General features: G+C 50.0%; 45 protein-coding genes and 2 pseudogenes. 28 read left to right on the forward strand and 19 right to left on the reverse strand.

From position 1 onward, the window contains the following. Positions 1–172, forward strand: a pseudogene (locus BZJ18_RS17095) (ISAs1 family transposase); the annotation flags it as partial. A 233-nt stretch (positions 173–405) separates the two neighbouring features. After that, positions 406–966 carry a GNAT family N-acetyltransferase gene (locus tag BZJ18_RS12120; RefSeq protein WP_077457075.1) on the forward strand — a complete coding sequence of 187 codons (561 nt, stop codon included), beginning with the start codon at positions 406–408 and terminating at the stop codon, positions 964–966. 85 nt (positions 967–1,051) lie between these two features. Here the strand turns inward: BZJ18_RS12120 and BZJ18_RS12125 are convergent, their stop codons facing one another. The 3 genes from BZJ18_RS12125 to BZJ18_RS12135 all read right to left on the reverse strand — a co-directional run bounded on the left by BZJ18_RS12125 (position 1,052) and on the right by BZJ18_RS12135 (position 2,554). Continuing rightward, positions 1,052–1,876, reverse strand: coding sequence for a TauD/TfdA dioxygenase family protein (locus BZJ18_RS12125; protein ID WP_077457077.1), 825 nt, complete (start codon positions 1,874–1,876; stop codon positions 1,052–1,054). Beyond that, on the reverse strand, positions 1,873–2,124 hold the full coding sequence (locus BZJ18_RS12130) for a hypothetical protein (protein ID WP_025739952.1): 252 nt from the start codon (positions 2,122–2,124) through the stop codon (positions 1,873–1,875). Before BZJ18_RS12130 ends, BZJ18_RS12125 begins: the two co-directional genes overlap by 4 nt. Before the next feature lie 193 nt (positions 2,125–2,317). After that, positions 2,318–2,554 carry an RNA recognition motif domain-containing protein gene (locus BZJ18_RS12135; protein ID WP_077457079.1) on the reverse strand — a complete coding sequence of 79 codons (237 nt, stop codon included), beginning with the start codon at positions 2,552–2,554 and terminating at the stop codon, positions 2,318–2,320. A 104-nt stretch (positions 2,555–2,658) separates the two neighbouring features. Here BZJ18_RS12135 and BZJ18_RS17100 point away from each other — a divergent pair. Next, a pseudogene (locus BZJ18_RS17100) lies at positions 2,659–2,745 on the forward strand (Ohr subfamily peroxiredoxin); the annotation flags it as partial. Between the two features lie 76 nt (positions 2,746–2,821). Here BZJ18_RS17100 and BZJ18_RS12140 read toward each other — a convergent pair. Further along, positions 2,822–3,469 (reverse strand): NAD(P)-dependent oxidoreductase, encoded by a 648-nt coding sequence (locus tag BZJ18_RS12140; protein WP_077457081.1) that lies wholly within the window; start codon positions 3,467–3,469, stop codon positions 2,822–2,824. Positions 3,470–3,679: 210 nt separating this feature from the next. Between BZJ18_RS12140 and BZJ18_RS12145 the strand changes: the two genes are divergently transcribed. From BZJ18_RS12145 to BZJ18_RS12180, 8 genes are all read left to right on the forward strand, one after another. Continuing rightward, the gene (locus BZJ18_RS12145; RefSeq protein WP_077457083.1) at positions 3,680–4,267 is read left to right on the forward strand and encodes a GNAT family N-acetyltransferase; all 588 of its coding nucleotides are present in this window, start codon (positions 3,680–3,682) and stop codon (positions 4,265–4,267) included. 19 nt (positions 4,268–4,286) lie between these two features. Beyond that, positions 4,287–4,823, forward strand: coding sequence for a GNAT family N-acetyltransferase (locus tag BZJ18_RS12150; RefSeq protein WP_077457085.1), 537 nt, complete (start codon positions 4,287–4,289; stop codon positions 4,821–4,823). After that, positions 4,823–5,371, forward strand: a complete 549-nt coding sequence (locus BZJ18_RS17585; protein ID WP_077457150.1) for a hypothetical protein — start codon at positions 4,823–4,825, stop codon at positions 5,369–5,371. Before BZJ18_RS12150 ends, BZJ18_RS17585 begins: the two co-directional genes overlap by 1 nt. A gap of 158 nt (positions 5,372–5,529) precedes the next feature. Next, on the forward strand, positions 5,530–6,051 hold the full coding sequence (locus BZJ18_RS12160) for a GNAT family N-acetyltransferase (RefSeq protein WP_077457087.1): 522 nt from the start codon (positions 5,530–5,532) through the stop codon (positions 6,049–6,051). Next, on the forward strand, positions 6,044–6,619 hold the full coding sequence (locus tag BZJ18_RS12165; RefSeq protein WP_241824961.1) for a GNAT family N-acetyltransferase: 576 nt from the start codon (positions 6,044–6,046) through the stop codon (positions 6,617–6,619). Before BZJ18_RS12160 ends, BZJ18_RS12165 begins: the two co-directional genes overlap by 8 nt. After that, the gene (locus tag BZJ18_RS12170; RefSeq protein ID WP_077457088.1) at positions 6,619–7,083 is read left to right on the forward strand and encodes an NUDIX hydrolase; all 465 of its coding nucleotides are present in this window, start codon (positions 6,619–6,621) and stop codon (positions 7,081–7,083) included. The genes BZJ18_RS12165 and BZJ18_RS12170 overlap by 1 nt, the downstream gene beginning before the upstream one ends. Positions 7,084–7,293: 210 nt before the next feature. Continuing rightward, the gene (locus tag BZJ18_RS12175; protein ID WP_021023695.1) at positions 7,294–7,509 is read left to right on the forward strand and encodes a VF530 family DNA-binding protein; all 216 of its coding nucleotides are present in this window, start codon (positions 7,294–7,296) and stop codon (positions 7,507–7,509) included. Positions 7,510–7,655: 146 nt separating this feature from the next. After that, complete coding sequence (locus BZJ18_RS12180; protein WP_077457090.1) at positions 7,656–8,129, forward strand: 2TM domain-containing protein; 474 nt, start codon at positions 7,656–7,658, stop codon at positions 8,127–8,129. Between the two features lie 67 nt (positions 8,130–8,196). Here the strand turns inward: BZJ18_RS12180 and BZJ18_RS12185 are convergent, their stop codons facing one another. From BZJ18_RS12185 to BZJ18_RS17300, 3 genes are all read right to left on the reverse strand, one after another. Continuing rightward, complete coding sequence (locus BZJ18_RS12185; protein WP_077457092.1) at positions 8,197–8,895, reverse strand: gamma-glutamyl-gamma-aminobutyrate hydrolase family protein; 699 nt, start codon at positions 8,893–8,895, stop codon at positions 8,197–8,199. After that, positions 8,871–9,878: an amidoligase family protein gene (locus BZJ18_RS12190; protein ID WP_077457094.1), complete on the reverse strand. Its 1,008-nt coding sequence runs from the start codon at positions 9,876–9,878 to the stop codon at positions 8,871–8,873. The genes BZJ18_RS12185 and BZJ18_RS12190 overlap by 25 nt, the downstream gene beginning before the upstream one ends. 133 nt (positions 9,879–10,011) lie before the next feature. After that, positions 10,012–10,164, reverse strand: coding sequence for a hypothetical protein (locus BZJ18_RS17300; protein ID WP_158011284.1), 153 nt, complete (start codon positions 10,162–10,164; stop codon positions 10,012–10,014). A 103-nt stretch (positions 10,165–10,267) separates the two neighbouring features. Between BZJ18_RS17300 and BZJ18_RS12195 the strand changes: the two genes are divergently transcribed. Together BZJ18_RS12195 and BZJ18_RS12200 are read left to right on the forward strand one after the other, a co-directional pair. After that, positions 10,268–11,509 (forward strand): NAD(P)/FAD-dependent oxidoreductase, encoded by a 1,242-nt coding sequence (locus BZJ18_RS12195; RefSeq protein ID WP_077457096.1) that lies wholly within the window; start codon positions 10,268–10,270, stop codon positions 11,507–11,509. 193 nt (positions 11,510–11,702) lie between these two features. Beyond that, positions 11,703–12,395, forward strand: a complete 693-nt coding sequence (locus BZJ18_RS12200; protein WP_077457098.1) for a response regulator transcription factor — start codon at positions 11,703–11,705, stop codon at positions 12,393–12,395. Between the two features lie 6 nt (positions 12,396–12,401). Here the strand turns inward: BZJ18_RS12200 and BZJ18_RS12205 are convergent, their stop codons facing one another. Further along, the gene (locus BZJ18_RS12205) at positions 12,402–13,337 is read right to left on the reverse strand and encodes a DMT family transporter (RefSeq protein WP_077457100.1); all 936 of its coding nucleotides are present in this window, start codon (positions 13,335–13,337) and stop codon (positions 12,402–12,404) included. A 90-nt stretch (positions 13,338–13,427) separates the two neighbouring features. On the opposite strand from BZJ18_RS12205, the gene BZJ18_RS12210 reads away from it, so the two are divergent. Further along, complete coding sequence (locus tag BZJ18_RS12210) at positions 13,428–14,321, forward strand: LysR family transcriptional regulator (protein ID WP_077457102.1); 894 nt, start codon at positions 13,428–13,430, stop codon at positions 14,319–14,321. A 43-nt stretch (positions 14,322–14,364) separates the two neighbouring features. Here the strand turns inward: BZJ18_RS12210 and BZJ18_RS12215 are convergent, their stop codons facing one another. Together BZJ18_RS12215 and BZJ18_RS12220 are read right to left on the reverse strand one after the other, a co-directional pair. Continuing rightward, complete coding sequence (locus BZJ18_RS12215) at positions 14,365–17,460, reverse strand: efflux RND transporter permease subunit (protein WP_077457104.1); 3,096 nt, start codon at positions 17,458–17,460, stop codon at positions 14,365–14,367. Positions 17,461–17,470: 10 nt separating this feature from the next. Continuing rightward, complete coding sequence (locus tag BZJ18_RS12220; protein ID WP_241824962.1) at positions 17,471–18,505, reverse strand: efflux RND transporter periplasmic adaptor subunit; 1,035 nt, start codon at positions 18,503–18,505, stop codon at positions 17,471–17,473. A gap of 292 nt (positions 18,506–18,797) precedes the next feature. Here BZJ18_RS12220 and BZJ18_RS12225 point away from each other — a divergent pair, with 292 nt between their 5' ends. The 5 genes from BZJ18_RS12225 to BZJ18_RS12245 all read left to right on the forward strand — a co-directional run bounded on the left by BZJ18_RS12225 (position 18,798) and on the right by BZJ18_RS12245 (position 24,924). Next, positions 18,798–19,382 carry a nucleoside deaminase gene (locus BZJ18_RS12225; RefSeq protein WP_198532238.1) on the forward strand — a complete coding sequence of 195 codons (585 nt, stop codon included), beginning with the start codon at positions 18,798–18,800 and terminating at the stop codon, positions 19,380–19,382. Between the two features lie 12 nt (positions 19,383–19,394). Beyond that, complete coding sequence (locus BZJ18_RS12230; RefSeq protein WP_077457110.1) at positions 19,395–19,835, forward strand: GNAT family N-acetyltransferase; 441 nt, start codon at positions 19,395–19,397, stop codon at positions 19,833–19,835. A 554-nt stretch (positions 19,836–20,389) separates the two neighbouring features. After that, positions 20,390–20,902, forward strand: a complete 513-nt coding sequence (locus BZJ18_RS12235; RefSeq protein ID WP_077457112.1) for a YbaK/EbsC family protein — start codon at positions 20,390–20,392, stop codon at positions 20,900–20,902. A gap of 153 nt (positions 20,903–21,055) precedes the next feature. Then, positions 21,056–23,143, forward strand: a complete 2,088-nt coding sequence (locus BZJ18_RS12240) for a TonB-dependent siderophore receptor (RefSeq protein ID WP_077457114.1) — start codon at positions 21,056–21,058, stop codon at positions 23,141–23,143. 146 nt (positions 23,144–23,289) lie between these two features. After that, positions 23,290–24,924, forward strand: a complete 1,635-nt coding sequence (locus BZJ18_RS12245) for an acyl-CoA synthetase (RefSeq protein ID WP_077457116.1) — start codon at positions 23,290–23,292, stop codon at positions 24,922–24,924. A gap of 42 nt (positions 24,925–24,966) precedes the next feature. Here BZJ18_RS12245 and BZJ18_RS12250 read toward each other — a convergent pair whose 3' ends face one another. Further along, positions 24,967–25,440 carry a peroxiredoxin gene (locus BZJ18_RS12250; protein WP_077457118.1) on the reverse strand — a complete coding sequence of 158 codons (474 nt, stop codon included), beginning with the start codon at positions 25,438–25,440 and terminating at the stop codon, positions 24,967–24,969. Between the two features lie 293 nt (positions 25,441–25,733). Here BZJ18_RS12250 and BZJ18_RS12255 point away from each other — a divergent pair, with 293 nt between their 5' ends. The 4 genes from BZJ18_RS12255 (at position 25,734) to BZJ18_RS12270 (ending at position 30,296) form a co-directional block, all read left to right on the forward strand. Continuing rightward, on the forward strand, positions 25,734–26,990 hold the full coding sequence (locus BZJ18_RS12255) for an outer membrane protein transport protein (protein ID WP_077457120.1): 1,257 nt from the start codon (positions 25,734–25,736) through the stop codon (positions 26,988–26,990). Positions 26,991–27,003: 13 nt separating this feature from the next. Then, on the forward strand, positions 27,004–29,433 hold the full coding sequence (locus BZJ18_RS12260) for a VolA/Pla-1 family phospholipase (protein WP_077457122.1): 2,430 nt from the start codon (positions 27,004–27,006) through the stop codon (positions 29,431–29,433). A gap of 177 nt (positions 29,434–29,610) precedes the next feature. Next, entirely contained in the window at positions 29,611–29,973 is a 363-nt protein-coding gene (locus BZJ18_RS12265; RefSeq protein ID WP_077457124.1) for a DOPA 4,5-dioxygenase family protein, read from the forward strand. Then, positions 29,970–30,296 (forward strand): DUF4144 family protein, encoded by a 327-nt coding sequence (locus BZJ18_RS12270; protein WP_077457126.1) that lies wholly within the window; start codon positions 29,970–29,972, stop codon positions 30,294–30,296. Before BZJ18_RS12265 ends, BZJ18_RS12270 begins: the two co-directional genes overlap by 4 nt. Here BZJ18_RS12270 and BZJ18_RS12275 read toward each other — a convergent pair. After that, a complete protein-coding gene (locus BZJ18_RS12275; protein ID WP_077457128.1) occupies positions 30,293–31,072 on the reverse strand; it encodes a TerC family protein in 780 nt (259 codons plus the stop codon). The two genes, BZJ18_RS12270 and BZJ18_RS12275, sit on opposite strands and share 4 nt — an antisense overlap. Positions 31,073–31,298: 226 nt before the next feature. On the opposite strand from BZJ18_RS12275, the gene BZJ18_RS12280 reads away from it, so the two are divergent. The 4 genes from BZJ18_RS12280 to BZJ18_RS12295 all read left to right on the forward strand — a co-directional run bounded on the left by BZJ18_RS12280 (position 31,299) and on the right by BZJ18_RS12295 (position 33,255). Further along, complete coding sequence (locus BZJ18_RS12280; protein WP_077457130.1) at positions 31,299–31,847, forward strand: lipocalin family protein; 549 nt, start codon at positions 31,299–31,301, stop codon at positions 31,845–31,847. 12 nt (positions 31,848–31,859) lie between these two features. Continuing rightward, positions 31,860–32,153 carry a hypothetical protein gene (locus BZJ18_RS12285; RefSeq protein ID WP_077457132.1) on the forward strand — a complete coding sequence of 98 codons (294 nt, stop codon included), beginning with the start codon at positions 31,860–31,862 and terminating at the stop codon, positions 32,151–32,153. 98 nt (positions 32,154–32,251) lie between these two features. After that, positions 32,252–32,680 carry a VOC family protein gene (locus BZJ18_RS12290; RefSeq protein ID WP_077457134.1) on the forward strand — a complete coding sequence of 143 codons (429 nt, stop codon included), beginning with the start codon at positions 32,252–32,254 and terminating at the stop codon, positions 32,678–32,680. Between the two features lie 5 nt (positions 32,681–32,685). After that, positions 32,686–33,255, forward strand: coding sequence for an O-methyltransferase (locus BZJ18_RS12295; protein WP_077457136.1), 570 nt, complete (start codon positions 32,686–32,688; stop codon positions 33,253–33,255). 62 nt (positions 33,256–33,317) lie between these two features. On the opposite strand, the gene punC is transcribed toward BZJ18_RS12295, so the two are convergent. Beyond that, on the reverse strand, positions 33,318–34,523 hold the full coding sequence (punC, locus tag BZJ18_RS12300; protein WP_241824964.1) for a purine nucleoside transporter PunC: 1,206 nt from the start codon (positions 34,521–34,523) through the stop codon (positions 33,318–33,320). A 105-nt stretch (positions 34,524–34,628) separates the two neighbouring features. Here punC and punR point away from each other — a divergent pair, with 105 nt between their 5' ends. Continuing rightward, positions 34,629–35,528, forward strand: coding sequence for a DNA-binding transcriptional activator PunR (gene punR, locus BZJ18_RS12305; RefSeq protein ID WP_077457140.1), 900 nt, complete (start codon positions 34,629–34,631; stop codon positions 35,526–35,528). A gap of 1 nt (position 35,529) precedes the next feature. On the opposite strand, the gene BZJ18_RS12310 is transcribed toward punR, so the two are convergent. The 6 genes from BZJ18_RS12310 to BZJ18_RS12335 form a co-directional block, all read right to left on the reverse strand. After that, a complete protein-coding gene (locus BZJ18_RS12310) occupies positions 35,530–36,156 on the reverse strand; it encodes a CDP-alcohol phosphatidyltransferase family protein (RefSeq protein WP_077457142.1) in 627 nt (208 codons plus the stop codon). Next, complete coding sequence (locus tag BZJ18_RS12315) at positions 36,149–36,820, reverse strand: ATP-binding cassette domain-containing protein (RefSeq protein ID WP_077457144.1); 672 nt, start codon at positions 36,818–36,820, stop codon at positions 36,149–36,151. Before BZJ18_RS12315 ends, BZJ18_RS12310 begins: the two co-directional genes overlap by 8 nt. After that, positions 36,780–38,489 carry an ABC transporter permease gene (locus tag BZJ18_RS12320; RefSeq protein WP_077457146.1) on the reverse strand — a complete coding sequence of 570 codons (1,710 nt, stop codon included), beginning with the start codon at positions 38,487–38,489 and terminating at the stop codon, positions 36,780–36,782. Before BZJ18_RS12320 ends, BZJ18_RS12315 begins: the two co-directional genes overlap by 41 nt. 13 nt (positions 38,490–38,502) lie before the next feature. Next, positions 38,503–39,651, reverse strand: coding sequence for an ABC transporter substrate-binding protein (locus tag BZJ18_RS12325; RefSeq protein WP_108743149.1), 1,149 nt, complete (start codon positions 39,649–39,651; stop codon positions 38,503–38,505). A gap of 18 nt (positions 39,652–39,669) precedes the next feature. Continuing rightward, complete coding sequence (lpdA, locus tag BZJ18_RS12330; RefSeq protein WP_077457148.1) at positions 39,670–41,805, reverse strand: dihydrolipoyl dehydrogenase; 2,136 nt, start codon at positions 41,803–41,805, stop codon at positions 39,670–39,672. A 284-nt stretch (positions 41,806–42,089) separates the two neighbouring features. Further along, positions 42,090–42,398 (reverse strand): TfoX/Sxy family protein (locus BZJ18_RS12335; protein ID WP_198532239.1); only part of this gene is annotated, 309 nt, incomplete at its 5' end.

Raw genomic sequence — 42,398 nt, forward strand, 5'->3', positions numbered from 1 at the left:
TGCTTGCCGAATAAGAGTCGATGACCGAGCGGAAGTTTTTGCACGAATAAGGCAAATGGTTCTGAATTTATTAAAGCAAGAGAAGAGTTTCAAAGCCGGTATTCAACGCAAGCGAATGATGTGCGCGATGGACCAAGAGTACCTGGCGACCGTGCTGGGAAGCCTTTCGTGACGCGGATGTTCATGCGTTTTCCGTGGGTTTCGGCTACAACACCCAATTTCCGTGGGTTTCGGCTACAACACCCAATCATGCTTTATGGGCATAGCAACAATCTGTATGAATATATCCGTTAATAGATAAACAAAAGTGGTTCTTTGTTTGTTCACAAGAGCCAGCTTATTTTCAACTATCGCGATTATGCTTGGTCATAGTGCAATGGTGCATAATAGGGAATACAGTAAACCATGCAGCTGGAAGCAGAACATTATTACTTACGATCTCTGGATATCAGTGATACAGAGTATTTTTATCAATGGTCCCAAGATAGGGAAGTAACAATTTATAGCCTATCAGCCTATGCGTATCCGCAGTCTAGATCGGATATTTCCTCATGGTTGTCGACCATTAATGCAGAYCCTAAAAATGTTTCTTTTGGGATCTGTACTAGAGCGACGAATGAGCTGATTGGTTACGCAGGGATTAGTGATATCAGTACACTAAATCGTAGTGGTGAATTTTTTATTTTAATCGGCAACAAGCAGTTTTGGGGAAAAGGCATAGGTACTCTTGTGACCAAATTAGTCACAGACTATGCCATTAGAACGCTAGGTTTGCATCGCGTGCAGCTCACCGCTAGCACTCTCAACTCTCGCGCTATTAGTGCGTATAAGCGGGCGGGATACAAACACGAAGGAGTGATGCGTCAGTCTGGCTTTCGCAATGGTGAATTTGTTGATAAAGCCGTAATGTCAGTATTATCCCACGAGTGGTTATTCAGCGCCGGTGACATTGATACAGTTGCTTAGATAAAACGATGTGGCTTTTTGCATGTAAGCCTTGGGATGAGATCCGCCGTTACCCAAAAAGCTCTTCAATACCGTTATTGGATTACTAGGACCGCTCACCCTGAACTGTGACGCGGTGCAACCGTCTGGGTGTGTCGCCATAATCGGTTACTGCGTAGTGTTGGGTGGCGCGATTGTCCCAGATTGCCACCGAGTGYTTTTGCCAGCGAAAACGAACGTGATATTTCGATTGGCGTGCTTGACTGAACAGTGTCGCAAGCCGTTGTTGGCTGTCAGCCTCTGGCCAGTCGGCAATCATGCGAGTAAATTGCTCGTTAATAAATAGTACTTCTTGGCCGGTTTCTGGGTGGGTTTGCACCATGGCACGGCGAATGGGTGGGTAGTCTTGAGCGCGTTTCGAGACCACACTCTGGCCGTCGGCGTCTTGATGATCGTAACGGCTACCTTCAAAGGCGTGTAGTGCGTGAATGGTGTCGAGCTCGCGTAGCTCGATTTTTTCTTTGTCGGTTAGATCGGCCCATACTGCTGCCATGTCACACCAAATCGTATCCCCGCCATGTTCTGGTACATACTGCGCGTGTAAAACCGAGCACTTGGGCGGCACCGCTTGCCATGTCATGTCGGTGTGCCAATAGCTTTGGCTAGGTGGATTACCGCGGCTGGTTTCAATCACGACCACTTGGTCGTTGTCGGGTAGGTGCGGAAAAAACGGGTGAGGTGGCTCAAGCTCGCCGAAGCGTTTTGCCAGTGCGACATGGTCGTCGGTAGATAGAGGCTGCTCGCGAAAGAAAAGCACTTTGTAGCGTAAAAATGCTTGGTACAGCGCCGCAAACTCAGCCTCGGAAAGCTGGGATAAATCGATATTATCGACTTGTGCCCCTAATGTATCGCCTAAAGGGGTTATCTTCATTTGAACCATACCTTACCGCCAATAAATTTATAGGCTGGTGTGCCTCGCACCAAGGTGTCACGCGCAAAGGGCTGTTCGCACTGAGGGCAGTGACACGGCGTGGTGGTGGCATCCTCAACAATCCTTTCTTTGAAGCACTTCACCAATGCACCTTTGCCGCCTTTGCGATATTTAAATAGTGGCGCATTACAACGTTTACAGAAAATATCGATGGTTTTGGTGGGGCCTTTTTTATTCGGTTTTGCCATTTTTTTTGCCCGAGCGTCACTACATGCCGAAAGCTTGATAGTGACGAGCCGGGCGCAGGCTGTCAATCAGCTATCGTTTAATGACGCTTTACGTTATTAACGCTTGGCAACCATAAACAAAAGCCAACACGGGTGATCGTGTTGGCTATCGTTCCCGCCTCACAGCCAATGTAAGTGCAAAGGGCTTTTTTGCTTAGTTCGCGATTTTCACGCGGATTTTGCTCTTTGCAACGCTGGTAAGGTTCAGTGCGGCAATTGCAGCGTTGGCCTGGGCATCGTCAGGCATAGTCACAAAAGCAAAGCCTTTGGATTCGCCAGTCTCTTGGTCCAGCACCAGATTACATTCGGTGACATCACCATACTCAGAAAATAGCTGACGAAGTTGGTGTTCGGTAGTGGTGCGAGCAAGATTGCGAGCTAGTAATTTCATTGTTGTCCGTAATTGTCGAAGTAACAGCGGCGATTGTGTCAGTAAAGGGGGCAACGACCAAGTAATAGTTTGGCTTTCTTATCGATAGGTCACTCACCGGTATGGTTTCATTGGTCGAGCAAGCGCACCAGGTCTGCCCATATTCCAATGCTACACGTGGCAATATTAAGGTGGAGCTGTCAGTGGTTTAAGCAAGGCAAGAAAAGATTGAAAAGTAAGGAACGCTCAACGCAGCGCTCCTTTTTTACGTCTACGACCTAGCATCTGTTAGGTGCCATAGCCCACCGTGAATGCTTGCTGCAGATGCTTAGGTGTTTCGGCCTCATCAAGCATGGCGACTGCGAAGTCTTCCATTGAAATGCGAGACTGTCCGTCACTATCTGTCACTAAGGTGTCTGTCCCCAATGTGTACTGACCGGTGCGAGTACCAGGTGCGATCATGGCGGTAGGCGAGAGGTAACTCCAAATCACATCTTGGCTGGTGAGGCACTGCTCATATTGCACTTGGCACGCGCGTGCAATCTCAACCGCTGAAGCAGGGAGAAATCCTTCGGCGTTTAACACGGTTTCACCGTCAGTGCCCGGAATCATCAGTCGAGCGGCACCGCCGACAATCAGAACGCGCATTTGATGGTGGGCTGCGCCTTGGACGACGGCTTGGGTTAACACCGGTAATTGCGCTTCTTCGCCTGTCGGTGGACGTAACGCCGTAATGGCAAGATCATGACCAGTCATCACCGATGCCACCTTGTCCGCATCGCTCAAATTGGCGGCGACAGGTTTTACGCCGTCGGGTAGCCTGCTGAATGCTGCCTCGTTACGTGTCACTGCCGTGACCTTATGGCCGCGTTGCAACGCTTCCGACACAATTCGACTGCCAATATCGCCCGTGGCACCAAATACGATTATATTCATTACGTTAGTCTCCATGTTATGACTCCTGTGTGTCCTTATGCCGCGCAATAGCCAGTAAAAAGGTGGCTGTCATACGCTTGTGGTTAAACCATGCTGAACTGATTAAGTTGTGATTTATTATCTATCTTGATGTAAAGGTAAATGCTAAAAATCTTCACGTCAAGATAAATGCGTGGATGTTTTTTTATTGAAGAAGACAGAGGGGAGCCAATGGAGATAGCGATCCGGCAAGGATGGCCGCTTGAGCAAGCACAACACGTCGCTGAGTTGTATGAGCAGGCGTTTGGAATGAAGCTCGCACGGGCAATCCCTAATCAGACAGCGCGCGTGGCGGTGTTGTCTCAGTGTTTTGTCCCAGACTTTTCGTTTGCCGCTATGCAAAACGGCAAGGTGGTGGGCTTGGCTGGGTTTCAAACTCAAGCCGGCGCACTGACACAGGGTATGAGCGCGAAACAACTGATCGATAGCTTGGGGCTCATCAAGGGTACTTGGGCCTGTGCAGTATTGGCGCTGTTTGAGCGTGAAGCGGCGCACAATGAATTGGTGATGGATGGTATTGCTGTTGATAGCGCGATACGTGGTCAGGGGGTTGGCTCCCAATTATTGGATGCCATTATCGATTATGCTCAAGCACATGGCTTTGAAAGCGTTCGATTAGATGTCATTGATAGCAACCCCAGAGCCCGCAAGCTTTATCAAGCCAAAGGCTTTGTCGCTACCAAAGAAGAGCGCTTTCCGCACCTAAAATGGTTAGTCGGTTTTTCAGGCGCCACCACCATGGTCAAGGCGCTGAACTAAAACAACAAGAGAGACAAGGATGTTTATGATTGAAACACGTCGACTTGTGCTGCGTGACATGCAGCCGAGCGATGAAGAGGCGTTTGTTCACTTAACGCAACACCAGAAGTACCAGCGTTTTTATAGCGAAACGGACTGCCAGCCAGAGACATACCGAGACTTACACGCGTGCTTTATCGAACAAGCCAACACAAATCCACGCGTGGCTTATCAGTTAGCGGTTATCTGCAAGCAATCAGAAAAATGTATAGGCACCGTCGGTTTAAGGCTTGAGGACAACCATCAAGCTTCCATCGGATGCGGCCTAGCTGTAGAGGCGCAAGGCGCGGGGCTAATGAGAGAGGCGGCTGTCGCGCTGGCCGACTTTGGTTTTGAGTCTCTGGGTGTGCATCGGTTATACGCTGAGACTATTTACGATAATCTTGCTGCAACCAAGCTTTGTCGTTCACTTGGCATGCGACAAGAGGCCCATTTTCATCAGCATCGTTTCTTTAAAGAACGGTGGTGGGATACGGTGGTTTACGCCATATTACGACACGAATGGGAGCAAGGATGATAAGAAAAGCACTACTTGGCGCACTGATGGTGACACTGCAAGCGTGTACCAGTGCGCCCGTTGATAATGAAACGACCGACGCTGCAGAATGTGTCGGTAGTACGACGTTGCCAAGCGCATGGGCAGACAAGTTTGTCGCTGTGGACGATCCAGCGTTACTGGCGTCGTCGTTGGGTCAGCCATTGGAAGGGAAGCTTTGCCAAGGCAAGGTATATCAGGCGACTGAAGGGGTGACAGTATATCGCGCGTGGAATAGCACTAACCCGCATAGTCAGTTTGGTCACTGGTGGGCGTTATCACAACCGTCTGGCTTGGTGGCAGATTATCGCCAAGATTATGATATTTGTTATCAATGGTCGCCGCTCGATAAATTGGTACAGTGCACCTTGCAACCGGGCACCAAGATTGTGGTGGGTAACGGTCAAAGTGCGAAATGTTCCGAGTATTTAACCTATCCAACTTCAAGTGCCCAACAAGTTTATCTGCAAGAGGCGGAGCAAGCGGTTCAACATTGTCAAACGTTTGATGCGGTGATGCGTTGGCAGTGATGCGCGGCAATCAACCATTCAATCACTTCTGTGTGGCGAGCAGGGCGCGCTAAGGCGGCGGATGATAGGCGGCCAATAAGTGTTTATTTCTCAATATCAATGAGATAGCCTAGTTCTATGATAGGAATAGGAATAGGAATAGGAATAGGAACAAGCACATGGAATTAGTCGTCCCCACACTCAATCACCAAGCAGCCTTTACGCGCTTTTATGATGATTTTGCTCAGTTTGATCCCGAGAATGCCGATTATTATTGGCCGGGGAAAGAGGATTTCCCCACTTACGTGACTCGGTTAACGGATGAGTCATTGGGTAAAAACCTTCGTAAAGGTTATGTGCCGTGTAGTCATTTTTGGCTGCTTGATGCTGAGCAACAAATCATTGGCGCGATTCGGATCCGCCATCACATTAATACGCCATTTCTATCTCAAGAAGCCGGACACATTGGTTACGACATTGCGCCGTCACATCGTGGGCGCGGATGTGGCAAGCAAATGTTAGCCTTAGCGCTGCCCAAGGCGAGCGAGCTAGGGATCACTCGCGCTCTAATTACCGCGAATGAAGACAATATGGCATCGCGCAAAGTAATTGAAGCTAATGGCGGCACGTTGGAAAACATCATCAATGGTGAAGTGTTCAATGAATCATTGGCGCGGTACTGGGTGGACATTAATGGATGATTCCCCGCGCGTGGACCAACTGGACAGTGACCGTCTGTTGCTAGTGGCGCCTAATATGTCCCATCAGCCTTTCATTTTAGAAGCCGTGTTGGAAAGCCAGCACACCCTTGCTCCTTTTATGGATTGGCTTCCGCACGCGCTGACCGAATCGAGCTCAATTGAAAACACCCAACAAGTGATTGATAACTTTGATATGTTCATTAACGAGTTACGCTACTCGATTTTTGAAAAATCGACGGGGCAACTGGTGGGTGTGATCAGCTTAATCATCCGTAATATCGCGATTCCTTATTTTGAAATAGGCTATTGGCTGCGGAGCTCTAAAGAAGGCCTTGGCTACATGAGTGAAGCGGTGCGGACGCTAGAGCAGTATGCGTTTGATGGCCTTAATGCCAAACGTGTCGAAATCAAAACCGCCTACGAAAACACCCGCAGCCGCGCGGTAGCTGAGCGCTGTGGGTATCATCAAGAAGCGATTCTTACCAATGACCGTATCCTGCCTAGCGGTGCGATTTCTAGCACTGTCGTATACGCCAAAGTGGCGGCATGTGAAGCCGAGGAGAAATGATGATCCCAGTGAATACCTCTGTGGTTTCTGGCGTGGCGCTCTCTCGTATTGAGGGAGAAATAAAAATGCTGCTGATGAAGCGAGTGAAAGGTGGCTTCTGGTGCCATGTTGCGGGCTCGATTGAAGCGGGTGAGACCGGAGTGGACGCCATCGTCCGTGAGTTTAGCGAAGAGACCCAGATTACGGTGGCTGACTTGTATAACGCGCAGTTTTTGGAGCAGTTTTACGAAGCGTCAGTGAATGTGATCGAGCTTATCCCTGTGTTTGTGGTGATGTGTGATGATAACCAAGCCATCACGCTTAATGATGAACACACCGAGTTTCGCTGGTGCTCACTCGATGAAGCAAAAGCCTTGGCGCCGTATCCAAATCAGCATGCCGTCTATGACCATGTATGGGCTTACTTTGTTGATCAGCCCGTTAACCCGTTATATCACGTCAACTTACCTAACCATCAGGAATGAAACATGAGCATGGAACGCTTTTTTACTCAAGATGACATCATATTGCATAATGACACGGTTTCCTAGGTGCCAGCTAAACCTTGATTATAAGCTGGCGCGCTACCGGTGTTGATCTCGCCTTTTTTTTCATCGTCACGTAAAGTAGCGCTTTTATTGGCTAGCGAGGCTAGTCGTGTACGTTGTGCGCCCAACCAAAACGTGAGAACGAGTATGCAAGAACAACCGAATAACCCACTTCACGGACTTAGCTTACAAACCATTTTAACGCGACTGGTAGAACACTATAGCTGGTCCGGTCTTTATCAGCGTATTCGTGTGAATTGCTTTCATAATGACCCATCTATTAAATCATCGCTGAAATTTTTGCGTAAAACGCAGTGGGCGCGAGATAAGGTCGAAGCCTTGTATATTGATACCTTTTGCTAAGGATAAAATACACGGATTGGTTATCAGGCGGGTTCATGGTAAATGATTGATTTTAAATAACTGTCGCTAAGGTGTCGGGGCGCTGTCGTGGTAATGTAGCCCCCATTTTGCATAGTGTCGATAGGGAAGAGCACAAAGGAGCAAGGATGAACGTGAAAGCACTCAGAGTTCAAAAAGGGTGGTCGCAAGACCAATTAGCACAATTCAGTGGGCTCAGTGTTCGAACGATTCAACGTATCGAGCGCGGCCACAAACCCGGATTGGAGTCGCTGAAATCGTTGGCTGCTGTGTTTGATATCGACATTACTGATTTGCAAAAGGAGACAGACATGCAGGCAGATACTTCAATGAGTCCAGAAGAAAAAGCAATCACCAATCGCGTGCGCGCCCTGGGTGGGTTCTATTCTCACCTGACTCGCTATGTGGTCGTGATGGCGATTTTGTTTATTATCAACTGGCAAGTCAGCCCTGGCTATTACTGGGCTTGGTGGGCCGCAATGGGATGGGGGATTGCAGTGGTCAGCCACGGTGTCAGTGCTCTGGGCATTGTCGATCTCTTTGGTGATAAGTGGGAAAAACGCCAAATAGAGAAGCGACTGAACGCGCGGTCTAAGCGTTAATCGCTACCTGATAACGCCGAGCGAATGTGCCTCGGCGTTTTTGTTTTTCACCAACTAACAGACATGTTTACTGAGATGCCGCTTGTTGCTGYTGGAAGCGCGTTGCGTGCTCGACTAAGCCTTTGAACAGCGCACGCTGACAGCCAAGATAAAGCAAAAATTCCGGATGCCACTGTACGCCCAGTGTATAGGGACGATTGGGCGACTCAATGGCTTGTACAATGCCATCYAAATCACGTGCGCTAACCGTTAAATCCTCGCCTAACGCGTTAATCGCTTGGTTGTGCAGGCTGTTTATTTTGCGTCTGCCTTGCCCCAACCGTTGCTGGATGTGGCCGTTGACATCACGCAATATACACAAGGTTTTCATCGGGAATATTGTCCAGCGATGAGAGGTTTTTTTACGCTGCTCGCGTAAGCTTTGGTGCAAGGTGCCGCCTGAACAGATGTTGAGAAGCTGCGCACCACGGCAAATGCCCAACAGCGGCTTTTGACTGGCTAACGCACTTTTGATTACTGCGCTCTCTAGTTCATCACGTTCGGGATCGTAGTTTGGTTTCACTTCGGGCTCAGCAGCATACAGCACAGGTTCAACATCGTGGCCGCCTGTGATCACCACACCGTGATAATCATCAGGCTTAAATATTGAACCTGGCCGCAACTGTAGGGGCTGCCCGCCATAAAGACGCACCGCGGTGGCAACGAAAAAACGCGGTAAGAAGGCACCTTTGTCGGAGCCGGTTATTGCGATAACGGGTCTACCCATAGCGTATTCACTTTCTCCGCCCAGTTATTGGTAATGCGTGATAATGGATCGTTTAAGTGAGCAAGATAAGCATCACAGCAAGCTGTCAGTCGTTCTGGATCTGCGGCAAGTTTCTCTACTTCTACCCAATCATTCCATGCCTCATGGATCCCCCATTGTGGACGACTTACTTTGCTATCCGGTAAACGATAGTGAAACGTGGGGCGCGCTTTTGTCAGGCCATCATTGAGCGCCTGATTCACTTGTTTCTCATCGAGGTGAGTGAAGAGTGGCAGCATATCTAGCGCACGATTACGCGTCGGATTATCAGCAAGGTAATCTGCAATCAAGGTGTCGCGATCGGGCCAATAATCGTGCGCGAGAACACGCGTGATATACGCTTTTGGAAACGGATCGACATAGCTTGTGAGACGACGGGATAAATCAATATCGGCACGTTTAATTAGCCAATCATACAAGCATAAAAATGCTTTCAGATGCGCATTAATGGTGTGAGCGGATAAGTCGGGCAGTTCGGGATTAAGCTGCATCCCAAATGCATAGACAGGGCTGTCCTCTGTGCCTTCTGCACCTTGTTGTCGCAGAAACTCAATCAGTCTATCGACGTCTTGAAGTCGATCAAGCGGAAGCGGTGGGCTGACTATTTCGACCGGTACGACCATTTTAGCTGCCCAAGCTAAAACTTCTTCCGCGGATTGGTCAATTTGATTGGCGAGAGTCTTCTCACTTCGATCGTTCCGTCCAAGGCGTTTTAGCTTGGCGTAATCAAGCTCTATGATCCAATCACCCGCATTGTCACCGGTTAGTTTTCGGTCGTAACGGCCGCCATGCTCAACCGTCAGGGATAAATGTTTTGCAACGAGCTGTGCAATGGTGTCTAGCTCCATACCACTCAATTCAAGTTCAACACCGACGCAGCGCGTTTCTCCCTCTGCATTGGTGGTATGAGGGGGTGTTTTTAACGGTGAAGGGGACGCATTCATCAATGGAGCCTCACTTATCGGATAAACATATGAAATACATGGGGGTCACGATGCGCTGATTAAAGGGAAATCGCCTCGATTTGTTCGGGAATTAGCCTAAACAAATCGCAAATATAATGCTCTTTGGCTTTCATCAGCCAATACGATCTGCCGCCCAGCTTGTTAAAGCCATTCGTTTTACATCGGCAATGGCTTCATCTGGCAGTGAGCTTTTTATCCCAACTTGACCTTGGGTGGAAACAATCACTTCGTTCCCCCAATCTTGGCCACTGTCGTTATTAAGCACCCTTGATCACTATCGCTACTGGCGAAAAGCTTGTAATTTAAGGGTAAAAATTCAACAGTTGTTAACAACAAAACAAAAAATAACATCATTCAGGGAGTGAAGTATGACGAAGCAGGTCGTGGTGTTAGGGGCCGGAATGGTCGGTGTATCCGTGGCTTGGCATTTACTTAAACGAGGGTATGCCGTCACCTTGATCGATCGCGTGCCTCCAGGGCAAGAAACATCGTTTGGCAATGCAGGCATTATTCAACGTGAAGCCGTTCGGCCCTATGCCTTTCCGCGTGATCTCACCACTTTGCTGCGGGTGTTGCCGAACCGTGCGGTGGATATTCGCTATCGTCCTGGCAGTGTGATTCGAGCGGCTCGCGCGTTATTGCAATATTGGCATTACTCCAGTGATAAGCATTATCGAAAGCTTGTCCCTGAATACGCAGCCTTGATAATGCAATCACTCGATACGCATGATGAAATGATCGCGTCCGCGGGCGCGGCCTCACTGATCCGTAAGCAAGGTTACCTTAAGTTATTCCGCAGCCAAAAAGCGTTGGATGAAGAGTGCTCGCGTGCCGCGTCTGACTATGCCAATTACGGTGTGGAGTATGAGGTGCTCAATAAAGCGCAGCTCGCTACGTTGGAGCCGCATTTAGCCGCGCCGCTAGCGGGGGCTATTCATTGGAAACAACCTTGGACTGTCACGGATCCCGGAGCCTTGGTTCAAGCCTACGCCGACGATGTCATCGCCAAAGGGGGCGAGATAAAGCGCGCCAATTTGCAAGTACTCAAGCAGGAAGACGGACATTGGGTCATCGAAACAGATCACGCGCGCCTTCGCTCGGATCAGGTTGTAATGGCGATGGGACCGTGGTCATCTTACTGGTTGCGCCAGCAAGGCATAGAGGTACCTTTATTCACTAAGCGTGGCTATCACATGCATTATCAAGCTGACGCTAACACCCCGCTCAATCATTGGATTATGGACGCAGAAGTGGGCTATTTGCTCGCACCGATGCGCGCGGGCGTGCGATTAACCACAGGGGCAGAATTGACAGCATTGGATGCGCCAGTGAATGAGCGCCAACTTAATGCCGCTGAACAGGTCGCCCGTTCGCTTTATCCACTGGGTGACCGTGTGGATGCGGCGCCCTGGAAAGGTGGGCGTCCTTGCCTGCCCGATATGAAGCCCATGATCGGCCCAGCGCCAGACCAAAAGGGCTTGTGGTTGGCATGCGGTCATGGTCATCAAGGTTTTACTTTGGGCCCCGTGACTGGAAAATTGTTGGGACAAATGATGGATGAGGCGCATACGGATATTGATATGCACCCGTATCGTGTCGATCGGTTTTAGTGGTCGGCTGCTGAGTTTTTCATCACTCCCAAGCCATAAGGGATCGAAAACGCTGAAGCCAACGTACACCGATTTGCTTTACAGGCTAACACTGTAAGACAATGAATAGCTTGGCGCCCCCGTTTGTGAATGACAATGACGATAAACCGGGTTCAGCCATTGATGTGACGTGAACGTTTAGATAGGACCACTGATGCACCAGGCGTTTTTCTCCAAAACTAAGCCCGCTATTGTCGTGCGCGGCCCAGAAGATCAATCATTTATCGCGCTACTCGAAGCTCGGCTGCGAGAGTATGGCTGCGATGTGACCGTGATTGGTCCTGATGATCCAATGCCTGATTGGGATGCTGTACAATTAATTAGCTGGGTGCCAGAGGGAGAGGCGCAAATAACAACCTTGCGCTGGCTTAGTGAGCAGTGCCCGTTTATTGCGTTAATGGCCAGTCAAGCGGCGGCCGACCGTGTGGCTGCCTTGCAGGCGGGTGCTGACGATGTATTATCGACGCCCGTTGATTTGGAAGAGTGTATGGCGCGCTCTGCGATCGCAATGCACCGTCGCTATGCAATGAAGATAGTAAAAAACTCATCGGGTCAGTTGCGCGTTGATAATCTTTGGATGCGACACGACACCCATCAAGTTAAGGTGGATGATCAAGTGGTCAAACTGACACCCATCCAATTTGAACTCTTGTGGCTTCTCGCGCAGCACAAAGATACGACGTTGAGTAAGCCACTCCTTTATCGCAAGGTGCTGAAAAAAGCATTTACGCCCGACGATCGCAGCCTTGATATGCATTTAAGCCGTGTTCGTAAAAAACTTGCTGACGCTGGGTTGCCGCCTGAGCGCCTACAAACCGACCACGGCAAAGGCTATTGCTTTATTTAATGGCGTTTAAGCTGAGCGTGACAGCGCAAGTCGCCAGCGTCCCGGGTGGGGGAGGCGTGGTAATAACAAGCCTGCGATTACGATGATAATGCCTACCACCTGAAGTTGGCTTACGGCTTGTCCCATCAAAAACGCGGTGACTACCGCGAACACAGGTACAAAGTTAAAGAATACGGCAGCATTAGCTGACCCCAAATGGCGCACACCGTTGAGCCAGAGTAAGTAACCAGCGACGGTACCCAGCACAGCGATATACAGGAGTTCGGAGACGGCCAGCGGACTTGCCGCCCAGACTTCGCCAAATGGATGAACCTTTGGTGTCAGTGCACACATGATGCCAATCACGGTTGCGCCGCTAAGCATGCCCAAAAACGTGTAGGGGATCACCGGCATCCAACGACCAATGCCTTGGCTGAAGAAGGTGTACGCACTCCATGCAAACATGCCAGTGAAAATCATCTGATCGCCTTGGTTAAAGTTCAATTGGCTGAGCATCTGCCATTGACCATTGGTGATCACCACGAGCACGCCCGATAAGCTCACCACCAAGCTGAAAACTTGCCCTTTACGCGGCAACGCACGAATCGCGATACAGGCGATAAGTGAGGTTACCAACGGGCTGAGCGCCATGATTAATGACCCATTGGTCGCTTGAGTATGCTCAAGTCCGGTAAATAAGCAAAGATTTAATCCACCAATCCCCACGGCGCTAACGGTGGTCGCCCACAGCCATTGTTTAGCACTGAGTGTGGGGACGCGGGTACGGGTGAGTTTGAGGTAGAAGCCTAAGCACATCGCGGCAACAGCAAAACGCCAAAATACCAAGGTCAGCGCATTCACTTCATTCAGCGCATCTTTACCAATCGGAAAAGTGCTGCCCCAAAAAAAAGCACATAAAATGAGAAGGGCAATGGCTTTCCACCGTGAAGCAGTAGTTGTCATAGCAAGACCTGACTTGTTGAGTGAGGTGCGCTAGTGTATAAGTTTCAAAATATGAATAAACCGGCAATATCAGAACGGTAGATTCCAAATATGAAACCTAGCTATTCGTTAGACGATTTGCGCTGTTTTTGTACTGTTGCGCAATTAGGCAGCTTTAAAGCCGCGGCGCAACAGCTTGCCATGCCTCAATCCACCCTCAGCCGTCGTATTCGCCAGCTTGAGCAGGATCTTGCCCTGCGTTTACTCAATCGCGATGCGCATCGTATCTCGCTGACGCAAACGGGCCGTCGCTATTTTGAACGCGCTGCGAGTCTTTTTAATGAGCTGAACGCAGTCAGTGATGAACTATTGAGCGAAAAACACCAGCCCAAAGGTAAGATTCGTATCAGCGCCCCTATTAATGCCGGTAAACAGTTTTTGCGCGCTGTTTTGTTTGATTTTATGTCTGCTTATCCAGAAATTCAGCTTGATGTGAGTGTTTCGAATACGCTCATCGATATTGAAGGCGAAGGGATGGATGTGGTGTTTCGGGTCGGCAATCCAGTGGTAGAAGATTGGATCGCACGGCCATTAACCGATATTCACTTTATTGTCTGCGCGAGTCCAGACAGTGATTATGGTCAGATTCAGTCGCCAAAAGAGCTGGTGGGTAAACCTGTCGTGCTTTGTCACCCTATGACCGTTTGGCAGCTAGAGCACGACACAACTGGTGACGCCTATGACTACCAAGCCACCACTGGCATTCGTGCTGAAGTTGACGAAATTCAAATGCTGACGCATGCCGTACAGGCTGGTTTCGGAATGGGCTACATTCCCGACTACTCCGCATTACCATTGATTGAACAAGGGACGTTACAGCGGGTGCTGCCTGAATGGCAAAGCCAAGCACGAACCCTGTTTTTGTTGTATCGCGATCGGGATCATGTACCGCTGCGGGTGAAACTGCTGGTGGAGTTTGTACTCGCGAGGTTTGTTGAAGGATGAAATCAGGCCACGATGTGTTGCACTGTGGCCTGATGTGGGAAGATTAGGCGTCGTGGTTTGTTTGGGTAGACACCCTATGTTCAGTTGGCGTCGGTGTAATCGCTTTGGCTAAAAATAGATACATCGCAGGCACCACGAACAGGGTGAATAAGGTACCCAACGTCATCCCACTGGCAATCACTAACCCCATGGCAAAACGGGCACCAGCACCTGCGCCTGAGGCAATCAAGAGCGGGATCATGGCGAGCACCGTCGCCGCCGTTGTCATCAAGATAGGGCGTAAACGGATCGCTGTCGCTTCTTCAATCGCCTCACGTTTCGTTTTTCCTTCTTGCTGAAGCTGATTGGCGAACTCGACGATTAATATCCCGTGTTTGGCAATCAGGCCGACGAGGGTGAGCAAGCCGACTTGGGTGTATATGTTCAGCGTGGTAAAACCAAGGCTGATAAATATCAGCGCGCCACAGACACTCATTGGCACGGTGACCAAAATAATGATCGCGTTTTTAAACGACTCAAACTGCGCCGCCAAGATCAAGAAAATCACGATTAAAGCAAAGAAGAAGGTCACGACCAGTTGCTGGCCTTCGCTCATAAACTGGCGTGACTGTCCGGCATAATCGACACTAAAGCCTGCTGGCAATTCTGTCGCCGCAATCTCTTCGAGTACACCCAGCGCTTCCCCTAAAGGCACGCCAGGGCGGGGCACACCGGAAATTTTCACCGCATTCAGCTGCTGAAAACCGCGCAATGCTTGGGGCTGCACACTTTCCTCTAAGGTCACTAACGTTGACAGCTGAACCAATTCACCGTCTTGGTTGCGAGTGTAGAACTGGCGCAGTTGTTCTGGCGTGAGACGTTCACTCCGCGCCACTTGGGGGATCACTCGATAAGAGCGGTTTTCCAGTGAAAAGCGTCCCGCATCCGCACCAGATAACAATGAGCCCATATCCGCGGCAAGCTGTTGCATGCTCACACCCATCAACGCCGCCTTTTCACGGTCGATGTTGACCGTTTGTTTGGGGCGGTCAATGCTCAGATCCGTATCGACGAAGATAAACCGCCCCGTTTGCATTGCTTTGCCCACGATATTGTTCGCCACTTCATTAATCGCTTCAAAGGGTTGTGTTGAACCGATAATAAATTCAACCGGCGTGCCGCCGCCCGGAGACGGCAGTGAAGGGGGCACCAAGGCAAAGCTACTTAAGCTCGGTTGGCTGTCCATAAAGGGTTGGATTTCGGTTTCCAAGATCGCTTGGGTACTGCGCTCACGTTCATCCCAAGGGGCAAGCACAATACCAGCAATGGCATTATTGGTGCCGCCTGAGCCATTAATAATAAAGACATTATCAATTTCTGGCACATCATCAATGAGCCGGTTTAATTCGTCTGTGCTGGCAGATAGCGCATCCAGTGTGGTTTGGCTATCGGCTTCCAATATGGAGAACACAAACCCTTGGTCTTCGGCGGGCTCAAGTTCAGAGGGACTGGTGATAAACAAGAAATAGCAAGACACTAAAACAATCGTGCCAAACGTGAGCACGACTGCGTTGGTATTCAATAAGCTATGAAGTGTACGCTGATAGCGATGATGCAGGCGGTCAAACTGCTTGTCCAGCCAATGCTCAAGGGAGCGCTCTTGGGTCGCTTTGTCCGCTTGATAGGGCTTAAGCACATAGGCACACATCATCGGTGAAAGTGTTAGTGCGACCACTCCCGACAAAATCACCGAGGCGGCGAGGGTAAAGGCAAATTCGACAAACAAGACACCGGTTAACCCGCCGACAAAGCCGATGGGCAGGAACACCGCGACCAAGGTGGTCGACATGGTGATAATCGGCCAAGCTAGCTCACGCGCCCCCTCAATAGCGGCCTCTGTTCGACTCTTTCCTTCTTCAATATGGCGGTGGACATTCTCCAGCATGATAATCGCATCATCGACCACCACACCGATTGCAAGCACCATGGCAAGCAGTGTCAGTAAGTTGATGGAAAACCCTAACAGCCACATCAAAAAGAAGGTGCCGATGAGCGATACGGGGATTGCGATCGCAGGAATAATCACCGAGCGTAACGACCCCAAAAAGCCATAAATCACAAACACCACGATGGCTAAGGCGAGAATAATCGATATCACCACTTCATCAATGGCGTTATCAATATACTCGGTTGAATCATAGGCGATATACGCCGATAACCCTTGAGGCAATTGGGTGATGATATCGGCATCCCACACCTGATTCACCGCCTCAATCACATCCAGCGCATTGGCATCGGGTGAGACTTCGATACCGATAAAGGTGGCGTCGAGCCCGTTAAAGTTCACCGATGTTTGGTAGCTTTCCGCGCCGAGCTCAACGGTCGCCACATCACTCAAACGCACAACAGATTGGCCATCACTGCTGATCACCAAATCTTCAAATTGTCTGACGTCATGAATGTCGGTGGCGGCGTTCAAATCAATCGCCACGTCTTGCCCTTTGGTGCGCCCCAGCGTAGCAAGCACATTATTGCTGCGCAGGGCGGCAATCACATCCGTACCGGTGAGATCGTAAGCGGCCATTTTGACCGAGTCGAGCCAGATCCGCATCGCAAAGCTACTGGCACCCAACACATCAGCACGCTGCACACCCGGAATCGTCGACAGCTGTGGCTCGACCACCCGGACCAAGTAATCGGTAATTTGATTGTCAGTGAGGACGTCAGAGTAGAAGGCGAGGTACATTGCCGCGACGGTTTCCCCCACCTGCAGGGTAACGACGGGCTCACGGGCATCATCAGGTAGCTCAGAGCGCACCTTATTCACCTGTGCGGCAATTTGCGTGAGTGCTTCATTTGGATCGTAATCGAGACGCAAGTAGGCCTCAATAGTGCTCACACCGGCGGTTGAGGTCGATACTAAGTAATCAATCCCTTCAGAGGCAGCAATTTCACGCTCCAGCGGCGTGGTGATAAAGCCTTGAATCAGGTCGGCATCGGCACCGATATAAGTGGTAGAGACACTCACCACTGCATTTTTAATCTCGGGGAATTGGCGCACATTCATGTCGGTGATAGCGCGTAAGCCGAGCAAGATAATGAATAGGCTCACCACGGAGGCCAAGACGGGTTTCTTGATAAAGACGTCGGTAAATCGCATCGAATGGCTCCTATTGATTCACAACGTTCGGGTCAAGATCTTCGCTCGGCTGAACATGTTCGTTGTCACTGATCTTGATGTTGCTGCCGTTACGGAGCTTGAGGAGGCCGGAGGTGACAATACGATCACCGGGTTGAAGACCTTCTTTAATCACAATCATGTCACCGCGTCGCGCGCCTGTTTGCACAAAGCGCTGTTGGACCGTCAGTGGATCATCTTGTTCTTGGATCACGAAGACTGCGTTGCCATACGGATTAAATTGAATCGCGCTTTGTGGTGCCAGCAAGACATTTTGCGTTTCTTCACCTTGATCAAGACTCACGCGTGCGAACATGCCTGACCGTAAAATGGCATCTGGGTTGTCAAAGGTGGCTTGAATGTCGACACTGCGGCTCGATTGGGTAACAACCGGCGAAATCGCAGTCACTGTGCCGGTAAAGACCTCGTCAGGCTGCGCGCTAATCGTGGCAGAAACGGTTTGACCATTTTTCAACGTGCTGAGCTGCTGTTCCGGTAAGGTAAAGTTGAGGTGGATGGGAGTCACTGACGTGAGTGTTGCAACGGCTGTCCCCGGTGCGATGAGTTGGCCAAGACTGACTTCTCGGATGCCAATGATGCCGTCGAAAGGCGCGGTTAATGCCTTTTGCTCGATGCGCGCTTTTTGGCTGTCGACGGCGGCAATCGCTTGCTTGGCTTCACTTTCTTTGCGCTTTAGTTCGGATTCAGAAATATTTTTGTCTTTAAACAGCCGTTGATAGCGCCTCAACTCAAGTTGGGCAAGCTCTGCGACGGACTCGAGCCGACGAAGCTCTGCTTCATCAACACTGGCATCCAAGGTGATCAGTAATTGTCCCTTTTTCACCGATGTCGCATTGTCGAACAAAATATTGTTGACGATGCCGCTTGCCTCGGTAGTTAGCTGGGTGTCATTAATGGCCGCAAAACTACCAATGGTGGTTTGTTGTTCACGCCAAGGGTGCGTTGAGACTGTCGTGGCCGTCACGGTGACCGTAGGGGCAGGCATGTTGTCAAAGAATTGGTTCATAAAATGATTGCCTACTGCTTTGTAAGCAAAAATTCCCCCAAAAACGAGCCCACATGCGACTAACATAATAATCAAACGTTTTATCATAAAAATCCCTGAACAGAATTGCTGTCACCACCCTTGGCTTTTTAGTACAGACGAAGGCGCAAAAGGTTGATTTAACCAATAACAAATATTGAACTGACCAATACAAACCTTATCACTGTTTGGTTCATTCATTGGTGGTAAATTGATGATCTTGTGGATTAGCTCAGGTCAGTGTCATCAGCGAATCCGAATAAGGAGAACGTCGATGCTACTCAATGCAAATAGCACGGTAACGGAAGCGGCGTTGCGTGCCGTGGCGCATATGCCAACGCGCAGTTTGCCGGTGCTGCTGGATAACAGCTTTAGCCAAAAACTGACCGATGCGGATTTGATGCGCATCGCGGTGTTGTTGGCCCAAAAAAGCGCTGATGAAGGAGGATGCCCCATCGGTGCGGTGATTGTTGACAATGAGACACGTCAAATCGTCGGTAAAGGGCACAATACCTTGGTACAAGAAAATCACCCCTACAATCACGGCGAAACGGCGGCGATACGTGATGCTGGACGAATTGACTTCAGCCAAACAACCTTGTTTACCAGTTTAAGCCCATGCGATGTGTGCGCGGCACTGATCACCATGCGGGGTTTTTCTCGCGTGGTGGTGGGGGATGTCACCAGTGCGAGCGGTAACGAGACGATGCTACAAGCGAAAGGGGTGACGGTTGATGTGCTGGAAGATCCGCAGGGCATTGCACTGTATCAGCAATTTCGATCCGAGCACCCCGAACAAGAGTTAGAAGATTGGCAAGGTGTAAGTGCCGTCAAGGCACGTTTAGCAAAGCGTGAATGAAAGGAGAACGACATGGATGTTGCGATTGGTCCGACAACGGATGCTAATTACAGCCAAAAGCTGACCCAAGAGAACATGGCTCCTTACTATGAAGCGAGGAAAATCGCTTGGAACCCTCAGCGGTTTATGGAAAGTTGGCGAGTTTTTGATAATTATGAAATTCGCCATGAGCGAAAGCGTTGTGGTGTGATTCGCTTGAAGGCAGACGGTGAAACACTTTTTATCCGCGATTTACAGATAGAGCCGAGTAAACAGCGGCAAGGGATCGGCCGCGAGGCAATCGCTTGGGCGATCGCTTATGCTCAAACGTCTGGCTATGCGCATTTAGCCTTGCGTGTTTTTGCAGAAAATCCCGCCGTTTCATTATATCAAGCGCTGGGGTTTGTGGAGACAGGGCGCAGCCGAGATGCGGTTCTCACGCTTTCGTTGTCGTTAACCGCAACGTCCGAATAATGAGCAAAGCGCCTGAGCATGTCGATAGAGATGGCATGCTAGTCTTACGAAAGCATTCCATGCTCAAGTGAGCCGATATGCGCCACAAGCGAATGACTTAGTGGCGCAGATTGACGCGGATTTGGACAGTGCGGCTCAACGTGGTGAGTTACAAGCGCTCCGTGCACAGTATTTTCAGTCAGTTACCTCGCAGCCCCAGCCGTAACCAATGTCAGAGTAATGCGTTATCGTGTGCTACGCACAGAGGGTAGAGGGCGCTTGGCCCAGCGTGTGGACAGCTTGGTCGTTGCTAAGTGAGTGTGTAGCTTTTTAGCATATCGATGATAGGTCACTTGACGACCCGAGTGAAAACTCACCTTGAGTACCATGTTTCTCTCCTTGTGATTAACGTTGCGATAAAGTTACATTTTTATTCCAAATAAGTGTATTTAATTATTCTTAAGTCACATAAGAAAGCCTAATAGTGAATATGGGCGCGCTGGGCGTACTATAAACCTAACAGTCTGTGCCCTTGGCTCGGATGAAGACGAATAAGCTCACTAATAAGGAAGATCATGACAGGAACGCCACCACTTTCAGGTCAACAGACGGCGCTGCTTCAAAGCCTCAAAGCGCACGGTATTTCAGTAAAAATATACCGCCATCAGCCTGTCTATACGTGTGAACAAGCAGACGCGCTCGGTTTGCATACTGATGCAAACCCGACCAAGAACTTACTGTTGAAAGACAGAAAGGGTAAACAGTTTTTCTTGGTCGTGTTACCGGGTAAAGCCACCGTTAATTTAGTCGGATTGAGTGAAGCCTTGGGCACGTCTCGCTTATCGTTTGCCTCGTCGCAGCAACTCGACACCTATTTGCAGGCGCAATCAGGTGCCGTATCGGTATTTGATGTGATGAATGATCCTGAGCATCGCGTTAGTTTGGTGATCGCGAATGCGATATGGCAAGTCCAAGCGGTGGAATGCCAGCCTTTTTGTCATGATCAAACTTGGGTCATAGCCACGCAAGATCTCGCTCGCTGGCTACAAGGTATAGGCCGAAGGTATCAAACGGTAGATCATCAGTAAGTAGATGAAACCTCACAGTTTTGCAACATAACCTATACAATGTTGACGAAAAAAAGCACAAACAGTTGCGTATGGGTGAAAACAAATAGAAATGAGACTGGTTATCGTTTATGTTCCAATGCGTTCAAATAATCGTTAGCTACAGGAAGTCTCATGTTGAAGAAACACCCCCTTGCCGTTTTTGTGGCTGTCGCGCTGTCACCCCTTAACAGTACAGCCGCAACCAACCCGACAGAACCCGTTGATGAAGTCTATGTGGTTGAAGGCCATCAGGCACGTTTTAAGGCTAATAGCAATGAAACGGCGATGCGAATGGATGTCAGCCAACTAGAAACAGCGGGCCAAGTGGCTGTGATGGATCAAACGCTGATTCAAGAGCAAAACGCCACGACACTAGGAGATGTGTTGGTAAATGACGCCAGCATTGGTGTAGGGGGTACGGACCGCAATCGTGAGATTTTCATGCTACGTGGTTTTGAACTTGATACCGGAACAGGCTACCTGCGTAATGGCCAGCAGCAATGGTCTTATTATCGACATCCTGTTGAGCTGATGGAACGCGTTGAGGTGTTAAAAGGGCCAGCAGGTTTGCTCTATGGCAAGTCCGCACCGGGCGGTCTGGTGAATATGGTCACCAAACGACCAACRGCTGCGTTCCAAGCGTCAATCAGTCAGAAAGTCGGTACTAACGATTATCAACACACCGTCGCCGATGCGTCGGGTTCTCTCAACCAGAGCGGCACCTTACGTGGTCGGATGGTACTATCGAAACAAAGCGAGGGCTCATCACGTCGCTATTTAGATGGCAGTGAACCTGAGCTCGACCGCCAAATTGCAGGCTTGATGCTAGATTACGACATCACGCCTGATACCCAGCTTTCTCTTCATTATGATCGCGTGATTGATGACAGTAATAGCGATAACGGCGCCAACATCATCAATGGTAAACCGCAACTGGGTAGCCAATTTATCTGGGAAGCGCCTTGGTCGTTCATGGACATTGATGTTGAGAACTACGGAGTCGATATTGTCAGCCAATTAACGCCGGATTGGAAAGTCAAATCAGGCTACAATCGCCAAGACTACAAACGTCATTACCATGAAGGATTCGGACAGCGCGAAACGTACGACGCGAATACCCAATCGTTCAAATACTTTGCCATGGACCGTCACGACAATTGGGTACTGGATACGGCTTATCTTGATGTCACCGGTGCATTTCAGTTCGGGAATATCGATCACCAGGTGCTGATTGGCGCCAATGCGCTGCGTAATGACTATGTCGGTCAGCGTGTAATGAAGAAAAACCAAACCGCCGTGATTGGTGGTGCGTATCCGGAGCCGGATATTCATTATGGCACAGCAACTCCGCGTGATCCTGAGCCTACTGATTCCATTGGCTTTTATGCGCAAGACTTAATGACATTGAACCCACAATGGCAGCTGCTTGCAGGGCTTCGCTACGATCGCGAGGATAACGAGACGGATACGTATTATAACGTGTTGCCTAAAGCCGCGGTAATGTATCATCCGTCACCGGAAAAAACGCTGTACGTGACTTATTCTGAGAGCTTTGAGCCGAAAAACCCGGTTGATAGTGATACCGATATTAATGACGGCATGGCGCTAAAGCCGGTGAAGGGTAAGCTTTACGAGTTTGGCTATAAACAATCGTTATTGAACGACCAAGCGTTATTCAGTGCCGCCTTGTTCCAAATTGAACAAGAAAATAAAGTGGTCAAAGAGGCAATCACCGGACAAGGCAGTCTCACTTCACGCACCACACAATTAGGTAAACAAACGCATAAAGGGGTTGAGGTCAGCCTTGCCGGTCAAGTGACTGACAGTTGGTCAGTGCATAGCTCAGCGACGTATTTAGATGCACGCATCGAAGACCCGTTCAATCCTGCGAACGATGGCAAACAGCCTGCCGATACGCCAGAGTGGGGCGCCAGCATTTGGTCTCGCTATGATGTCGATAACCAAACCTATGTGAACGTAGGTGCGCGTTATGTCGGTGATCGTTATGGCGATATGAAAAATACCTATCATAAGCCAGGTTACACCACCGTGAATGCAGGTGTGGGCCATACCATTAAAGCCGGTGAACAAACGGACTTGAAACTGAGTGTGAATGTTGAAAACCTCTTCAACGAAAGCTATCTCGCTGGTGGTGTACAAAATAAAACCACGTTGGGCGAAGAGCGCAAAGTCGTCCTCGGCGCGTCATTACACTTCTAACTTCACGTATCATTAATTACCGAGGCTCAGCATTGCTGGGCCTTTTTTGCGTTATCGCCGCCATATCGACTTAAGTTGAATAGCGCAAGCTTGATGACATGCTAGGTTGATCTAGTTATCTAGACAAAGTCAGCAAGGAGCGCGTTATGTCAGCCAGCAACATCTATGAGCTTGGCTTGGACAAAAGTCCAGCCAACTATCAAACACTGAGTCCACTTTCTTTCCTCGAGCGAGCCGCTAGCGTCTATCCAGATTATCCGGCTAGCGTTCATGGTCATCTATGTTGGAGTTGGCAGCAAGTGGATCAGCGATGCCGTCAATTTGCCTCGGCATTACGTCAAGCCGGCATCGGGCTAGGTGATACGGTATCGGTGATGGCCCCCAATCTGCCCGAAGTGTTTGAGTTGCATTTTAGCGTGCCGATGACAGGTGGCGTACTCAATACCATTAATACCCGGCTGGAAGCGGAAACCGTCGCGTTTATCCTCGAACATGCAGAAAGCAAAGTCTTTATCGTCGACAAAGAGATGACAGCAGTCGCAAAGCGGGCATTAAAAATGATCAAACACCGTCCACTGGTGATTGCGATTGATGATCCGCTCTATCCACATGGCGAATGTATCAGTGAAATTACGTACGAGACTTTTTTAGCACAAGGCGATGGTGATTATCAGTACGCATTGCCAGACGATGAATGGCAAGCCATTTCACTTAATTACACCTCAGGCACGACCGGCAACCCAAAAGGGGTGGTCTATCATCATCGTGGCGCCCATCTGAATGCGGTGAGTAATGTGTTGTCTTGGAATATGGATGCGCACCCTGTGTATCTTTGGACGCTACCCATGTTCCACTGTAATGGTTGGTGTTTCCCATGGACGGTGGCCGCAACGGCGGGGGTGAGTGTCAGCCTACGGCATGTGCGGGCAGAGCCTATCTTTGATGCGATAAAAACCCACAAAGTGACCCATTTCTGTGGTGCGCCGATTGTGCTGAACATGATGAATAACGCAGATCCGGCGCTAAAAGCTGAGATTCACCATACGGTTAAAGCAATGACCGCAGGGGCGGCACCACCGGCTTCTGTGATTGAAGGGATGGAAGCGATGGGGATTGAAGTGACCCACGTTTATGGCCTCACTGAAACTTACGGCCCTTGTGTGGTGTGTGACTGGCAACACCACTGGGATCAACTCTCGCAACAAGAAAAAGTACGCATGAAAGCACGCCAAGGTGTTCGGGCCCCAATGCAAGGTGGACTGATGGTTGCCGATCCGGTGACGTTTAAACCAGTGGCAAAAGATGGTGGCACGCTAGGTGAGATTTTTGTTCGCGGTAATATTGTGATGAAAGGCTACCTAAAGAATCCGAGCGCGACGGAAGATGCCATGAGTAACGGCTGGTTTCGCACTGGCGACTTAGCGGTATGGCATGCCGATAATTACATCGAAATCAAGGACAGACTCAAAGACATTATCATTAGTGGCGGGGAGAACATTTCCAGTATCGAAGTAGAAGATGTCCTGTACCGTCACCCTGATATTGAAGAAGTGGCGGTGATTGCGATGCCCGATGAAAAATGGGGTGAGGTCCCCTGTGCGTTTGTTAAAACGACCGAAGCATCCGCCGTCACCGAAGCCGATATTATTGCTTTTTGCCGAGAACAAATGGCGCACTTCAAGGCGCCAAAAAAAGTGATCTTTACAATACTCCCAAAAACGTCGACAGGGAAAGTGCAAAAATATGTACTGCGTCGTAACGTGAGTGAAAAGTCAGTGTAAATCATCAAGCGGTGGCGAGAAAACGCCACCGCTAACTCACCGCTATAGCAGGGCGAGAATGGCCTCGGCACTGGAGACGTCAAAGCTTTTTGGCGCTTCAAGGTTCAAATGCGTGACGATGCCATTGTCAATCACCATCGCATAACGCTGCGAGCGAATACCCCCAAACTTCCCTGAGTCCATTTCTAGGCCTAGCGCTTGGGTAAAGCTGCCATCACCGTCGGCCAGCATATGAATCTGATTGGCGTTTTGTGCTTCGCCCCACGCCGGCATCACAAAGGCATCATTGACGGAGACGCATGCAATCATATCGACGCCTTTTGCTTTAATCTCATCCGCCTTCACCACAAAACCCGGTAAGTGCGACTCGGAACAGGTCGGGGTGAACGCGCCAGGAACCGCGAATAGTACTACCTTCTTGTTGGCAAAAAGGTCAGGAATATCGTGGGTTTGCATTCCTTCAGCAGTGAGTTCGCTGAGTGTGGAAGTGGGTAACGGTTGTCCTTGCTCAATCATGGTGACTCCTTGTTAAGTCATAGCAAAAAAGCATAATCTACCGTGTCAGTGTACGCCTAACGCTTTGATAAAAATACCGACAATAACTGCGGGTTTTCGCGATTTTGCCTGCAAAATAGCCGCTTTTTCCGCTTAACTGGTCTTACCAATTAAGTTCTCCTTTATCTCACATATCGGCCCTCTATAATCCGCCCTCTTTAACATCTTGTTGTAATCGACTGATTTGACATGGTGTTTACCAATAATTAACATCTGTAACTCAATATTAAAACAAGACCTCGGAGGTCTGACTAGTGAACAAGAAGCAGTATTCTCTCATTGCGCTCAGCGTATTTGCAGCAACCCAAGCCTACGGTGCTGGGTTTCAAGTATCTGAGCAATCAGCGTCAGGACTAGGACGCGCTTTTGCAGGCGACGCCGCGGTGGCTGATAATGCCGCGGTATTGGCACGTAACCCTGCGGCCATGATGCGATTTGACCGTGCCCAATTATCCGGTGCATTGACCCTGATTGATCCCGATGTCGATGTAAAAGATCGAACCAATAGTGAATATGCCAAAGATGTGGCGCCGATGAAGGTCGTCCCTGCAGGCTTCTATGTTAGCCCGCAAGAGGGTAAATGGACGTGGGGGATTGGCCTATTCACCACCTATGGTATCGCGACGGATTACCCTGACGATATTCAAGCAGGCGACTTGGCCGGCGACACCGATTTGCTCTCAACCAACTTAAACCCGGCGATTGCGTATCAAGTCACCCCTGAACTAAGCCTTGGCGCGGGCGTTAACCTCACCTATGCCAAAGCAAAGCTAACCCGTCACAAAGGGGCGCTTGCGCCGTACTTAAACAATAAGAACAGCGTTACCAGCAATAATCCATCCGATAAATTGATTGGTCTAGAAGGTGAAACCTTTGGGTATGGTTGGAATCTTGGTGCGTTGTACGAAATCAATGAGAATCACCGTTTTGGTGTTGGCTATCGCTCTAAGGTGGACCTCGATTTTGATGATGGCACCTTTGATAGCTACGACAGTGGCCGCGCGACCTCGGCGTCAGTTAAAGGGCGCCTGGAGCTATCTTTGCCGTCTTACTGGGAAGTGTCAGGCTTTCACCAACTGACTGACGCGTTTGCCGTGCACTACAGCTATCAACACACCAATTGGAGCAGCTTTAGTGAACTGCGCGCCACCTCTGATGAATGTACCGACAATAAGGTGTGTTTTGTTAAAAACGAGTCGTACAAAGATAACGACCGTTGGTCAATCGGTTCGACGTATCAGTTTAATCAACACTGGACGGGCCGCCTTGGCTTTGCCTATGACGAACAAGCTGGTGAAGCGACGTTGAGTATCCCAGACGCTGACCGTTATTGGTATGCCACAGGTTTGACCTACCAATACGATAACGATCTTAGCATTGATGCAGGCTTTGCTCTGGTGCGTAGTCGTGACGGCTCATTCACAGAAAAAAATGCGCTGAAACAAAACCTCGACTTTGATTCTAACGGAACCGCTTACATCAGCTCTGTTCAGCTTAATTACCAGTTCTAACCGGGATATCATGATGCTTAAAACACAATTAAAATTGTCAGTCTTGGCAACCGCGATCATCTTGGCTGGGTGTGGCGACGAAAATGCCAGTGATACCAACACGCCTCAATTTGAAAGCTATATTCAAACTGCCATTGACCGACCTACTTCGGTCGATTTTACCTTACAAGGGGCCAATGCAGCAGTGCCTGTTCCTACCTTTTTGCTGATGGACAGTGAAGATGGGACGCTAAAAATACCCACGAAAGGTGACAACGCGCTTACTAACCCAAAGGCTGCCATGAATACCATGGATGGGTGGTCAACCTCGATGCCTTTGGTCTTTAATTTCCGCGGTGCAGGCCTCAATTCAGGGCTTGTGACTAATGGGGTTTATCTCATTGAACTGACCGACTCAATGACGGGAACACCTAACGTTAAAGCCGTGCTCCAACAAGGTACCGACTTTAACGTATTAAGCGATGCGGCCAGTGACACACTGACGGTGCTACCAGTTAAGGAGCTCAACGCCAGCAGTGAGTACATTATTGCTCTAACCGATGATATTCAGGACGTAAACGGCGATCCGATTGGCATGCCATCGAGCTATGCGGGATTAAAATCCCAGACTGTCACTTATGAGGACTCACTACTTGAAGCACCAGAAGCGGTGATTCAGGGAGTTGAAAAGTTGGTAGCAGCCGCAGAAGGTGTTGATCCGACCAAAATCGTCTACTCCACCTGGTTCTCCACCCAATCGGTAGGTGACAGCTTAAACTACACCAAGCTAGCGACGGCGGCTGGGTTTGATGCTGGAAGCCTAGCGGCAGTATGGAAAGCGGGCGCCAACCCCAATAATGCCGATTTATCGGATGCTTACACCATCGACATTACCAGCACTCAGGACTACGATGCGGCGCTGGGTGCGGATGCCCAGTTTACCCAGTACTTCGATCCCAATGATGCCAATAATATTAAGACCACGCTCAAGGCAACGTTTAATGGCGTCAATGTTGAGGTGAGTAAAGGCACCATCAAGCTACCTTACTATCTGGAAACGGATAGCAACTGGAATAGTCAGCCGTTTGAGTCAGCCACCCCTAGCTTGGTCAAGGTACTGAATGCGCTGCAAGACCCTGAGCAGCAGGCGACCATCACCGCTCAGTTGACAGGCGCGGGTGTCGACGTTGCTGTATTAACGGGTAACGATAAATCACAGATCGTCAACGAGCTTTTCAAGCTGGCCGGCGTGACGCTGACCAAAGCTGATGGCAGTCAATTAGACCCTGAGCGCATTATTACCCGTTATAGCCCTGTACCGCAGATTAAATCGGTACAAGAGGTACCTTTCTTGCTGTTTACACCCGCAGCGGTTGATAGCAATACCAAACTCACGGTGTATCAGCACGGGATTACCTCGGCAAAAGAAAATGCATACTTCTTTGCGCCTAACTTTGCCAATGCCAATCAAGCCATTATGGCGATTGATTTGCCGCTTCATGGCGAGCGTAGCTTAGATGCGAAGCGCTCTGCCAACGTGGATGTGACAGCGTACCTGAATCTTAACAACTTGGCCGTGGCGCGTGACAATGTGCGCCAAAGTGAGTTGGATGTAATGGGTGTGCGCGCAGCTTTGACCCGCACCGAATTGGCGGGTGGATTCGCGGGGACGCCATTAGCGGCGATGTCGTCTTTTGCTACTTCGGCACCACGCTTGCTAGGCCATTCGCTGGGCGGTATTGTTGGCACCACTGCGTTTGCGGCGTCTAACCGTGATAACGCGGTAACAGGAGTTGGCCCTTACTATGATTTCTCTGCGCTAAGCGTAGCGAATTCTGGAGGGCAAATTGCTAACTTGCTGCTCGGGTCAGACTCGTTTGGTCCTTTGATTAAGCACAGTGTCGCTTTTAAAGGCAGTGCCGCTTACCAGACCTTTGCCGGCGACAATTGTACGCTCGATAATAGCGCAGAAAACAATGTGATCTGCTACAAGACCTTTGAGGCAAATGGCTCAGCAAGTGCAAATGCTCAGGTTCAGGGTGTGATTCAGCAATTTAGCTATGCAGCCCAAACCTTGCTCGATACCGTCGATCCATATACAAATGCAAGCTATATTACTGGCAGCACCACGCCGATTTATATGCTGCAAGTTGATGGTGATGATACGGTCCCGAACGACGTTGCTTACACGGTTCCGGGCATTGTGGATAATTTTGCCGGCTCTGAGCCATTAGCCTCGAAACTTGGCCTACCAACCATCAATGCCAGCTCACACGATGCACAAGATGGCCAGAACTTTGTTGATTTTGCCGGTAATAACGCTAGCCATAGCACCTTTATCTTCCCACAAACGGCGGAGCTTGCAGAACAAGCCGTGCACGCTGAAATGATCCGTCAAGCGGTTGATTTTGGTGGAGACGCCAGCTTGGATAGTGTCAAAAACGATAACAATGTGTTGAATTAACCGGCGCGTTATCGTAAAGGTTGTTACCAAACTAAAGCGGCTTCGGCCGCTTTTTTATTACCTGATGCTGTGTTAGCTAACGCTATGATTGAATAGCCACACCTTTGGTCACTATTTCTTTGTCTTGGTTTCACGTAAACTATTCTCAATTCCATCTTGTTGAATCGAATGATGCTTATGTCTTTTTTACACGCTTTTCCCAATGTTCATCAGGCTTACCACGCCCATGTTTACTATGAGGCCGACACCGAAGCGCAGGCGGATATTATCTATCAAGCAGCCGCTGCATCGTCACTGCCGATCGATCTTGGCCGCTTTCATCGCAAATGTGTCGGCCCACACCCAAAGTGGAGCTTTCAGATCGCTTTTGACAACGTTGCCTTCGATGAGGTGATGGCATGGCTTGAGGCGCATCGGGGCGATTTAACCGTGTTTTTGCATGGCGTGACGGGCGATGACTACATAGATCACACTGACCATGTCGGTTGGATGGGCCCGTCTGTTGAACTCAACCTGTCCATGTTTAAGCCCAAGCAATGAATACGTTTCTTGACTATCCAGCGCTCCTGGTTTGGCATGGCGATGATGAACTCTCGTTTGCCTCCGATCCGGCGTCGCTTAAGGCGCTGAGCGAAAACGTGATCACAGAAGACGATCGGCTGGTGGATAGCCAAGGCGTTTGCTGGCTAAGCCAAGACGGCGGTCAGCACTGGCAGCCGAGTGGGCAAATCATGCCACTTGAGCAGCTCGTGGCGCGTGTCCAAGCGCATTATGCGCAGATGGGTCAATGCTGTTTGGGAAAAATCCAGTTTAAAGATAGGGCCGCCGCCATCAAAAGTGTGGCGACGGCCCCTGAGAATTAACGGCTGTCAGCAATCCGACGTGACACTTTTAACGAAAAGTGCGGACGAATACGCTTGATGTTCAAGCGCTGCTTGTTACGCAATCGAATGTGGCAGAGCTCAAGTATCAAACCAAATGCCATCGCAACGTACACGTAGCCTTTGTTGATATGAATGCCAGCACCTTCGGCCATCAGCAGCAAGCCCAATAGCACCAAGAACAGCAAGGCCAAGGTTTTAAACCCAGGATAACGGCTGACCAGATTATTCACGGGTTCGGCCGCGATCATCATAATGATGGCGGCGGTTACAATGGCGGCGACCATCACGGGTACATCTTGGGTGAGACCGACCGCAGTGATCACTGAGTCCATCGAGAACACCGCATCTACCGCAACGATTTGCAGCAAAATTACTGCCATGCCGGTGCGAACTTGTGTCGAGTGGCTCACGGGTTCGCCATGACCCAACCATGCCCACAGCTCTTTGGCACTTTTTAGCAGCAAAAAGCCACCACCAAACAGCATGATAAGGTCTTTACCGGTAACCGGTTCCGTACCAATCGTAAACAGTGGCGCAGTCAACGACATGACCCATGCGATGGAGAGCAGCAAGCCAATTCGGCTGATCACGGCAAGACCAATACCCAAGGTACGCGCGAAGCGGCGTTTCTCTTTGGGGAGACGCTCACACAATACGGAAATAAAGACTAAGTTATCAACACCCAATACCACTTCAAGGGTCAGAAGGGTAAAAAAGACCACCCACGTTTGGGGTTCCATAAAGAGTGTTAACATACGATTACCTCCTCGTTAAAGGAAGCGGGGGAGGGCATAAAACGACATCGGTCGCTGTCCATGGATTGTGATTACCTCTGTGACTAAAGAGCGCTTATATAAGCACCAGTTTGGCGCCTTGGCAAGCAGAAAAACAGCGAGTTGACCAAAAATTGACAAAGCATGTAAACGATCAAACTTGTTGCTGAGTAAGACTTATCATGTTGGATTTAAAGAGGGAATAACGATGAAAAGAGGCTGGATGATTGGGTTGTTGTCCTTAATGTTGACCGGGTGTTTAGGCATGCCAAAACAAGTCACTCCCGTCACCGACTTTGAGCTTAACCGCTATTTAGGCTCTTGGTACGAAGTGGCGCGACTGGATCACTCGTTTGAACGAGGATTGTCGGATGTGACCGCGACCTATTCGTTGCGTGAAGACGGCGGTGTGAAAGTGATTAATCGTGGCTACAGCCGTGAAGAGGGAAAATGGCAAGAGGCAGAAGGCAAGGCGTACTTCGTTGAAAATGATAAAACGGGGTACCTGAAGGTTTCATTCTTTGGGCCTTTTTATGGGTCGTATGTGGTGTTTGAGCTGGATGATGATTACCAATATGCCTTTATCTCGGGGCCTGACCACGATTACCTATGGCTGCTATCGCGCACGCCAATCGTCTCGGAGTCGGTAAAGGAACAGTTTATTGCAGCGGCGAAACAGCGGGGTTTTGCCACTGAAGGGCTGATTTTTGTCGATCACACCCGCACGGGTCCCAAACATAAGACCAATGAGCAGTAAAAGAGAAACATCATGCGAAAAACAGACAAGAAGTATGACAAAGCGATTCGAGAGGCACTGACAGAGGTTTGTGAGCTCACGATGGAGAACATCGCGGGGTTCGAGTGGCTGACGCATGAGGCGAATTATCAGCGTTTTCCACAAAGCTTAATCGTGCGGCTTATGTTTAAAGACCAGCAGGCGCTAGCCAGCTTTAAACGGAGTGATGACTACCAAGCCGTTCTGAATGATATACAAACTCGCCTCACTGCTGCAGGGGTCACACTGAAAAACATCAATCAACATATTGAGWTAGATACACTGTAAGGCTGTGACTACTCGCACACTTACCTTATGGCTGACACGCTACAGTGTGATATGAAAGTGACTCAATGCCTCTATCGATTAAGCGAAGGAGCAGCGGTATGGAAGCACGAATAAGCATTATCACGTTGGGTGTCGCTGACTTATCACGGTCGTATGAATTTTATCGCCAGTTGGGCTTTCCCACGCACAATCACCCTGAAGAAGGTATCGTGTTTTTTAGTACCGCAGGTACGCGATTAGCGTTATATCCCGCTGACTCGTTAGCCGATGATATTAAACCCGGACTCACCGTTAACGAGACTGGGTTTGGTGGTATCACATTGGCGCATAACACGCGATCTAAAGAAGAGGTCGACGAGGTACTGGCGCTGGCAGAGCGTTGTGGTGGTCGGATCGTTAAACCTGCACAAGACGTTTTTTGGGGAGGCTACAGCGGCTACTTTGCCGATCCGGATGACTATCTTTGGGAAGTGGCTTATGGCGATTGTTGGCAATTTGATGATAACGGCAGCCTTGTCTTGGATTAATAATCATGAACGCCTTACTGGAACAGCTGCAAATGCAGGGGACAGAGAACGACGCCCTGCAACAGGATAAAAGTAAAAAATGGCTGAATATTACGCCTGGAACCGGAAAATTCTTAGCGCTGTTAGTGGATGAAATTCAGCCTACCCGTATTTTAGAAATCGGTACATCAATGGGCTATTCAACGTTATGGCTCGCGCGCGCAGGCGGCAATAGCGTGCAGGTGGTAACGATTGAGCGCGATGAAGCAAAACACCAACAAGCGCAGCAGCACTTTAGGCAAGCCGGCATGGATAAACGGATAGATGCGAAATTGGGCGACGCGAGTGACTGGATGACTCGCCTTGAGGGACAGTTTGAGCTCATTTTTCTTGATGCCGACCGAAGTCAGTACCTGTCTCTAGCGCCACGCTTGTTCCAACTCCTCAAGCCTCAGGGTGTGCTGGTAGTCGATAATGCATTATCCCACGCTGATGATGTTGCTCCTTTTAAGCGATGGCTTGAGCAACAGCCTGAACTCGATGTGGGTGTACTTCCCATTGGGAAAGGTGAGCTTGTTGCCTATTTGCGTGATTGAAAGTTGGCAGGATAAAAAAGGCGTCCCGAAAGACGCCTTTTTAGTCTCTAAACTCAGTGGTATTACGCGGCTGCTGGCGTTTGAGCTTGACGGTTTGCATGCCAGACCAAGCCAAAGCCAATAATGACCACCGCGCAGGTTGACAGCATGACGGTGGTGACGGCGATCAAGCCGGCGGCTGCAAACGCAGACACCACAGCGCTCGCCACGAAGCAGACCATCATTTGCAAGAAGTTCAATAGCCCCGCAGCGGTCGCACTACAGGATTTAAAATTTTCCAAGGCGCGATTGACGACCAGTGGATAGATGGCACCGTTCGCTGCCGCGAGGAAACAAAACGGACCTAAAATTACCCAGATGTTGGTGACATCGGTACGCCAGCTGATCAAAAAGATAACCACAACACTGATAACAAACAGCTTAAGTAGCCAAGGCAAGATACTGTGATCTTTAAGCTTGTTGAGGGCATGACGACAGGCGTAGCCACCGACGACAAAAGCAATGGTTTGTGGAATATAGCTCAGACCAATATCCGCTTCGGTATAACCCATGGCTGACATCACGAACGGTGATCCCGTCAGATAAGCAAAAAATGCCGCGGAACAACCTGCGAAAATAAGCATGTTACCGATGAATTTTTTTGATTTAAAAACTTGCTGATAGTCACTTACAAGTTTATCAATAATTTTAGTGTCTTGCGTGGGTTTGGAAAGGCTTTCCTTTTCTCGTAAGGTAAAGACAACAAAACCAACCCCTAACGCAAATAAAACCACAAAAATACTGCGCCAATCATATAGGGTGAGTAGGTGTGAGCCGACAAGTGGCGCCAATGCTGGCGATAAAGCGACGAGCGGCATGATGGTTGCGAACACTTTTTGTCCTAGCTTGCCTTCATAGCGGTCAATGACCACGGCTTGCCAAATTACCGCAGCGCTACATGCTCCCAAGGCTTGAACTAGACGTGCGCCAAGCAATAAATAAATGTTATTAGCAAAAATACACACCACAGTCGCGACTAAATAAAGGCTCAAGCCAATCAGCAGCGCGGGTTTGCGGCCGATGCGATCAGACAGCGGACCATAAACCAGCTGTCCACAGGCCATCCCGAGCAAAAAGATACTTAAGGTGAGGCCGATATTAGCGGGAGATGTCGCCAAATCGAGTCGCATCGCCTCAAAGGCAGGTAAATACATATCAGTGGCTAAAAAGCCCAGCATACTGAGCCCTGCTAGCCACAGTAGCGTCATAAACGGCACTTGTTTGTTCATTTTTTGTCTCTTGATAGAAAACTCGACATAGAGATAGTTTATGGCTGACAAAGCTGGCTGTGAAACGCTATGATTTGAACATTGCTTTCGAAATATTTGATGTGAATGTTTTCTTACCAAGATTTTCATGTGATCGATGTGGTTGCACGGCGAGGAAGTTTCTCTGCGGCGGCCGATGAATTGCACAAGGTGCCGAGTGCGGTGAGCTACACGGTACGACAGATTGAAGACAAACTGGCCGTTACTCTGTTTGAGCGACTTCACCGCCAAGTGCGGTTGACGCCGGCAGGAGAATACTTTGTGGCGCAAGCACGGGATATGCTGAAAGCCATGGAAGATATTCGTCTACAAACGCAGCGAGTGGCTAATGGTTGGACACAAAGTGTCTCGTTAGCACTGGATAACGTCGTGCGCGAAGATAGCGTCAATACGTTGGTGCGGGATTTTTACGATGCGTTTCCTGATGTCGAGTTGTTGCTAACCATGGAAGTGTTTAACGGCGTATGGGATGCGTTGGCTGATGATCGAGCCGATATTGCGATTGGGGCCACGGCTGCTGTCCCAGTGAGCGGCGCGTTTCGCTATCGGGAAATGGGCACCCTGCGCTGGCGGTTTGTGGTGAGCCCGTCGCATCCACTCGTCCAGTGTGTTCAGCCACTGGCTAATGAGCAGCTTGCACCGTATCCGGCTATTTGTTTGGAAGACACTTCGCGCCGCTTGCCGCGTCGTACGACATGGCTACTGGATAATCAGCGCCGTCTTACCGTCCCTAATTGGCACAGTGCCATGCAATGTTTTAAGGCCGGGCTGGGCATTGGTGTGATGCCGTCACACATGGCAGAAGACGCGATTGCGCGAGGAGAGTTGGTGGAGCTTGCCCTTGAAGAGCCGTTATTAAGCAGCCCGTGTTGTATTGCATGGCGCTCGGACAAAGAATCACCACCGGTGCGCTGGCTGCTCGATTACTTAGGCGATAAAGAGCAGCTGCAACACCAGTGGTTATAGACTAGGAGGACGGCGTATCGAGTTCGCGCAAGGTATGATAGCCCGCCCAAACTCGTGAGGCGGCGGTGATTAAACAGGCTGCGCCAAAAATGCCGGCAATCCACGCCATGTAGGTAGGGAAAATACACATCAACACAAAGCTTGCAATGGTCTCCGTCCCTTCGGTGATCCCGCCGATATAATACATCGACTTGTTGGCGTAAACCGGGTTATCAATCTGGTGTTTGCTGGCCATGATCGCAAACGCTAAAAAGCTTGCGCCTGTCCCCATAAAGCAAAACAGCAAAAAACTGGCAGCAATGGCGTTACTGGCGGGATCGGCCAGGGCAAAACCAAAAGGGATGGCTGCGTAGAAGATAAAATCGAGGGTAATATCTAAAAAGCCTCCCGCGTCCGTGAGCCCTTGCTCGCGGGCGAGCGCACCATCGAGGCCATCGAAAAGTCGATTGATGATAATAAACACAAGCGCCAGCCAATACATCTGTAGCGCGAGAGCCGGCACCGCTAGCAGGCCGATCAAAAAGCCTGAGAGCGTGACGGTATCAGGTTTTACCCTCCATTTTGTAAGCTGCACCGCTGCTTGCTTCAATGGCCAGCGGATCACCGCGATGGCGTAACGATCAAGCATTCTGCATCTCCTCTTGCAGTGCTGAGTCAGCTGGGCGTTTAGGCCAATTTAAACAGCGGCTCTGGTCCGCAATATCCTCGGCATCATGCGTCACAATCAACGCAGGGATGTTTCGCTGCGCGATTTGCTCAAACACAAAGGTGCGAAAATCCCGACGCAGCGGCTTATCCAGCTTACTAAAGGGCTCATCAAGCAAGATAGCATCGGGGGCGGCGAGTAATGCACGCAACACACTGATCCGCGCGCGCTGGCCGCCCGAAAGCTGGCTGGGGGCATAATCGGAAAACTCTGCTAATTTAACATCGCCTAATGTTGCGATGGCCTGATCGCGTTTTTGCGCTTTGCGCATCGAGGATGGCAAGGCAAACGCCAAGTTTTGCCACACGTTTAAATGCGGGAAGAGTAAATCATCTTGAAACAAAATCCCGATACGGCGCTGCTCAGGCGGTAAGTGATCAAAAGGCTCACCATTTAACGTCAGTTGACCGCTGTAATGCATGGGCGGTTGGATATGCCCCGCCAATACGCTCAGCAGGCTCGATTTTCCGCAGCCACTGGGTCCCATCACAGTAAGTATTTCTCCCGGGGCGACCGAAAATGACAAATCACGCACCAAGCATTGATCAGGCGCGTTTATGGTGAGTTGGTTGACACACAGTGTCATGGTGTTGAGCTCCTGAGATAGTTGGTGTTGATGTAGGTAAAAGACGGCGTTCAGCCACGCGGCTCATCACAGTAGCCAAGGCGAAAACGATAAGGGGAAGCATCGCTTGCATCAGTCCATATAAGCCACTGATACGACGATCGAGACCACTCGATAAGCTAACTGCCTCGGTAGTGAGCGTATTAATGCGTCCCGCGCCCAGCAATTGTGTGGGCAGGTATTGCGCCAAACTGACACTCGCGCCAACCGCCCACGCTAAGATAATGGCGGGCAAAAGCAGCGGCAGTTTAACCCGCCACCATGCAAGCATGGCGCTGACACCGAGGCTTCTGGCGGTTTGCATAAGCCGCATATCAAACTGCTGCCACGGCCCGTCGAGTGCGAGGTACACATAAGGAAACGCGAAAAAAATGTGAGCCCAAAGGGTTGCCGGCACGTGCCACTGGCCGGGGAGGCTATACACCGCCACCTGAATGCCAAACAAGATAGAGAGTTGAGGAACCAATAACGGAATGGCGATGACGGCTCTTGGCACAGAGCGTTGCTGATTGACCGAGCGTTCCAGACACCCGATGGCRAACAGCAAGGCGACACTGGCGCTGAGCACCGCTAGAACGATGCTGTTCCCCACCAATGACCACACATAGCTAAGCTCTTGCTCCCAGAACCGTAAGCTATATCGACTCGGGAGCCAATCGGGAAATGACCAACGCAGCGCGAATGACCACATCAGCAACACAGGCATAATCGCAAGGGGAGTGATAAACACCGGCCACCAGAGTGATTTGCCGGGCAGCCATGCGTGGCGGCGGCCCGTGTATTGCCAGCGGTTGAGACATTGGCAGCCAAGCCACGCCAAAAAGCGAAACAGCAATAAGGCCAAGCCACACAGGGCAAATAGCAGCAGGGCACCAGCTGAAGCTCTGGGCAATAGTGCTAAATCCGGGTCATTAAACCACTGCCATACCAATACCGCATAGGTAGGCGGCGTATTGGGCCCGAGGATCATCGCCACATCAACCACTGACAGGCTGTAGGCGACGACGGCAAAAATCGGGAAACGCATTTTGGCCAGCCAAAGCGGGAGAATGACTTTTAGCCAAGTTGCGGTGCGGTTATACCCGAGGCTGGTTGATACCATCGTCAGCCGAGAGACATCAATTTGACGCAGCACCGACAGACTCATCAACAATAAAAAGGGGGTTTCTTTTAGCGTCAGCGCCAAGGTGAGCCCAATAACATAAGGGTCTTGTACCAGCGCCCAAGTCACGGGGTTATCACCGAGAAGGGGACTTAGCAGGCGAAACAGCCAACCCGAGGGGGAAAGCAGTAAAACCAGACCAATGGCAAAGGCGACGTGTGGTAACGCAAGTAGGGCGGGCAAGCGCGCACTGATCTTCTGCCAAATGGGCGTTTGCCAAGTGGCCTGTAAAATCATAAAGCTAAGTGCCACCGCGAGCAGACTACTGCCTAATCCCGAGATTAGCGTTAGCTGAATAGATTGTGATAGCCCCGGCCATGCCATGACAGCTTGCCAGCCGCTAATATTAGCCTCCATAAGCCCTAGTGTGGGCACGAACGCAAAGGCACTCGCGAGTATGCCGCCAACCCCTGGCAACAAGGGCAGGCAGCATACCGTTAGGGTAATGGCAAACAGCAAACGTGCCATATCAGCCTCTTTTCTATTGGCCGTAGCGTTTCAGCCAAGCACTCTCAAGCGCGGTTTGCCAGCTTGGATGTGGCTCGGGCTGGGTATTAAAGCGACTGACCTCGGCGGTGTCGGATAATTTAACAACCGGTGGATCGCCCCATACTTGGGTGTCGGCTTTACGCAGCTGTGCCTTTTCACTCATCAAGAAATTGATAGCGACCATAGCGCCGGCTTTAGCGTTGGCGTTGTATGGAATCGCCATAAAGTGAATGTTAGATAGCGCGCCTTGGTCAAAGGCAAACGCACGCGCTGACGGGGCGAGTTTTCCAGAGGCTACCGCTGCTTTTGCCGCATTGGGGTTAAACGCAATCGCCACGAGAAGCTCACCATCGTCCAACAGTTGGATAGTTTCGGCACTGCCTGACGGGAACTGAGCGCCTTCGCGCCATGCCACTTGATGTAGTTGGTCTAGATAGCGCCACAGTGGGGCGGTCACGGCGTCAAAGTCTACCTCATCAACCGGCAGGTAAAGTGCCTCGCGCACATCGGTAAGTTCCAGCAGGGCGGCTTTCAAAAAACTGGTGCCATGAAACTCGGGTGGTTTGGGGTAACTGATACGGCCAGGGAATGCTTTAGCCAAACTTAACAGTTCGGCGAAAGAGCGAGGTGGGTTGGCCAAGGTTTTCTGATCATGGATAAACACCAGCTGTCCCACCCCCCAAGGTGCTTCGAGGCCGTCTGTTGGCTCAGTGAAGTCTTCTTCAACCGGTAAACTTTTATCGACAATTTGCCAATTGGGGAGCGTGCTGACAAAAGGGCCGTACAGCAAATCATTTTCCTTCATTGATTTGAAGTTTTCGCCGTTAATCCACACCATATCGACACTGCCGCCGCTATCCTTACCCGCTGTCTTTTCGGCAAGCAGGCGATTGACGGTTTCAGCGATATCCGTCACTTTGACATGTTTCAGTGTGACACCATAATCGCGTTGTAACTCGCGACTTGCCCAGCGCAGGTAAGTATTGATCTCTTGATTGCCGCCCCATGCGTTAAAATACACGGTTTGACCCTTGGCTTGTTGCTCAATACTTTCCCAACGGTCGTTTTCCGTGCTCGCAGAGGCAGTAAAACTGGCGGTACTTGCAATTGCCAATGTTAACGCCGCTATCCAGTGTTTCATTGTTATCTTCCTTTTCAATTAGTGACGCATCCAACGATGATATTTTTCGACCCAGTTAAGCAGCGTCTCGGGCGCATGGGCTTGTTTCCACATCCCAGCGGTATACTTCACCGCCTCACTCATGGTGGGATACGGATGGACGGTGCCCAAAATTTTATTTAGTCCTAACTCGTGCCGCATAGCGAGAGTAAACTCTGCGAGCAAGTCGCCCGCATGCTCGCCAACAATAGTCACCCCCAGAATGGTATCTTTTCCTTTTGGTGTCAGCACCTTAATAAACCCGTGATCATTGCCATCAGCAATCGCGCGATCCAGATCATCAATGCCGTAGTAGGTTAGTTCCACTTCTTGCTGATTGGCCTTGGCTTCTTTTTCATTGATGCCCACGCGCGCGACTTCTGGCGATGTATAGGTCGCGGCAGGCATTACTGAATAATCAGCACGAAAGCGTTTAAATTGCCCGAATAGTGCATTCACCGCGGCATACCATGCTTGATGAGCACTGGCGTGGGTGAGCTGAAACGGACCCGCTACATCACCTACCGCATAGATATTCGGGTAGGCGGTTTGCAGATACTCGTTGACTTGAATTGTGCCACGCTCGGTCACTGGAATATCGAGCTTTTCGAGACCAAAGCCTTTGGTGTTGGCACTGCGCCCTAATGCGACCAGCACCGCATCAAATGAGACAGACTTCTCACCGTCAGGGCCATCGAGTAAGGCGATTTGCTCATTATCACTGTGTTGAAATGCTTTGACTTTGTGCTGTGTTAAAACCGTGACGCCGTCACGCTCTAACGCCTGCTCAACCAGCTCTGCAGCATCTTTATCTTCGCGGCTGAGAAGTTGGTCGGCCATTTCCGCGAGCGTGACTTGGCTGCCTAAACACGCAAAACTTTGTGCTAATTCTGCGCCAATGGGCCCCCCGCCCAAAACCAATAATCGTGGTGGCAGTTCAGTCAAAGACCAAATCGTATCCGAGGTGTAATGTGTCACCTCAGCCAAACCAGGAATGGGAGGGAGCATAGGACGTGCACCGGTCGCAATCACGATGTTGCGGGTAGTGAGGCGTTCGCCATTCACTTCAACTTCCCATGGCGAGAGGATGTGTGCTTCGCCTTGCACGCACTCCACGCCGAGCTTGGTGTAACGCTCGACCGAATCGTGAGGCTCAATTTGGGTAATGACTTGCTTAACCCGCGCCATGACCGCCGGAAAATCAACAGCTGGCGCTTGGGTATGAATGCCAAATGTCTTAGCCTTGCCAATTTCTCGCATGGTTTTCGCCGCACGGATCAGCGCTTTTGAAGGAACACACCCTGTGTTTAGGCAGTCACCTCCCATCGAACCTTTTTCGACCAGCGTAACCTTCGCTTTCACCACCGCCGCGATATAACTTGATACTAAGCCGCCTGCACCGGCACCAATCACCACCATATTGCGATCAAACTGTTGGGGCTTGCTCCAACCTTGATAGCGTTTACGACGCGTGATCCACGCCATAACCCACTTTGCCACCAGTGGGAAGACACCCAGTAAGGCGAGTGAGCCAAGCACCGAGGGTGACACCACGTCGCCAAGTGCGTCGATTTGGGCCAGTTGGGTCCCTGCATTCACGTAGACTGCGGTACCCGGCAACATACCGAGTTGACTGACCCAATAGAAGGTGCGGGTTTTGAACGAGGTTAGACCCATCACGAGATTAATCAGAAAAAACGGGAAAATCGGGATCAGGCGTAGGGTTAACAGATACAAGCTACCGTCTTTCTCTATACCGCGATTAATGGTATCGAGCTTATTGCCAAATTTGGCTTGGACCCAGTCGCGCAACATAAAGCGACTCACCAAGAAGGCGAGGGTGGCGCCAATCGAGCTAGCAAAGGAGACCAACACCAATGCCCACCAAAAGCCAAAGAGTGCTGCGCCCAATAAACTCGCTACTGCCGCACCCGGTAAGGACAGGGCGGTCATCACCACATAGCCGATAAAAAACACCAGGCTTGCGGTGGTCGCGTTTTCGATAATGTAATCATTCAATGCAACTTGTTGTGCTTTGGCGTTTTCAAGCGTGAGCCACTGGCTGAGATCTAAACTGAACCAAAGTGTTACAAGCGCCACCACCACTAAACCAAGCAATATCTTTTTTACTGGCATACTGTGTCTCGTCCGATAGTAAATGGGTCCCAGTTATTACTTTAGGTACTGTAGCTGAATTAACTGGCTGATTTGTCGGTTACATTGAGGAACTGTGTCCTTAATCGTACCTTTAACCAGACCCGACCGATCGCAAGAAACTTTCGTATTTTGTCAGAAATCAGTTTGAATGATGGATTATTGAGCGTTTAGCGCGTTCAGAAAAAGCGACACCGCCATGAAGGCGGTGTTGGACGCGAACATTGCTCACAAAAAAGGTAGAGAGGTATGGGGGTTGTGAGGAATTAATTTTCTAAATGTTGTAATAATTCTTGGCGACGTTGGGGTGGAACCACAGACCAATGCTTGCCAGTAATCGCACCTTCTAGTGACCACAGTAACTCCAAGCTTAGCTCTTTTTCATGCGCAGAAAGGAGCGCTTTATAGGCATTAACGGCACCTTGTTGCTGTAAGCTTTCAGGCGTTTCAATACCTGCTTTTTTCAGCATACGTTCGGTCGCAAGTCGTAAATTAGGCAAGTCTTTTAGACGAGATGGTGTGGCTTGTTTTTTCAAATCACGATCGCGGGTCGCGACATCCAGCGCCTCTTTAGC

The organism is Salinivibrio sp. IB872, assembly GCF_001995345.1.
Taxonomy (GTDB): Bacteria; Pseudomonadota; Gammaproteobacteria; order Enterobacterales; family Vibrionaceae; genus Salinivibrio; species Salinivibrio proteolyticus.

Coding starts and splice junctions, on each gene's coding strand:
- BZJ18_RS12130 (WP_025739952.1), bottom strand. CDS start 2,124: ATGGCAAAACCGAATAAAAAAGGCCCCACCAAAACCATCGATATTTTC.
- BZJ18_RS12135 (WP_077457079.1), bottom strand. CDS start 2,554: ATGAAATTACTAGCTCGCAATCTTGCTCGCACCACTACCGAACACCAA.
- BZJ18_RS12140 (WP_077457081.1), bottom strand. CDS start 3,469: ATGAATATAATCGTATTTGGTGCCACGGGCGATATTGGCAGTCGAATT.
- BZJ18_RS12145 (WP_077457083.1), top strand. CDS start 3,680: ATGGAGATAGCGATCCGGCAAGGATGGCCGCTTGAGCAAGCACAACAC.
- BZJ18_RS12150 (WP_077457085.1), top strand. CDS start 4,287: ATGTTTATGATTGAAACACGTCGACTTGTGCTGCGTGACATGCAGCCG.
- BZJ18_RS12160 (WP_077457087.1), top strand. CDS start 5,530: ATGGAATTAGTCGTCCCCACACTCAATCACCAAGCAGCCTTTACGCGC.
- BZJ18_RS12165 (WP_241824961.1), top strand. CDS start 6,044: ATGGATGATTCCCCGCGCGTGGACCAACTGGACAGTGACCGTCTGTTG.
- BZJ18_RS12170 (WP_077457088.1), top strand. CDS start 6,619: ATGATCCCAGTGAATACCTCTGTGGTTTCTGGCGTGGCGCTCTCTCGT.
- BZJ18_RS12175 (WP_021023695.1), top strand. CDS start 7,294: ATGCAAGAACAACCGAATAACCCACTTCACGGACTTAGCTTACAAACC.
- BZJ18_RS12180 (WP_077457090.1), top strand. CDS start 7,656: ATGAACGTGAAAGCACTCAGAGTTCAAAAAGGGTGGTCGCAAGACCAA.
- BZJ18_RS12190 (WP_077457094.1), bottom strand. CDS start 9,878: ATGAATGCGTCCCCTTCACCGTTAAAAACACCCCCTCATACCACCAAT.
- BZJ18_RS12195 (WP_077457096.1), top strand. CDS start 10,268: ATGACGAAGCAGGTCGTGGTGTTAGGGGCCGGAATGGTCGGTGTATCC.
- BZJ18_RS12200 (WP_077457098.1), top strand. CDS start 11,703: ATGCACCAGGCGTTTTTCTCCAAAACTAAGCCCGCTATTGTCGTGCGC.
- BZJ18_RS12205 (WP_077457100.1), bottom strand. CDS start 13,337: ATGACAACTACTGCTTCACGGTGGAAAGCCATTGCCCTTCTCATTTTA.
- BZJ18_RS12210 (WP_077457102.1), top strand. CDS start 13,428: ATGAAACCTAGCTATTCGTTAGACGATTTGCGCTGTTTTTGTACTGTT.
- BZJ18_RS12215 (WP_077457104.1), bottom strand. CDS start 17,460: ATGCGATTTACCGACGTCTTTATCAAGAAACCCGTCTTGGCCTCCGTG.
- BZJ18_RS12220 (WP_241824962.1), bottom strand. CDS start 18,505: ATGAACCAATTCTTTGACAACATGCCTGCCCCTACGGTCACCGTGACG.
- BZJ18_RS12225 (WP_198532238.1), top strand. CDS start 18,798: ATGCTACTCAATGCAAATAGCACGGTAACGGAAGCGGCGTTGCGTGCC.
- BZJ18_RS12230 (WP_077457110.1), top strand. CDS start 19,395: ATGGATGTTGCGATTGGTCCGACAACGGATGCTAATTACAGCCAAAAG.
- BZJ18_RS12235 (WP_077457112.1), top strand. CDS start 20,390: ATGACAGGAACGCCACCACTTTCAGGTCAACAGACGGCGCTGCTTCAA.
- BZJ18_RS12245 (WP_077457116.1), top strand. CDS start 23,290: ATGTCAGCCAGCAACATCTATGAGCTTGGCTTGGACAAAAGTCCAGCC.
- BZJ18_RS12250 (WP_077457118.1), bottom strand. CDS start 25,440: ATGATTGAGCAAGGACAACCGTTACCCACTTCCACACTCAGCGAACTC.
- BZJ18_RS12260 (WP_077457122.1), top strand. CDS start 27,004: ATGCTTAAAACACAATTAAAATTGTCAGTCTTGGCAACCGCGATCATC.
- BZJ18_RS12265 (WP_077457124.1), top strand. CDS start 29,611: ATGTCTTTTTTACACGCTTTTCCCAATGTTCATCAGGCTTACCACGCC.
- BZJ18_RS12270 (WP_077457126.1), top strand. CDS start 29,970: ATGAATACGTTTCTTGACTATCCAGCGCTCCTGGTTTGGCATGGCGAT.
- BZJ18_RS12275 (WP_077457128.1), bottom strand. CDS start 31,072: ATGTTAACACTCTTTATGGAACCCCAAACGTGGGTGGTCTTTTTTACC.
- BZJ18_RS12280 (WP_077457130.1), top strand. CDS start 31,299: ATGAAAAGAGGCTGGATGATTGGGTTGTTGTCCTTAATGTTGACCGGG.
- BZJ18_RS12290 (WP_077457134.1), top strand. CDS start 32,252: ATGGAAGCACGAATAAGCATTATCACGTTGGGTGTCGCTGACTTATCA.
- BZJ18_RS12295 (WP_077457136.1), top strand. CDS start 32,686: ATGAACGCCTTACTGGAACAGCTGCAAATGCAGGGGACAGAGAACGAC.
- punC (WP_241824964.1), bottom strand. CDS start 34,523: ATGAACAAACAAGTGCCGTTTATGACGCTACTGTGGCTAGCAGGGCTC.
- punR (WP_077457140.1), top strand. CDS start 34,629: ATGTTTTCTTACCAAGATTTTCATGTGATCGATGTGGTTGCACGGCGA.
- BZJ18_RS12310 (WP_077457142.1), bottom strand. CDS start 36,156: ATGCTTGATCGTTACGCCATCGCGGTGATCCGCTGGCCATTGAAGCAA.
- BZJ18_RS12315 (WP_077457144.1), bottom strand. CDS start 36,820: ATGACACTGTGTGTCAACCAACTCACCATAAACGCGCCTGATCAATGC.
- BZJ18_RS12325 (WP_108743149.1), bottom strand. CDS start 39,651: ATGAAACACTGGATAGCGGCGTTAACATTGGCAATTGCAAGTACCGCC.
- lpdA (WP_077457148.1), bottom strand. CDS start 41,805: ATGCCAGTAAAAAAGATATTGCTTGGTTTAGTGGTGGTGGCGCTTGTA.